General features: G+C 60.4%; 52 protein-coding genes and 2 tRNA genes (2 of these 54 running past the window's edge). 38 read left to right on the top strand and 16 right to left on the bottom strand.

Annotation, left to right across the window (positions count from 1 at the left end; translation table 11 throughout):
* From murB to pfkA, 5 genes are all read left to right on the top strand, one after another.
* Window positions 1–399, top strand: the 3' end of a protein-coding gene (murB, locus tag H8S23_RS01045) for a UDP-N-acetylmuramate dehydrogenase (protein ID WP_186886461.1). The gene continues 510 nt to the left of window position 1, outside the view; 399 of the gene's 909 nt are visible here — the last part of the coding sequence; its start codon lies beyond the left edge, outside the window; it ends in the stop codon at window positions 397–399.
* Between the two features lie 27 nt (window positions 400–426).
* Window positions 427–1290 (top strand): RNase adapter RapZ, encoded by an 864-nt coding sequence (gene rapZ / locus H8S23_RS01040; RefSeq protein WP_186886460.1) that lies wholly within the window; start codon window positions 427–429, stop codon window positions 1288–1290.
* A gap of 4 nt (window positions 1291–1294) precedes the next feature.
* A complete protein-coding gene (gene whiA, locus H8S23_RS01035; RefSeq protein WP_186886459.1) occupies window positions 1295–2221 on the top strand; it encodes a DNA-binding protein WhiA in 927 nt (308 codons plus the stop codon).
* Window positions 2214–5717: a DNA polymerase III subunit alpha gene (locus H8S23_RS01030; protein WP_186886458.1), complete on the top strand. Its 3504-nt coding sequence runs from the start codon at window positions 2214–2216 to the stop codon at window positions 5715–5717. The genes whiA and H8S23_RS01030 overlap by 8 nt, the downstream gene beginning before the upstream one ends.
* A 146-nt stretch (window positions 5718–5863) precedes the next feature.
* Window positions 5864–6838: a 6-phosphofructokinase gene (pfkA, locus tag H8S23_RS01025; protein WP_186886457.1), complete on the top strand. Its 975-nt coding sequence runs from the start codon at window positions 5864–5866 to the stop codon at window positions 6836–6838.
* Window positions 6839–7157: 319 nt separating this feature from the next.
* Here the strand turns inward: pfkA and H8S23_RS01020 are convergent, their stop codons facing one another.
* The 9 genes from H8S23_RS01020 to H8S23_RS00980 form a co-directional block, all read right to left on the bottom strand.
* On the bottom strand, window positions 7158–8525 hold the full coding sequence (locus H8S23_RS01020; RefSeq protein WP_186886456.1) for a hypothetical protein: 1368 nt from the start codon (window positions 8523–8525) through the stop codon (window positions 7158–7160).
* 3 nt (window positions 8526–8528) lie between these two features.
* On the bottom strand, window positions 8529–9263 hold the full coding sequence (locus H8S23_RS01015; protein WP_186886455.1) for an ATP-binding cassette domain-containing protein: 735 nt from the start codon (window positions 9261–9263) through the stop codon (window positions 8529–8531).
* Between the two features lie 16 nt (window positions 9264–9279).
* A complete protein-coding gene (locus H8S23_RS01010; RefSeq protein WP_186886454.1) occupies window positions 9280–9771 on the bottom strand; it encodes a hypothetical protein in 492 nt (163 codons plus the stop codon).
* Window positions 9755–10483: a hypothetical protein gene (locus tag H8S23_RS01005; RefSeq protein ID WP_186886453.1), complete on the bottom strand. Its 729-nt coding sequence runs from the start codon at window positions 10481–10483 to the stop codon at window positions 9755–9757. Before H8S23_RS01005 ends, H8S23_RS01010 begins: the two co-directional genes overlap by 17 nt.
* A complete protein-coding gene (locus H8S23_RS01000; RefSeq protein ID WP_186886452.1) occupies window positions 10480–10875 on the bottom strand; it encodes a GntR family transcriptional regulator in 396 nt (131 codons plus the stop codon). Before H8S23_RS01000 ends, H8S23_RS01005 begins: the two co-directional genes overlap by 4 nt.
* Window positions 10876–11571: 696 nt before the next feature.
* Entirely contained in the window at window positions 11572–12444 is an 873-nt protein-coding gene (locus H8S23_RS00995; protein ID WP_186886451.1) for an SIR2 family NAD-dependent protein deacylase, read from the bottom strand.
* Window positions 12374–13189 carry a protein-ADP-ribose hydrolase gene (locus H8S23_RS00990; RefSeq protein WP_186886450.1) on the bottom strand — a complete coding sequence of 272 codons (816 nt, stop codon included), beginning with the start codon at window positions 13187–13189 and terminating at the stop codon, window positions 12374–12376. The genes H8S23_RS00995 and H8S23_RS00990 overlap by 71 nt, the downstream gene beginning before the upstream one ends.
* A 21-nt stretch (window positions 13190–13210) precedes the next feature.
* Entirely contained in the window at window positions 13211–13834 is a 624-nt protein-coding gene (locus tag H8S23_RS00985; RefSeq protein ID WP_186886449.1) for a 4Fe-4S binding protein, read from the bottom strand.
* A 76-nt stretch (window positions 13835–13910) separates the two neighbouring features.
* On the bottom strand, window positions 13911–14312 hold the full coding sequence (locus H8S23_RS00980; RefSeq protein WP_186886448.1) for a pyridoxamine 5'-phosphate oxidase family protein: 402 nt from the start codon (window positions 14310–14312) through the stop codon (window positions 13911–13913).
* A 142-nt stretch (window positions 14313–14454) separates the two neighbouring features.
* Between H8S23_RS00980 and H8S23_RS00975 the strand changes: the two genes are divergently transcribed.
* On the top strand, window positions 14455–14871 hold the full coding sequence (locus H8S23_RS00975) for a winged helix-turn-helix transcriptional regulator (RefSeq protein WP_186886447.1): 417 nt from the start codon (window positions 14455–14457) through the stop codon (window positions 14869–14871).
* 212 nt (window positions 14872–15083) lie between these two features.
* Here the strand turns inward: H8S23_RS00975 and H8S23_RS00970 are convergent.
* Window positions 15084–15159 (bottom strand) — tRNA-Ala (locus H8S23_RS00970).
* A 211-nt stretch (window positions 15160–15370) separates the two neighbouring features.
* Between H8S23_RS00970 and H8S23_RS00965 the strand changes: the two genes are divergently transcribed.
* Entirely contained in the window at window positions 15371–16753 is a 1383-nt protein-coding gene (locus H8S23_RS00965) for an MATE family efflux transporter (protein WP_186886446.1), read from the top strand.
* Between the two features lie 109 nt (window positions 16754–16862).
* Here H8S23_RS00965 and H8S23_RS00960 read toward each other — a convergent pair whose 3' ends face one another.
* Both H8S23_RS00960 and H8S23_RS00955 read right to left on the bottom strand, forming a co-directional pair.
* Window positions 16863–17363: an HDIG domain-containing metalloprotein gene (locus tag H8S23_RS00960; protein WP_243165796.1), complete on the bottom strand. Its 501-nt coding sequence runs from the start codon at window positions 17361–17363 to the stop codon at window positions 16863–16865.
* Window positions 17364–17692: 329 nt separating this feature from the next.
* On the bottom strand, window positions 17693–18511 hold the full coding sequence (locus H8S23_RS00955) for a glycosyltransferase family 8 protein (RefSeq protein WP_186886445.1): 819 nt from the start codon (window positions 18509–18511) through the stop codon (window positions 17693–17695).
* Window positions 18512–18749: 238 nt separating this feature from the next.
* Here H8S23_RS00955 and H8S23_RS13880 point away from each other — a divergent pair, with 238 nt between their 5' ends.
* From H8S23_RS13880 to H8S23_RS00910, 9 genes are all read left to right on the top strand, one after another.
* Window positions 18750–20372, top strand: coding sequence for a penicillin-binding transpeptidase domain-containing protein (locus tag H8S23_RS13880; RefSeq protein ID WP_186886444.1), 1623 nt, complete (start codon window positions 18750–18752; stop codon window positions 20370–20372).
* A 436-nt stretch (window positions 20373–20808) separates the two neighbouring features.
* Window positions 20809–23472: an alanine--tRNA ligase gene (alaS, locus tag H8S23_RS00945; RefSeq protein ID WP_186886443.1), complete on the top strand. Its 2664-nt coding sequence runs from the start codon at window positions 20809–20811 to the stop codon at window positions 23470–23472.
* Between the two features lie 47 nt (window positions 23473–23519).
* The gene (locus H8S23_RS00940) at window positions 23520–23861 is read left to right on the top strand and encodes a histidine triad nucleotide-binding protein (protein ID WP_186886442.1); all 342 of its coding nucleotides are present in this window, start codon (window positions 23520–23522) and stop codon (window positions 23859–23861) included.
* 229 nt (window positions 23862–24090) lie between these two features.
* On the top strand, window positions 24091–24633 hold the full coding sequence (locus H8S23_RS00935) for a phosphoribosyltransferase family protein (RefSeq protein ID WP_186887205.1): 543 nt from the start codon (window positions 24091–24093) through the stop codon (window positions 24631–24633).
* Window positions 24634–26724: a ComEC/Rec2 family competence protein gene (locus H8S23_RS00930; protein WP_186886441.1), complete on the top strand. Its 2091-nt coding sequence runs from the start codon at window positions 24634–24636 to the stop codon at window positions 26722–26724.
* Entirely contained in the window at window positions 26725–27801 is a 1077-nt protein-coding gene (holA, locus tag H8S23_RS00925) for a DNA polymerase III subunit delta (protein WP_186886440.1), read from the top strand.
* Window positions 27788–29029: an HAD-IA family hydrolase gene (locus H8S23_RS14165; RefSeq protein WP_186886439.1), complete on the top strand. Its 1242-nt coding sequence runs from the start codon at window positions 27788–27790 to the stop codon at window positions 29027–29029. The genes holA and H8S23_RS14165 overlap by 14 nt, the downstream gene beginning before the upstream one ends.
* A gap of 21 nt (window positions 29030–29050) precedes the next feature.
* Entirely contained in the window at window positions 29051–29920 is an 870-nt protein-coding gene (locus tag H8S23_RS00915) for a putative RNA methyltransferase (RefSeq protein ID WP_341479872.1), read from the top strand.
* Window positions 29921–30036: 116 nt separating this feature from the next.
* Window positions 30037–30546 carry a hypothetical protein gene (locus H8S23_RS00910; protein WP_186886438.1) on the top strand — a complete coding sequence of 170 codons (510 nt, stop codon included), beginning with the start codon at window positions 30037–30039 and terminating at the stop codon, window positions 30544–30546.
* Between the two features lie 185 nt (window positions 30547–30731).
* On the opposite strand, the gene H8S23_RS00905 is transcribed toward H8S23_RS00910, so the two are convergent.
* The 3 genes from H8S23_RS00905 to H8S23_RS00895 all read right to left on the bottom strand — a co-directional run bounded on the left by H8S23_RS00905 (window position 30732) and on the right by H8S23_RS00895 (window position 33244).
* Window positions 30732–31301 carry a DUF3267 domain-containing protein gene (locus H8S23_RS00905; RefSeq protein WP_186886437.1) on the bottom strand — a complete coding sequence of 190 codons (570 nt, stop codon included), beginning with the start codon at window positions 31299–31301 and terminating at the stop codon, window positions 30732–30734.
* 396 nt (window positions 31302–31697) lie between these two features.
* Window positions 31698–32648 carry an RluA family pseudouridine synthase gene (locus H8S23_RS00900; protein ID WP_186886436.1) on the bottom strand — a complete coding sequence of 317 codons (951 nt, stop codon included), beginning with the start codon at window positions 32646–32648 and terminating at the stop codon, window positions 31698–31700.
* Between the two features lie 107 nt (window positions 32649–32755).
* Window positions 32756–33244 (bottom strand): hypothetical protein, encoded by a 489-nt coding sequence (locus H8S23_RS00895; protein ID WP_186886435.1) that lies wholly within the window; start codon window positions 33242–33244, stop codon window positions 32756–32758.
* Window positions 33245–33415: 171 nt separating this feature from the next.
* Here H8S23_RS00895 and H8S23_RS00890 point away from each other — a divergent pair.
* From H8S23_RS00890 to H8S23_RS00790, 21 genes are all read left to right on the top strand, one after another.
* Window positions 33416–33502, top strand: a tRNA-Leu gene (locus H8S23_RS00890).
* 316 nt (window positions 33503–33818) lie between these two features.
* On the top strand, window positions 33819–34406 hold the full coding sequence (locus tag H8S23_RS00885; RefSeq protein ID WP_186886434.1) for a P63C domain-containing protein: 588 nt from the start codon (window positions 33819–33821) through the stop codon (window positions 34404–34406).
* Between the two features lie 84 nt (window positions 34407–34490).
* Window positions 34491–34733 carry a hypothetical protein gene (locus tag H8S23_RS00880; protein WP_186886433.1) on the top strand — a complete coding sequence of 81 codons (243 nt, stop codon included), beginning with the start codon at window positions 34491–34493 and terminating at the stop codon, window positions 34731–34733.
* A gap of 236 nt (window positions 34734–34969) precedes the next feature.
* Window positions 34970–35791, top strand: coding sequence for a transporter substrate-binding domain-containing protein (locus H8S23_RS00875; protein WP_186886432.1), 822 nt, complete (start codon window positions 34970–34972; stop codon window positions 35789–35791).
* 95 nt (window positions 35792–35886) lie between these two features.
* Window positions 35887–36672 carry an amino acid ABC transporter permease gene (locus H8S23_RS00870; protein WP_186886431.1) on the top strand — a complete coding sequence of 262 codons (786 nt, stop codon included), beginning with the start codon at window positions 35887–35889 and terminating at the stop codon, window positions 36670–36672.
* The gene (locus tag H8S23_RS00865; protein WP_186886430.1) at window positions 36672–37409 is read left to right on the top strand and encodes an amino acid ABC transporter ATP-binding protein; all 738 of its coding nucleotides are present in this window, start codon (window positions 36672–36674) and stop codon (window positions 37407–37409) included. Before H8S23_RS00870 ends, H8S23_RS00865 begins: the two co-directional genes overlap by 1 nt.
* 100 nt (window positions 37410–37509) lie before the next feature.
* A complete protein-coding gene (locus H8S23_RS00860; protein WP_186886429.1) occupies window positions 37510–37785 on the top strand; it encodes a YlmC/YmxH family sporulation protein in 276 nt (91 codons plus the stop codon).
* Between the two features lie 151 nt (window positions 37786–37936).
* Window positions 37937–38677, top strand: coding sequence for a 30S ribosomal protein S2 (gene rpsB, locus H8S23_RS00855; protein WP_186886428.1), 741 nt, complete (start codon window positions 37937–37939; stop codon window positions 38675–38677).
* A 50-nt stretch (window positions 38678–38727) separates the two neighbouring features.
* A complete protein-coding gene (tsf, locus tag H8S23_RS00850) occupies window positions 38728–39642 on the top strand; it encodes a translation elongation factor Ts (protein ID WP_186886427.1) in 915 nt (304 codons plus the stop codon).
* 1815 nt (window positions 39643–41457) lie between these two features.
* Window positions 41458–41811, top strand: a complete 354-nt coding sequence (locus H8S23_RS00845) for a PadR family transcriptional regulator (protein WP_186886426.1) — start codon at window positions 41458–41460, stop codon at window positions 41809–41811.
* The gene (locus tag H8S23_RS00840) at window positions 41801–42817 is read left to right on the top strand and encodes a hypothetical protein (protein WP_186886425.1); all 1017 of its coding nucleotides are present in this window, start codon (window positions 41801–41803) and stop codon (window positions 42815–42817) included. Before H8S23_RS00845 ends, H8S23_RS00840 begins: the two co-directional genes overlap by 11 nt.
* Before the next feature lie 199 nt (window positions 42818–43016).
* Entirely contained in the window at window positions 43017–43730 is a 714-nt protein-coding gene (gene pyrH, locus H8S23_RS00835) for a UMP kinase (protein WP_186886424.1), read from the top strand.
* A gap of 1 nt (window position 43731) precedes the next feature.
* Window positions 43732–44286 carry a ribosome recycling factor gene (gene frr, locus H8S23_RS00830; RefSeq protein WP_186886423.1) on the top strand — a complete coding sequence of 185 codons (555 nt, stop codon included), beginning with the start codon at window positions 43732–43734 and terminating at the stop codon, window positions 44284–44286.
* Window positions 44287–44399: 113 nt separating this feature from the next.
* Window positions 44400–45113 (top strand): polyprenyl diphosphate synthase, encoded by a 714-nt coding sequence (gene uppS / locus H8S23_RS00825; protein WP_186886422.1) that lies wholly within the window; start codon window positions 44400–44402, stop codon window positions 45111–45113.
* Between the two features lie 60 nt (window positions 45114–45173).
* The gene (locus tag H8S23_RS00820) at window positions 45174–46040 is read left to right on the top strand and encodes a phosphatidate cytidylyltransferase (protein WP_186886421.1); all 867 of its coding nucleotides are present in this window, start codon (window positions 45174–45176) and stop codon (window positions 46038–46040) included.
* Between the two features lie 18 nt (window positions 46041–46058).
* A complete protein-coding gene (gene dxr, locus H8S23_RS00815) occupies window positions 46059–47216 on the top strand; it encodes a 1-deoxy-D-xylulose-5-phosphate reductoisomerase (protein WP_186886420.1) in 1158 nt (385 codons plus the stop codon).
* 67 nt (window positions 47217–47283) lie between these two features.
* A complete protein-coding gene (rseP, locus tag H8S23_RS00810) occupies window positions 47284–48318 on the top strand; it encodes an RIP metalloprotease RseP (RefSeq protein ID WP_186886419.1) in 1035 nt (344 codons plus the stop codon).
* A gap of 42 nt (window positions 48319–48360) precedes the next feature.
* Window positions 48361–49404, top strand: a complete 1044-nt coding sequence (gene ispG, locus H8S23_RS00805; protein WP_186886418.1) for a flavodoxin-dependent (E)-4-hydroxy-3-methylbut-2-enyl-diphosphate synthase — start codon at window positions 48361–48363, stop codon at window positions 49402–49404.
* 108 nt (window positions 49405–49512) lie between these two features.
* A complete protein-coding gene (locus tag H8S23_RS00800; RefSeq protein ID WP_341479871.1) occupies window positions 49513–53802 on the top strand; it encodes a PolC-type DNA polymerase III in 4290 nt (1429 codons plus the stop codon).
* A gap of 213 nt (window positions 53803–54015) precedes the next feature.
* The gene (locus tag H8S23_RS00795; protein ID WP_186886417.1) at window positions 54016–54552 is read left to right on the top strand and encodes a hypothetical protein; all 537 of its coding nucleotides are present in this window, start codon (window positions 54016–54018) and stop codon (window positions 54550–54552) included.
* A 213-nt stretch (window positions 54553–54765) separates the two neighbouring features.
* Entirely contained in the window at window positions 54766–55575 is an 810-nt protein-coding gene (locus tag H8S23_RS00790) for a nucleoside phosphorylase (protein ID WP_186886416.1), read from the top strand.
* 254 nt (window positions 55576–55829) lie between these two features.
* Here the strand turns inward: H8S23_RS00790 and H8S23_RS00785 are convergent, their stop codons facing one another.
* The gene (locus tag H8S23_RS00785; RefSeq protein WP_186886415.1) at window positions 55830–56072 is read right to left on the bottom strand and encodes a helix-turn-helix domain-containing protein; all 243 of its coding nucleotides are present in this window, start codon (window positions 56070–56072) and stop codon (window positions 55830–55832) included.
* Window positions 56073–56649: 577 nt separating this feature from the next.
* On the opposite strand from H8S23_RS00785, the gene H8S23_RS00780 reads away from it, so the two are divergent.
* Window positions 56650–57468: the 5' portion of a BMP family ABC transporter substrate-binding protein gene (locus tag H8S23_RS00780; RefSeq protein WP_186886414.1), read on the top strand. It continues 258 nt past the right edge of the window; 819 of the gene's 1077 nt are visible here — the first part of the coding sequence; its start codon is at window positions 56650–56652; the stop codon falls past the right edge of the window.

The following is a 57468-nucleotide window of genomic DNA, read 5'->3' as shown; positions in this document are numbered from 1 at the left end:
GAACTGGGACTTGGGTACCGCACCTCCCGTTTTGAACAGCAGGGCGGCGTGATCCTGGCCGCCGATTTTGCCCTGACCCAGGGCGAACCCGCACAGATCCGCGCGAAAATGGAGGAGTTCATGGGCCGCCGCACCGAAAAACAGCCGCTTGACAAGCCCAGCGCGGGCAGTACGTTCAAGCGCCCGCAGGGCGCTTTTGCGGCGGCGCTGATCGAAAGCTGCGGGCTGAAAGGCTTTCGCATCGGCGGCGCCGCGGTGAGCGAAAAGCACAGCGGCTTTGTGGTCAACCTGGGCGGCGCAAGCGCCCGGGACGTGCTGGCCGTGGCCGACGAGGTGGCCCGCGTCGTGGAGGAAAAGACCGGTTACCGTCTGGAAAAGGAGATCAGGGTCGTTCGCTGAGGGCCCGCAAAAGAGGGGAAGTCAAGGATGGGACTGTTGATCGTCAGCGGCCTTTCAGGGGCCGGAAAATCGCTTGCCGTGCACGCGCTGGAGGATATCGGATATTTTTGCATCGACAATCTGCCCCCCGCGCTGCTGTGCCGGTTCGTTGAGTTTTCGATGCAGAGCGGCAACGAGATCGAAAAGCTGGCCGTGGTGATGGATGTGCGCGGCGGCGAGGAGTACGGGGGCCTGGCGGAGGCGATGAGCCAGCTGCACAAAAGCGGCGTGCCGTTTCAGTGCCTGTTTCTGGACGCGCAGAACGAGGTGCTGGAACGCCGCTATAAAGAGACGCGCCGCACCCATCCCCTGAGCATCAAAAACCGCGTCTCCATTGAGGAGGCGATCCGGCGCGAGAGGCAGATGCTGCGCCCCATCGCCGAGAGCGCGGACTTTGTCATCGATACCTCGGTGCTCTCCACCGCCCAGCTGCGGGACAGGGTGGTCTCCCTTTTCACCGAGGACATCCGCCAGGGCATGGCGGTCACCGTGATCTCGTTCGGGTTCAAGTTCGGCATCCCCAAAGACTCCGACCTGGTTTTTGACGTGCGCTGTCTGCCAAACCCCTTTTATATCCCCGAGCTCAAGCACAAGACCGGCCTGGACCAGGAGGTCCGGGATTATGTGCTGGGGTTTGAGGAATCGCAGGGGCTGCTGGCGCGGCTCAGGGACCTGCTGGAATATTCGCTGCCCCTCTATGTCAAAGAGGGCAAAAGCCAGCTTTCCATCGCGGTGGGCTGTACGGGCGGCAAACACCGCTCGGTGACCTTTGCGCGGGAGCTGTATGCCTCGGTGAGCGCGGCGGGCTACCGCGCGTCGATCCTGCACCGGGATGTGGAGAGGAACGTGTGAGCGGATGAGCTTTTCCGGCAGAGTAAAGACCGAACTGTGCAAAAAAAGCGTCCAGCGGCCCTGCTGCCTGCGCGCGGCCTGCTGCGGCTTTGCGTGCTTTGCCAAATATTTTGACGAAAAGGGCGTGGTGCTGCACACCGAGCGGGCGCTGGTGGCCCAGACGGCGCAAAAGCTGTTCCGGCGCATCGGGGTGCGGGGCGAAGTGATCCAAAAGCAGCGCTCCGAGAGCGTGGTGTACGAGTTTGCGGTCAAAGACCCGTCCATGGCCCGCAGATTGCTGGCCGAGTACGACCTCACCGGCAGGGAGCCCAGCCTGCGCATCGACCCCGCCGTTTTTGCCTGCGAGGCCTGTTTTTATCATTTTCTCTCGTCGGCCTTTCTCTGCTGCGGCACGGTGGCCGACCCCGCGCGGGAGTACAGCCTGGAATTTGTCAGCACCCGCCGCAACCTGATGGCGGACCTGGAGGCGCAGCTGCGGGAGCGGGGCTTTGAGCCGCGGCGGGCGCAGCGCCGGTCGGCGCAGGTGCTGTACTTTAAGGCCAGCGAGCAGGTGGAGGACCTGCTCACCGCCATGGGGGCCACCAGCGCCAGCCTGGCGGTGATGGAGGAAAAGGTCTACAAAGAGCTGCGCAACAAAGCCAACCGCATCACCAATTGTGAGAACGCCAATATCGACAAGATCGTGGCCGCTTCCGGCAGCGCGCTGGACGCGGTGCGGATCTTGCGGGAGAACCAGTGCTTTGAGACGCTGCCCGAAGAACTCAAGGCGGTCGCCTGCCTGCGGGAGGAGTACCCGGAGTACTCTTTAGCGGAGCTGGGAAAGCTGCTGGAGCCGCCGCTCAGCCGGGCCGGGGTCTGCCATCGGATGAAAAAGCTCACGGGCCTGGCGGAAGAAATCAGTAAAAAGAACAGGGAACAAACGCATGAGTGAGACAAACAGACAATTTACGCATCTGCACCTGCACACCGAGTACAGCCTGCTGGACGGCGCCTGCCGCATTGACCGGCTGTTCGAGCGCGTCAAAGAGCTGGGCCAGACCGCGGTGGCCATCACCGATCACGGCGTGATGTACGGCACGGTGGACTTTTACAAGGCCGCGAAAAAGGCCGGCGTCAAGCCGATCATCGGCTGCGAGGTCTACGTGGCGCCCCGCACCCGCTTTGACAAGGTGCACCGCATCGACTCGGCAAATTATCATCTGGTGCTGCTGTGCGAGAATGAGACGGGCTACAAAAACCTGATCAAGCTGGTATCGGCGGGGTTTGTGGACGGCTTTTACAACAAACCGCGCGTCGACCACGACCTGCTGCGGCAGCACCATGAGGGGCTGATCGCCCTGTCGGCCTGTCTGGCGGGGGAGATCCCGCAGGCCCTGCTGGCGGGAGATCTGGACAAGGCGCGGGAGACCGCTCTTTTTTACAAGGAGCTCTTTGGCCCCGACCACTACTATATGGAGATACAGGACCACGGCCTGCGGGAACAGCGGGAAGTGCTGCCGCAGCTCATCCGGCTGGCGCGGGAGCTGGACATCCCCCTGGTGGCCACCAACGACAGCCACTATCTGACCAGAGAGGACAGCAGGATGCACCACATCCTGATCTGCATCCAGACCGGCAAGACGGTGGAGGACGACGACGTTTTGGAGTTCGGCTCCGACGAGTTCTATGTCAAGAGCACCGAGGAGATGTACGGGCTGTTCCCCATGGCGCCCGAGGCCTGCGAGAACACCAACAAGATCGCCGAGATGTGTGATTTCGACTTTGAGTTCGGCGTGACCAAGCTGCCCTATTTTGAAGCGCCGGACGGGCAGGACAACGGCGCTTATTTCCGCGCCCTCTGCGAGGCGGGCCTGCAGCGCCATTACGGCCCTGCGGTGCCGCAGGACATCCGCGAGCGGCTGGAGTACGAGATCTCGGTCATCGACCGCATGGGGTATATCAACTATTACCTGATCGTCTTTGATTTTATCAACTACGCGCGCAGCCAGGGCATCCCGGTGGGGCCGGGGCGGGGCAGCGGCGCGGGCAGTCTGGCCGCCTACTGCATGGGTATCACCAACATCGATCCCATCCGCTACAATCTGCTGTTCGAGCGCTTTTTGAACCCCGAACGGGTCAGCATGCCGGACTTTGACGTGGATTTCTGCTATGAGCGGCGGCAGGAGGTCATCGATTACGTGGTGCGCAAGTACGGGGCCGACCACGTGGCCCAGATCATCACCTTCGGCACCATGGCGGCGCGCGCCGCCATCCGCGATGTGGGCCGGGTGCTGGCGATGCCCTACCAGTCTGTGGACCAGGTCGCAAAGCTGGTGCCCTCTGAGCTGAAGATGACGCTGAACAAGGCGCTGAAAGTCTCCCATGAGCTGAAAAATCTCTATGACGGCGATGAAAAGGTGCGCGAGCTGATCGACATGGCCCTCAAGATCGAGGGCATGCCGCGCCACGCCTCCACCCACGCGGCCGGCGTGGTCATCACCCGCGAGGCCGCCAATGAATATGTGCCGCTTTCCAGCAACGACGGGCAGATCGTGACCCAATTCACCATGACCACCATCGAGGAGCTGGGCCTGCTGAAGATGGATTTTCTCGGCCTGCGCACCCTGACCGTGCTGCACGACGCCGAAAAGATGGTGCGGGAGACCATTGACCCGGATTTCTGCCTGGACGAGGTGCCGGACGACGACCGGGAAGTTTTTGAGATGCTGTCCACAGGCGACGCCTACGGCGTGTTCCAGTTCGAATCCAACGGCATGCGCCAGGTGCTGGCCCAGATCAAGCCCACCGGCATCGAGGATATGATCGCCGTCATCTCGCTGTACCGCCCCGGCCCGATGGACTCGATCCCGACCTATATCCACAACCGGCACGACCCGTCGGCCGTGCGCTACAAAGTGCCCCAGCTGGAGCATATCCTGGGCGTCACCAACGGCTGTATCGTCTATCAGGAACAGGTCATGCAGATCTGCCGGGAGCTGGCGGGCTTTTCTTACGGACAGGCCGATCTGGTGCGCCGGGCCATGAGCAAGAAAAAGCATGACGTTATGGAGCAGGAGCGCGCGCACTTTATCGACGGCTGCCAGGAGCCGGGCAAGGAGTGCCCGGGCTGTGTGGCCAACGGCATCCCGCGGCAGGCGGCAAACGATATCTTTGACGAGATGTCCAGCTTTGCCTCCTACGCCTTTAACAAATCCCACGCCGCCGCCTATGCCGTAGTGGCTTATCAGACCGCGTATCTCAAATGCCATTATGTCAGGCAGTTCATGGCCGCACTGCTGACAAGCGTGCTGGAAAATACTGACAAGGTCATCGAGTACTCCGCCGAGTGCCAGCGGCTGGGCATCCGGGTGCTGCCGCCGGACATCAACAAGAGCGGCCTGGGCTTTACGGTGGACGGGGAGGATATCCGCTTCGGCCTGCTGGCCCTCAAAAACGTGGGGCGCAATCTCATCAACGCCGTCATCCAAAAGCGGAGCGAGGCCCCCTACACCAGCATGTACGACTTCTGCAGCAAGATGTACGGCCGCGAGATCAACCGCCGCGCCGTCGAGAGCTTTATCAAAAGCGGCTCTTTTGACGCGTTTGGGGACAGCCGGCACGCCATGCTGGAGAGCCTGGAGAGCATGCTGAAGAGCATCGAGGGCGAAAACCGCCGCAACCTTGAGGGACAGATCAGCCTGTTCGGCGGCACTGACGAGGAGGAAAAGCAGAATCGCTACGATCTGCCCAAGACCCCGGAATACCCCCACAACGAGCTGCTGCGCATGGAAAAGGAGATCAGCGGCCTGTACCTGTCCGGCCATCCGCTGGACCAGTACCGGGACAAGATCGACCGCTTTGCGACCGCGACCATCGCTTCGCTCTCGGGCGAAGAGGCCGAGCAGATGGACAACCGGCAGGTGACACTGGTGTGCGCCGTGGTGCGCATCAAATACCTGACCACCCGCTCTGACTCCATGATGGCCTTTGTCACGGTGGAAGACCTGACGGGCACGCTGGAACTGCTGGTTTTCCCCAAGGTGCTCACCCAGTGCGGCCCGGCCATCTTTGAAAACGCGGTGGTCGCGGTGCGGGGCAGGGTGTCCGTAAAAGAGGAGGAGGGCGCCAAGCTGGTGGCGGACGAGATCTGCGCCGTGGACCAGTACCAGCCCCCCCGGGCGGGAGGGCCCCAGCGCCCGGCCGCCCCGCCGCCCCGGCAGGAGCATGCGGCCACGCTGTACCTGAAGCTGGCCTCCATGCAGGGCGCAGAGTTTTCGCGGGTAAAAGACCTGCTGGAGATCTTTTCCGGGGATATGCCGGTAAAGATCAAATTTGAGGACACCGGCAAGGTGGTGCTTGCGCCGCGCCAGCTGTGGGCGCTGCAGAGTCCGCGGCTGCTGTCTGAACTGTCCGAACTGCTGGGCCGGGAATGTGTTGTTGTCAAGTAAGGATGGACTATTGATGTAACTTTCAGACCGGCGCTTGATTCCAAATCGGGAACCCTCTATAATGAGTAATTGGGAAATTATCGCCGGGGCATCGCCCGCGCGGCCCAGAGAGGAATTGGAGACTAATTTTAGGGAGGCCACATCACATGGCAAAAGAGATCAAAACCATTGGCGTTCTGACCAGCGGGGGCGACGCGCCGGGCATGAACGCGGCGATCCGCGCGGTCACCCGCACCGCCCTGTATCACGGCATGAAGGTCATGGGGATCTATCGCGGCTACAACGGCCTGATCAACGGCGATATCAAGGAGATGAATGTGCGCAGCGTCTCTGAGATCATCCACCGCGGCGGCACCATGCTCTACACTGCCCGCTGCCTGGAGTTCAAGACCCTCGAGGGCCAGAAAAAAGCGGCGGACCGCTGCCGCGAGCTGGGCATCGACGCGCTGGTGGTCATCGGCGGCGACGGCTCTTTCCGCGGCTGCAAGGATATGGCGGCCCAGGGGATCCCCTGCATCGGTCTGCCCGGCACCATCGACAACGACATTGCCTGCAGCGATTATACCATCGGCTATGACACCGCCATGAACACCGCGGTGGAAATGATCGACAAGCTGCGCGACACCACCCAGAGCCATGACCGCTGCAGCGTGGTGGAGGTCATGGGCCGCAATGCGGGCTATCTGGCCCTCAACACCGGCATCGCCGTGGGCGCGCTGGCGACCCTGATCCCGGAGGTCCCGTTTGATATCGACCGGGACATCGTGCAGCGCATGAACGACACCCGCCGCACCGGCAAGCAGCACTTTATCATCATCGTGGCCGAGGGCGTTGGCCGCGCGCACGACTTTGCAGAGATCATTGAAAAAAAGACCGGCATCGAGAGCCGCGCCACCGTTCTGGGCCATGTGCAGCGCGGCGGCAGCCCCACCCTGCGCGACCGCGTCTCCGCCAGCCAGATGGGCTATCACGCAGTGCAGCTGCTGCTGGACGGCAAGTTCAACCGCGTGGTGGGCACCCGCGGCAACGATATCGTCGACTTTGACATCACCGAAGCGCTGAATATGCACAAGAGCATCCACACCGCGCTGTATGAGATGTCCAAGGTCATTTCCATTTAAAAGCAGCAAAAAGAGAGGCAGCCTTTGAGGGCTGCCTCTCTTTTTTTGCCGGACCGCCGGTTCTGGTGTGGGGGGCCGGCGGCGGTACGGGGGACGAGCAGAAGTTCTTCCGCGCCGCGCCGAGCGCGCGGGATGCCCGCCGCACAGCAGACCTGGAGGCAGGGCGCGCACCCGGTTCCCGCTGCGGCCGTCGCAGAGGCCGCGGGCCGCCGCTTTTTTAAAGGAGAGGTCACTGCGCGCCCGCCCGCGCGCCGCAGCCGTCTCCCGGACCGGCGGGGCAGGGGAAGCGGGAGCTGGCGCGCCAGGGTGTATAATCCGTTCAGGACGGCAAAAAACTGAGTTCCAGAGGATCGGCTTCCGCCAGACGGCAGCGGTAAGCGTAGTCGGCGGGAGGGGAGAGATCCAGACTGTGCCGGTAGAGACCGGCGTAGGCGAGGCGGCCCTCTTCAAACACGGAGAGATAAAAGCTGCACAGAGAATAGTCCTGCGGCGTGGCCGCCACCAGACGCACTCCGTCATAGGCAAAGACCGCGTCGTGTCCCAGCAGTTTGAAGCCGTCCTCTCCGGCGTCGCAGGTAAAAGCGGTCTCATAGCCGCCCTCCCCGTCAGAGCGGATCAGCGCAAAGTTTCCCTCGCCGGTCTGGATGACCATAAATTCCGGGTAGAACCACTGGTTCCAGAAGATGCTGCCCTCCCCGGCGGGCATAAAAGAGAATTTTTGCAGCTGCCGCGTCCCGGAGGCGTCGAGGACCGTCAACCAAAAGGCGTCCGCCTCGCGGGTGAAGAGAAACAGTTCTTCTCCGTCCGCACTGGCGGCCAGGGCGTAAACTTCGCTCGCCTTTTCGTCTATCGGAAAGACCCTTGTGATCGCGCCGGCGGTCAGGGTGACGACGCAATCCTGCGACTGGCTTTTCTCAAGTGGAAGATAGTAAAGGCCGTAGCCGCCGGGCACGCGGCTGAAATCCAGCGAGGCGCGGTCCGTGAAAGAACCGGAAAAGGCGAGAAAACACCCGCTTTCGGTCACGACCGACGCGGTGGACAGCGCCCCGATGCTCCCCACGGAGGAGATCTCCACGTTGGAGACGCTGCCGCCGCCGTCTTTCTGCACCGTGACCTGCACCAGGTGATCCTCGGGGACGGGGAACTGAAAATAGTCCCGCACCGCTTTCTGCAACTCTTCGGTGCCATTGTAAACACAGTCCGGGAAAGAGAGGTCCAAAAAGAGGGGATACACGTCGTAATAATCGCGGAGAGGGAGGGTCTCGGTGCGCTTTTCTCCCGGCGCGGTGCGCTCTGCCACCGCGGCGGCGGGCCGCACCGTCAGCCCCCATTGATCGTCGCTCAAAAGGTCGATGTCACTGCCGCTGACGCCCCCGTCGCAGCTGACGTAAAGCGAGAGGGAGGGGGAGCGCGGCCGTGTCTCCCGGCGCTCTGTGCCGGAAAAAGAGAAGTCCGTTTGGGCCGATGGGTTTTTGCCCGCGCGGCAGGCGGTGTCCCAGAACAGGTGACCGCCGCACCCGGCGCGCACCTGTACGGCGATGCCCTCGGCCGCGGCGGGGTCGCCGGAAAGCGTGTCCGCGTCTATCAAAACGCCTGCTTCCCAGCCCCGGGACAGGGCAAAGGCGCCCAGCAGGACGCCGGCGGAGAGCAGCAGCAGGACACAGGCCAGGGTCAGGCTTCTGCGCATAGATCATTCCTCCTCCGGGGCAAGATCGGACAGGGCGCGGCTGACCCGGTCCGGCCGATACTGATAGGCCTCCTTGACAAAATCCATCAGGCTGCGGCCCGACTCTTCCAGTTCCATCATCGGCATATCTCCCACGATCTTGCCGCTGCGCAGCAGCACGGCGCGGCTGATGAAGTTCTCCACCTCTTCCAGCAGGTGGGTGGAGAGCAGCACGGTCTCGCCCGGCTCTAAAATGCCCAGCAGCACTTTATAAAAATCCTCGCGGTTGAAAATGTCGTTCCCGGCAAAGGGCTCGTCCATAAGGATATAATCCGCGCCCTGGCAAAGCGCCAGGATCACCTCGAACTGATTCTGCTGCCCGGTGGAAAAACGGCGCAGCTCTCTGCTGCGCGGCAGCTCGAAAAAGTCCATCAGCCGCTCAAAGCGCTTTTCGCGGAAGTGGGGGAAATGCAGCCGGTAAAATTCGCGGTGGGCCTCTGCGGGCAGGGTGGGGAAAAAGGAGTGCTCGCTGGTCGCAAAAGAGAGGCGGCCGATATTTTTGCGCGTCACGGGCGCGCCGTCCAGCGTGATGCTGCCTCGGTGGTCCAGATAACCCAGAATGCATTTCATGAGGGTGGTCTTGCCCGCGCCGTTTTCACCGAACAGGCCCACCAGTTCCCCGGGCCGCAGCTCCAGGTCTACCCGGTCCAGCGCTTGCCTGCGCCCGTAGGATTTGCTTACTGATTCCAGTTTGAGCATCGTCTCGGCCCGCCTTTCAAAAATAATAGTGCCACGGCTGCAGGGGAAGATAGCCGTCCGGCGTAAACAGCAGATAGATCGCACAGTAAAGCGCCAGCAGAAGCAGCGCGGTGAAAAGGCAGGCCGCGGCCCCCAGAGCGGGCAGCGCGGCGCAGCGGCGCAAAAGCTCCCAGCGCTGGGGCAGGCGGCGCATCAGGTAGATGCTTTTGCTGCCCTGATAGTGGTAAAACCAGTGGTAGAGGGCAAGGCCTGCCATACACACCGCCACAGCGGCAAAGCCGGCGAGCCCGTGATCCAGCAAAGCGAAGAACCCGGGCATGGAGACCTCCGGCATCTGCGGCGGGGGAACGTTTTCCACCATCCAGAGCAGCTCACTGCGGTGCGAGAGAAAGCGGAACACAAATTTAAGGCTGTAGAGGAAGCTGAGCGAGAGCCCGGCGGCGATCCATTTGATCTCGGCCGCCGCACGGATGCCCGGCGGCGTCCATGCATCAAGCGCGTTTTTCATCCATATCTCCTTTCCACAGGCTGAAAAGGGCGCAGGCGCCCTGGGCCAGCGCAATCAGCGTGAGCAGCAGATCGGAACCGAAACTCGCCATGGGCTGGGCAAACGCCACGCAGACAACGGCCGCCAGCAGCAGCGGTTCCAGCCGCTGTTCCCCGTGGCGCTGCCGCAGAGGAAAACAGGCTGTCGTGACGCCCAGCCCCGCCAGCAGGGCCAGGTTGCGCACTGCCCGCCCTGTGTCCCGCAGGGGCAGCAGGCTGTGCAGATAGGGAACGCGATAGAAAGCGAGAAAGATCGTCTGACCGCGCAGGGCGGGCTCAGCAGATGCCAGGTAAAAGCGGCACAGGAGCAGCGCGGTCAAAAGCTGCGCCGCCCAAAACACCAAAAAGCAGACCGTGCTGCACAGGATGGCCCAGCCCGCGGTCTGCCGCTCGCTGATACGCAGCCGCCGCAGCGTGTACCCTGGCCGGCTGCCCAGGGCGTCGCAGCCGGTGAAACACAGCAGCGCGCAGAGCAGCAGAAAAAAGAGCGCGCTCCCCAGCGGCACAAAGCTGGCGGCAAAGACCGTTTCCAGCCCCGGAGGGCCGCCGCGCAGCCGCCAGGCGGCGAACGCGAACAGAGCGGCTTCCACGGCGCCGGACAGCAGTGCAAGGGCGGCAGCCTTGTAAATGGTGCTGCGGACAAAAAGCATCAGCACCGAGAGATGACGTTTCATTTTTCCTCCTTTCCGGGCAGCTGATCCCAAAAACGATCTACCAGAGCCAGCGCTTCCGCTTTGGAAAGCCCGCTTTGCCGCAGTGCGCCGACGGCGTTTTTGACGTCGCTTTCCAGCAGCTGGGCGCGGATGCGGGCGACGACCTCCCCGCTGGCGCAGACAAAACTTTTTGCCCCGGTATGGGAGGAGATGACGCCGCTGTCCTCCAGCAGGCGATACGCTTTTTGCACCGTATTGGGGTTGACCCCCAGCAGTGCGGACAGCACCCGCCGGGAGGGCAGCTCGTCCCCCGGCAGGATGGTCCCCGCAACGATGCCGCGCTGGAGATAGCGCACGATCTGGAGATAGAGGGGGATGCCGTCCTGCAGGATAAAGCGGTCGAAGGAGACCACGGTCCCAACCCCTTTCCACTTTGAATCATAAACTGTATCATTCAATTAATACGGTTTAACTGTATTATAGGACTGATACGGTTTTCTGTCAAGCAGAAAGCTCTTTCTAAAAAAGAGATTTTTCACTTCTGTACCGATACAAAAAAAGAACAAGTCGGATTTGACCGATAGGAAGTACTGCTTTTAGGTCGCACGGGCTGCAGGGCGGCAATTTGCTGAAGAAACAGAAAACGCGCCTGTTGTCACAAAACAGGCGCGTTCAGGCGGGTTTGGGCAGAATCCGCACAGGATCAGCGGGATCACACGATTTTGGCGCGATAAAGGGAGGGGCCCGGCTTTGCGGGATGCGGATGCGGGGCCGTTCCCCGGCTATTCCCTGCACGGCGTCACCCAATGATGCGGTTTGCGCGATAGCGGCCCGGCCCTGGGGCATGTGGATGCAGGACTGCATGCCGCGGTTTTTCCCCGCACGGCATTTTCGGATGCTGCGGTTTGCCCGCGCCGCGCCGCGAAAGGCGCCATTGTGAGCATGGACAAAGACGCGGTGCAAAAGCCGGTTTACCAGCGCAGCGCCGCGAAAAGCGCCGCTGAGGGGGCGGCACAGGGAGGCCCCATGGCCTCTTTTGCGGTGCTGCCGCCGGACGCAATGTTTTCTTCTTTTTGTAAAGATCGCTGCTTTTTTACGGCGAGGCGGTCTCAGGCACGCAGCCGGGCCAGCACCGCGCCGATGTCCTCGCCAATGCAGATGCTGCGCCCGGCAAGTTCGCGCGGGGCTGCGGCCTCTTCCAGGTTGACGCAGGCATAAACGGCGTCGGGGTTTTGGAGCGCGAGACGCCAAAAGGGATATTTGATGATCGACGGCGTATTGCCGCCGACTCCCAGCTCCAGATACAGCACCCGACCGTTTTCGTGCCGGCGCAGAAATTCCTCATACCGGCCGCGGGCCGCGTACCAGCCCGCGTCCTGGACAAAGGTCTCGTCACAGCGCAGATTCATCGACATGGGCCGCCCGCAGACCGGGCAGTGGGGGATCAGCTCCGAGGGGATACGCATCTGCCGCTGCTCCGCCGCCATGCGCCTCACGGCCGGCTCGTTGTCATAGGTCTTTTGACAGCAGGGCAGGGAACACTGCCACAGGCCGTAATCACCCTGGGTATAAAACAGGCGGCGCTTGTCGAACCCGGCGGACTGGAAGCAGTGGTCCACATTGGTGGTGAGGACAAAGTGCTCTTTTCTCTCCAGCAGCGCCCGCAGGTCAGCATAGGGCTGTCCGGGCAGGCGGTCGTAACGGTTGCAGAGGATGTGGCGGCTCCAGTAAGCCCAATAGCTCTCCGAGGTGGGAAAAGGATAAAAGCCCGCGGAGTACATGTCGCGAAAGTGGTATTTGGCGATAAAATCGGCAAAGTTTTTTTCAAACCGCTCCCCGGAATAGGTCAGCCCGGCGGCCGAGGAGAGGCCGGAGCCCGCGCCCACCACCACTGCATCGGCTGTCTGCAGCTCAGCTTTCAGGCGCGCGATCGGGCCCCAGCAGGCTGCGGTAGAGGTCGTCGTCGGTCTTTTTGTAGACATTGAAGATCACCTTTCTGACGGAGGTCTGGTCTTGCAAGAATTCTTTCACGGCAGTCACGGCGATCTGAGCCGCTTCAGGGGCGGGAAAATGGAATTCGCCGGTGGAGATACAGCAAAAGGCCACGCTCTCCAGCCCTTGCTGCGCCGCCAGGGTCAGGCAGGAGCGGTAGCAGGACGCCAGCTGCGCCCGGTGCCGCGCGCCGACGGCACCTGTCACGACCGGCCCCACCGTGTGCAGCACAAACCGGGCGGGCAGATTGTAGCCCGGTGTGATCTTTGCGCCGCCGACCGGCTCTTCCCGGCCCTGTGCCTGCATCAGGCGGTGACAGGCGTCGCGCAGCTGCAGCCCTGCGGCGGAGTGGATGGCATTGTCGATGCAGCCGTGGCAGGGGATAAAACAGCCCAGCAGGGCGCTGTTCGCCGCGTTGACGATGGCGTCGGCGGCAAGCCGGGTGATATCCCCGCGCCACAGGCACAGGCGGGGGTCTGCGGCGGTACACGGCAGAGACAGGGCGCTGACGATCCCTTTTTCATCCCGTTCCCGGCTTAAAAGCGCATCCTGCAGCGCCAAAAAGTCTTTTTGCAGCGGCAGGGGCGGGCGCAGGTTCATCAAGCTGCGCAGCAGACGCCGCTGGGCCGTCTCTTCCAGCGGAAAAGCTTGTGCCTCTGCGGCGTATTGCGGCAGGTCTTTCAGCAGCATCGCATTCAGTTTTTGCAGTTGTTCCACCCGGTCTGATCTGTCCATCTTTGTGCCTCCCCAAAAGGTTCATCCCAGCTGCGACACAGCGCCCGCCGGGCAGGCCTGCAGACAGTTGCCGCAGTGGATGCAGTGGCTGGCGTTGATGCTGCACGGCGTTTTTGCGCTGATGCAGCCGCAGGGACAGACGGTGAGACAGGCCCGGCAGCCGGTGCAGCGTGAGCTGTCGATGCGGTATCCGCCTGGGGCGGCCCGGCATCCTCCAAACGAAAAAGCCTGACGGAAAGGCGGCTGTTGTGAAAGGTCGAAGTATTCTCCCGCGCCGCTGTAGAGCTGAAAGACCTCCAGGGCCCGTCTGCTCGCGGCAGTGGGGTAGATGCGGGCCATATAGGGGTTCTTTTGAAAGATCTCTTCCAGCCGCGAGGTCCCGATGCTGCGCACCGCGCCGCGCACAGAGATCGCCGCGGCGGACAGCGTGGTCCTTCCCTTTATGCCGCTGAGCGCGGCAAATCCCGACGCGGTCAGACGGCGGTGGAAGGCCTTGCCCTTGGCGGTGAGAAAGTACAGCCCGCCCTCATCCGCCAGCATCAGGTCGATCACGCAGGTCTGAGGCAGGCCGTTTTCATCTGTTGTGGCAAAAACGACAGAATGGACGTCCCGCTGCAGGATCTCCAAGATCTCCGCTGCTGTCATAAAATGCCTCCTTGTCCCGCTTTGAGGGTGTCCCCGCGGGGAAAGCCGAAAAGGGCCGCCCGCCGGACAAAGCTTTTTACCAGTCAAATTCCTGCGGCGGGTCGCCGGAAAAATCGGCGATCACGGCGTGGGCGTTTTCCAGATAAAATACCGTAAAGATAGGGTTGTCGGCGGCGCCGTACTGGCTTTTCACGATGGGGTTTGCCATGCAGCCCTCTTTCACCGCAGGGTCATCCACAAAAACGGCTTTGCCGGACAGGCGGATCCAGGCGTAAGCCGGGCTGGAGACCGAGACCTCCACATAGGGGTTGGCCTGCATGTCCTTGTACACCTCTTTGGTGTTGTTGGTGCAGAACCACAGCTTGCCCTCCCGCTCAAAGCAGAACATAAAGGGGCAGCATTTTGCCCTGCCGTCGCGCCCGACGGTCGCCAGATACTGCACAGGATTTTCGGTGAGAAATTTTACGGCTTCATTCATGGGATGACCTCCCTATTTTTATTTGGGGCTTGCGTTTGATTGTCCCTGTGTTCATAATAAGAGCGTACAGATGAATTGTAAAGTAAGCACAATTTTGTGCTGTAGTTACCTAAAAGAAACTATTGGACGGAGGAGACAGTCCATGGAAACCCAAAATCTGCCGGCCTGCCCGGTGGAAACCACCCTCACCCTGATCGGCGATAAGTGGAAAGTGCTGATCCTGCGCGATTTGATGGGCGGCACCAGGCGTTTTGGAGAGCTGAAGCGCTCCATCGGCAAGGTGAGCCAAAAGGTACTGACCGCACAGCTGCGCGCCATGGAGGAAAGCGGCCTGCTGCTGCGCAAAGTTTATGCCGAGGTGCCCCCGCGGGTGGAGTATACCCTCACCGACACAGGTTACAGCCTGAAGCCCATCCTGGACGCCATGTGGAGCTGGGGCGAGGATTATAAAAAGAAAAACGCGCCATCGCAGCATGACGCGCAAAAAGAAGCTGGAAGACCGCAGGCAGAACAAAACGGCGCAAAGGCAGACAAAACGCCCGACAGCCCTTTTTTGTAATGGTTTATAAAACAAACAGACGCAGCCGCCCCGCGAAAAAATCCGGGCAGGACGGAGAAAAAAGCGTCGCGCAGCGAGGTTTCCCCAAAGAGGCAGAGAAAAAAGAGAGATTTCCACTATTGCAAAGATCAGCACCGAGCTGTAGGGCGCCGTATTGGGGCAATTAAAACAAGAAAAAACCCGCTTAAACATTTGTTTAAGCGGGTTTTCAGTGGTGGAGATGAGGGGGATCGAACCCCTTACCTCTTGAATGCCATTCAAGCGCTCTCCCAAGTGAGCTACACCCCCACGGGTCTTGCGGTCTCTTGACTGCTCGATTATTATAGCAAACTTGCCTCCCGGTTGTCAACACTTGATTTAAAAATTTTTCCATTTCTGTTTGGGGCTTTCTGGGTGAAAGGGGAAAAAGATTTTTCTTGCTCTTTCCGGCACTGTTTGCTATAATCAGTTCCGGCATCGCCGTGCGGCGGTGCCGGATTTTTTTGTAAGGGGCAGTGGAATGGCGCGACTCAATGACCTGGGGCGGGACAAGGTAGGCGGGCTGGTGCTGCGGCTGGCTATCCCCGCCATGCTGGCGCAGTTCGTCAACGTGCTGTACAGCATTGTGGACCGCATGTATATCGGCAATATCTCCGGGGTGGGTGGTCTGGCTCTGGCCGGGGCAGGGGTATGCGGCCCCATCGTCAGCCTCATCTCTTCTTTCGCTTTTCTGGTGGGCGTTGGGGGCGCACCCTTGCTGGCCATGCGCATGGGGGAGGGGAACCGCAAGGGCGCGCAGGCGATCCTGGCTAACTGTTTTCTTATGCTGCTGGGGCTATCCGTCCTGCTGACAGCGGTTTTTCTTGCGGCAAAGGAGCCGCTGCTGCACTGGTTTGGGGCCAGTGAGGCCACCTACCCCTACGCGAACAGCTATCTCACTGTCTACCTGCTGGGCACTGTGTTTTCGATCCTGTCGGTGGGGCTCAACCAATTCATCGTCTGCCAGGGCTTTTCCACGATCGGCATGGCCACGGTCCTCATCGGCGCGATATCCAACATTCTGCTGGACCCGGTCTTTATCTTTGTGCTGGACCAGGGGGTCGCGGGCGCGGCCGCGGCGACCGTGCTCTCACAGGCGGCCAGCTGCGCTTTCACCTTGATCTTTCTGTTCGGCGGGCGCACACGGGTGCGCATCACGTTCCAGGGCTACGATCTGCGCATCATGCGTCGGGTACTCACTTTCGGCGTCTCCCCGTTCCTGATCACCGCTTCGGACAGTGTGATCCTCATCGCCCTCAACAGCGTGCTGCAGCGGTACGGCGGCCCGCAGGGCGGGGATATGTACATCACCTGCGCCACCATCGTGCAAAGCTATATGCAGCTGATCACCATGCCGCTCGGCGGTATCACCGGCGGCACCCAGCCGGTGCTGAGCTTTAACTACGGCGCAAAAAAGATCGACCGCATCCGCAGCGGTTTTCGCAGCATTCTGGCGCTTTGTGCGGCGTTCAACGGTGTGATGCTACTGATCTCGCAGGTGATCCCGCAGGTGTTTGTGCGCATTTTCACCCAGGACCCTCAGTACACGGCCCTCTCTGTGTGGGGCATCCGGGTCTTTACCTGCGGTATTCTGGTGCTTGCTTTTCAATATACCTTTGTAGACGGCCTGACGGCGCTGGGCATCGCCCGCATCGCCGTGCCGCTCTCGCTGCTGCGCAAGGGGCTGTTTTTGGGGGCGACGCTGCTGCTGCCGCCTCTGTTTGGCGCAAAGGCCGCTTTTTTTGCGGAACCCATCGCGGATGTAACCGGCGGCCTGATCAGCAGCGCCGTTTTTGCCCTGGTCATTGGTAAAATACTCAAAAAACGACAGGAAATGCCGGACGGCGCGGCCCTGTACGAATAAAGAAAAAGATCGATAACAAAAAAAGGAACCGGATACAGCCGGTTCCTTTTTGTTGTTTTTTGTTTGTCAGACGCCTGCCCGCTGCGGACAGAGGAGCCTGCCGCCGGTGTCAGGCGTTTTCAGCGGCGGGCGCAAAGGCGAGCCGCTGGCCCACCCGGGCGGCCTTGTATACATGCAGCATCTCCGCCGTCGCACAGAGCTTATCGGCAAGGCTGACCACAAAGCTCTCGCGGTGACGGGGCAAAGCGCGGGTCAACGGCCACATGTGTTTGACGATGATATCCCGCTCAAGGTCGTTCAGACCAAATTTTTCCGCGTTTTGCAGCGCCATCAGCGGATGGACGATCAGCCGCTCGAACCGGCCGATATCGGTTTTGCTCCAGTCGCAGAGGTACAGGTCGTGCAGCAGGCCGCCGCGGGCGGCGGCACGGCAGTCCAGCCCCAGACGGCGGGCCAGCACAAAACTGACGTAAGAGACGAAAACGCAGTGCTCATAGCAGCTGATGCCCTCCGCATGCTGCGAGATCCCGCGCATGGCCTGGACTTCCTCGGCCTGCAGCATGGGCGCGATCAGCTCGCGGAAAGCGGCCCTGTTTTCTTCATTCCACATGGGGATCATCTCCAAATAAAAATAATGGCCCCGCTTGGGCGCATTTCTGCGGGGAATGCCGGCTTTAAACGGGCAAGGGCCGCAGCGTTTGAACGGGCGCCGCGCCGCCCGGGCCAATGGTGCATCCGGGGGCCTAAACAGAGTTTCTCCGCCGCCCTGACCATTATACGATAAGGGAGGCGATTTGTCTTCCGGCAGGGAAAAATTTACACAAAAGATTTACAGTTTGATGACAAACGGCAAAAGCCGCCCTTTGTCAGAGGCGGCTTTTGTGGCTTTTATCCATAAAAAAGCAGGCGGGAAAGGCTCTTTTGCGCCGCTGTCGCCGTTCAGCTTTCACGCGCGGCCAGTTCCTCCTGAAAACGATGATAAAAAGAGTCCAGCACCCCCAGATACCCCGGCTTCCAGGGTTTGTTGCGGCCGCAGTAGTGGATAAAAACGGTGTTGGCGTTTACCCAGTCCAGATCTACCGGCTGGTTTTTCAGGTTCAGATTGTGGTGGGCAAGAAATTTTTCCGAGAGGTTGTAGACCAGCGGGTTCAGCTGGAAGATGCGGTCATAATAGAGCGCATTGAGAACATCCTGGTCCGGAAGCATCATCCTGGCCCTGTTTTCTTCAATATAATCCAGCACCTGCTGCGGGTCCTGCCCGGCGCGCAGGGCGGCAAGATCCATCAGCATCACGCCGCTGTTGACATAAGCTCCGCCCTCCGGGATATCCAGGCGCAGCTCGTTGAGCTTTTGAAAGGTGCGCTTGACATGGCTGGCCGCCGCAAACCAGGCCCCGTTCAGTTCCAGTTCATACAGGGGGCGCACCTGCCCCAGCACCACCAGGTCGGGGTCAAGGTAAAGGATGCGGTCGAGATCGCCGGGCAAAAGACGGGCGGCAAACAGGCGGTAATACATCTCGCGGGGATAGCGCTTTTCAATGGGGGCCCCCGCCAGGGCGCTGTCGTCCACCTCCACCGGCATCAGCGTCAGACGCGAGCCGTCCAGACCGCGCAGGATGGCGGACAGATGCTCGCCGGTGAGCGAACTGTGGGCGATATACAGAAAAAAACGTTCGCCCGGGTTGTTTTTCAGCAGCGAATAGAGCATCACCCGAAGAACGGGGATATAGTTTACGTCCAGTGTGACAAGCAGATTCATCGGCGTTTCCTCCAGAGATATCGGTGCTTTGCGGGAACGGGGAATACAGAGGGCAGGCATAAAAGCGCGCCCTGCGCCCGGCAGCCCGGCGGGGGCAAAGACGGGCGCGGGGATAAGCCCTGCTCTGCCCTCAGGGACATTTTACCATATCCGGGAACGGCGATTCAATCGAAACACGCGGCCGGGCTGCTTAAAGCCGCGGGCAGAAGCGCAGAATAGGAAAAAAGGGGGAGATCGGGTGAGGGATAAGCGCTTTGTCACGGTGGTGGCGTCTTTTTTGCTGCTGTTTGCAGTGCTGCAGACCCGGCTGGTGGGGCTGGCAATGAATACCCAGTCGGCACAGGCGGCAGCGGTGCAGAGCAGCTGCCTGTTGCCATTGTACGGCGGCCGGGCAGAAATTTACGACTGCCGCATGCGGCCGCTGACAGGGGTGGGGGCCGAACAGGTCGCGCTGGCCCTGCCGGGGGACGACAGCTACGCCAAACTTTATCGCTCGCTTACCGAGGACACGGCGGCGCGGCTTTACAGCCTTGAGGGGGCCAAGCCGTCCCTGGTGGGGCTGGCCTCCGAAGTGGATGAAGCGCTCGGCGTCTATGTTTTTGACAAGCCGCGCCGCTATTTTGAAGCGCCCATCGCAGTGCACACCCTGGGCTATCTGGGGCAGGACGGCAGCGGCGTTTCGGGCATCGAGCGCTGCTATGACGGGCTGCTGGCCGGGGGCGGGGACAGCACCTATGTGCGCTGCGTCACCACCGCGGCGGGCGGGCTGATGGCGGGCACGGAACCGGAGCTGGTGCGCCGGAGCGGGAGCGGGTTTTCGATCCAGCTGACGCTGGACCGGGACCTGCAGCGGGTGTGCGAGGGGATCGCGCTGGAGGCGATCCCGCACGGGGCCATCGTGGTGATGGAGGTCAGCACAGGGGAACTGCGCGCTGTGGTCAGCACGCCGGGATACGACCCTTACGACGTGGCAAAGAGCATTGAGGCAAACGACACGGGGCTGCTGAACCGGGCCATCAGCGCCTACAGCGTGGGTTCGGTATTCAAGCCGCTCGTGGCGGCGGCGGCGCTCAAGGCGGGTTTTGACGAAAATGCGGGATACGAGTGCACGGGCGTTATCGAGGTGGACGGCCACCTGTACCACTGCAACAACAACAAGGCGCATGGGCAGATGACCATGCAGTCCGCGCTGGAACAATCCTGCAACTGCTATTTTATCTGGCTGGGGCAGCAGCTCGGCGGGGAGGCGATCTGCGAGCTTGCCACGCTGGAGGGGTTTGGGCGGGCGACCCCGCTGGCCGAGGGGTATTATGGCGCCAGCGGCAATTTGCCCGGCGCGGAGGAACTGAAAAACAGCGGCCAGCTCGCCTCGGTCAGCTTTGGGCAGGGGCGGCTGCTGGCGACGCCGGTGCAGCTGGCGGCCTGCTTCAACACCTTTGCCAACGACGGCGTCTACATCGGGCCCACCCTGGTGCGGGGCAAGGTGGAGACGGCCACCGGCAGGGTGGTGGAAGAGGCGCCCGCGCAGGAGACCATGCGGGTGCTGCCCCAGCAGATCAACGACAAGCTGCAGCAGATGCTGCGCGGGGTGGTGGAAGAGGGCATTGCCGGCAAGGCGGAGCCCGCCCGCGGGGGCGCGGCGGGCAAGACCGGGACGGCCCAGACCGGGCGCACCGACAGCGACGGCAATGAGCTGCTGGACAGCTGGTTTGCGGGATATTATCCCGCGGAGGCCCCGCGCTATACCATCGTTATCCTCAAGGACTCCACCCACGAGGCGGGCGAGACGCTGGCGCCGGTTTTTGCCCGCCTGTGCGACGCGCTCACGCTGTCCCAAAACAGCGGGGAGAGCCCGGACTGACCGCCCCGGGCAACCCCGCCCGCCGGCGCGGAAAAGGCTGTTTTTGCTTGACAACCACGGCGGCGTTCCCTATAATTGGTATGTACGGGCAGCACAGACATGTTTCTGCAAAGCTGGCCGGACGCTCTGTTCAAAAAAGGAAAAAAGCGATGACGGGGCCCATGGCCGGCCCGCCGTTTCCAGAGAGGGGCCCCCTGGCTGCAAGGGCCCCAGCGGCACCGGTCTGCGCCACCCCCGAGCTCCCGGGCCGAATCCCCGGGCGCGGCCGCCCCGTTAAGGCGGGCATAGAGTGGCGGCGCACTGCGCCGCAATTTGGGTGGTACCACGGAGTTTCACAGCCTTCGTCCCTGACCAGGGGCGGAGGCTTAACCTTTTTTAAGGGGCGCACGCCCCGCCCTGCTGTGAAAGACAACACGGAAGGAGTACGTGGATCAAAATGAAATGGACTGGTCTCAACGAACTGCGCGAGTCCTTTCTCTCCTTTTTCGAGAGCAAGGGGCACCTGCGGCTGGACAGCTTCCCCCTTGTGCCCAAGGACGACAACAGCCTGCTGCTGATCAACAGCGGCATGGCGCCGATGAAAAAATGGTTTCTCGCCCAGGAGGAGCCGCCCCGTCACCGGGTCTGCACCTGTCAAAAGTGCATCCGCACCCCGGATATCGAGCGGGTGGGCATCACCGCCCGGCACGGCACCTTTTTCGAGATGCTGGGCAATTTCAGCTTTCAGGACTATTTCAAGGACGAGGCGATCGCCTGGGGCTGGGAATATCTGACCCAGGTGCTGGAGATCCCCGCGGAAAAACTGTACATTTCGGTTTATCTGGACGACGACGAGGCCTATGATATCTGGACCCAGAAGATCGGCATCCCGGAGGATCACATGGTCCGTTTCGGGAAAGAGGATAACTTCTGGGAGCACGGCTCCGGCCCCTGCGGCCCCTGCAGCGAGATCTATTTTGACCGCGGCCCCGAGCACGGCTGCGGCAAGCCGGACTGCAAGGTGGGCTGTGACTGCGACCGCTATATGGAGGTGTGGAACCTTGTGTTCAGCCAGTTCGACTCGGACGGCAAGGGCACCTACACGCTGCTGGAGCATCCCAATATCGACACCGGCATGGGGCTGGAACGGCTGGCCTGTGTGCTGCAGGGCGTGGACAACCTGTTCGAAGTGGACACCGTGCGCGCCATCCTGAACCATGTGGAGCGCATCACCGGCAAAAAATACGGCGGCGATCACCGCACCGACGTCTCGATCCGGGTGGTCACCGACCATATCCGCTCCACCGTGTTTATGGTCAGCGACGGCATCCTGCCCTCTAACGAGGGGCGGGGCTACGTGCTGCGCCGCCTGCTGCGCCGCGCGGCGCGTCATGGCCGTATGCTGGGGGTGGACCGGCCTTTCCTGGCAGAGCTGTGCGACACGGTCATCCAGGAAAACGGCGGCGCCTATCCCGAGCTGCGCGAGCATGCAGACTATATCAAAAAGGTCATCAGCGCCGAGGAGGAGCGGTTCTCGCGCACCATCGACCAGGGCCTTTCCATCCTGAACAACCTGATGGACAACGTCGCCAAGGCAGCGGCCGAGGGCAGGCGGCGCATCCTGTCCGGCATCGAGGCGTTCAAGCTGCAGGACACGTTCGGCTTCCCCCTGGACCTGACCAAGGAGATCGCGGCCGAGGCGGGCATCGAGGTGGACGAGGACACGTTCCGCGCCGAGCTGCAGAAGCAGCGGGAAAAAGCGCGGGAGGACCGGCGCAAAAAGGACATTTCGGGCTGGTCCGGCGATCTGTTCGGCGAGCTGGAGGCAGAGCCTACCGTCTTTGTCGGCTATGACGAGCTGGAGGCGGACGCCAGGGTGCTGGCCCTCTCTGACGGCGAAGAGCTGACAGAGGCTGTGTCCACCGACGACGGCCCCAAAGAGGGCGTGCTGGTGGTGCTGGACCGCACCCCGTTTTATGCCGAATCCGGCGGACAGGTGGGGGATATGGGCTATCTGACGGCGGACGGCGTAAAGCTGAAAGTGGTCGGCTGCAAAAAGACCCCCAAGGGCTTTTATGTCCACACCTGCACGCTGGAAAGCGGCCTGCTGGTCACCGGCGCGCAGCTGGTCGCCACCGTCAGCCGCAGACTGCGCATGGCCACGGCCCGCAACCACACCGCCGCCCATCTGCTGCAGGCGGCGCTGCGCGAGGTGCTGGGCATGCATGTGCATCAGGCGGGCTCGTATGAGGACGCGCAGCGGGTGCGCTTTGACTTTACCCATTTCGGCGCCGTCACGGCCGAAGAGCTGCGCCAGGTGGAAAAGATCGTCAACGCCCGGATCTACGACGCGCTGCCGGTAGTTACCCGTGTGATGCCCATCCGGGAGGCAAAGGCCCTGGGTGCGATGGCGCTGTTCGGTGAAAAATACGGCGACGAGGTGCGGGTGGTCTCCATCGACGACTTCTCCACCGAGCTTTGCGGCGGCACCCATGTGACCAACACCGCCATGCTGGGCGGGTTCAAGATCCTGTCCGAGAGCAGCGCCGCCGCGGGGATCCGCCGCATCGAGGGCGTTACCGGCACCAATCTGCTGGCCCTGCTGGACGAGCGTACCGACGAGCTGGCCGAGATCGCCGACAAGCTGAAAGTGGGCAATATCGCCGATCTGCCGGTGCGGGTGGCGGCGCTGAACGCCGAACTGCACGAGCTGCGCTCTGAGCTGGAAAAGGCCAAGGCCGCGGCCGCGAACCAGAAGGTAGAGGGCCTTTTCCAGAGCGCGCGCGAGGTGGACGGCCTCAAGATCTTTACCGCTTATTTCGGCGGCACCGGCACCGATACGCTGCGCAGCATGGCTGAGCGGCTGCGGGACGAGGTGCCGGGGGGCGTTGCGGTCCTCTGCGGCGAGAGCGAGGGCAAGTGCGGCATGGCGGTTTCCGTGGGCAAAGAGGCGCAGGCGCGTGGCATAAAGGCCGGCGCGCTGGCCAAGTTGGCGTCGGCGGTCACCGGCGGGAACGGCGGCGGCAAGCCCGATCTCGCCATGGCGGGCGTGCGCGACGCGTCCAAGGTGGACGAAGCCCTTGCGGCGGTGCCCGAGCTGGTGCGCAGCCTGATGAAATAAACGCCTGTCACGCCGCCGGTATAAAGCGGCGGAAAGGAGAGAAAAAGATGGAAGATTGCCTGTTCTGCAAGATCGCGGCAGGGGAGATCCCCTCCAAAAAGCTGTTCGAGGACGACGATATCCTGGCTTTTTATGATATCGACCCTCAGGCGCCGTTCCACTTTCTTGTCATTCCCAAAAAGCATTTCACCTCCGCCGCCGCCCTCACGGAAGAGCAAGCGCCTCTTTTGGGACATATCTTTGCAGTGATCGCACGGCTCTGCGCGGAAAACGGCTGCGAAAAGGGCTACCGCGTGGTGACCAACGTGGGGGAGGACGGCGGCCAGAGCGTGCCCCATCTGCATTTCCACGTGCTGGCAAAGCGCAGCCTGGCGTGGCCCCCGGGCTGATCGGGACGCCTGTGGGCGGTTTTGGCCGCAGTCTGCCGCAGACGTCGGTCCGGCCCTGCAGGCGCAGGGCCGGCGGATGCCCGCGCATGCCCGCAAACCGTGCCGGGGCAAAAGACGCCGCGGCACGGCCGCCGGGCCGCGGTCATCCGATGTGCCGGGCTGCTAAAGAGATGAGAAGTATTATGAGCGGCGGCCAGCGCCGCCGCTGAAATAAGGAGTATCAGCCATGATGGAAAATACCTATACCCTACAGGTCGCGGGTCTCACCCGAGAACTTCCTATCTGCAAGGCCAGCGATAAGATGTCGATCGCCGCTTTTGTGATGTTCAGCGACGTGGAGCTCACGGTGGCCTGCGCCGAGGCGCTGCTCAAAAAAGTGCCGGAGTTCGATGTCATCGTGACCGCAGAGGCCAAAGGCATCCCTCTCGCCTATGAGATGGCCCGTCAGAGCGGTAAAAACTATATCCCGGCCCGCAAAGGCCCAAAGCTTTACATGAAAGAGCCCATCATCGTGGAGGACAAGTCTATCACCACCGAAGCGCAGCAGCGGCTGGTCATCGACAAAAAGGACTTGGTCAGCATGGACGGCAAGCGCATCCTGATCGTGGACGATGTCATCAGCACCGGCGGTTCGCTGCACGCGCTGGAGACGCTGGTGGGGTACAGCAGAGGCAATATCGTGGCGCGCGCCGCCGTCCTCGCCGAGGGCGATGCCGCACAGCGCACTGATATTATCTTTTTGGAAGAGCTGCCCCTGTTTTTTCACGACTGAGTGAAGCGTCCGCTGGCACTGTTTGGGTTTGCCTGGCTGGCAGCCCAGCTTGCCTGTACCCTTTTTGCGTCGGAACTGCCGCTTTGGGCCTTTTTGGCCCTGGCGGCAGTTTTTGTTCTCTGCGGCGCGGGTCTGCTGCTGCGCCGCAGGGATCTGGCGTTTCAGCGGGCCGCCGTGGTCCTGCTGTCGGCGGCGCTGGCCCTGTGCTGGCAGGCGGGCTGGCGTGTCTGGATCGCAGGCCCGGCCGCGGCTCTGGCGGGGCGGACGGCGCGGGTGGAGGCGGTGGTCCTGCGCACCTATGAGGTGCGGGAGGGCGAGCGCGCGCAGACGGATCTCCGGGTATACAGCCTGGACGGCGAAAAGATCTTTCCGTCTATTACTGTCAAGGTGTCAAGCTTGCCGCTGCGGCAGCCCGGGGACAGGATAACAGGGGAACTGCGCTTTTCGTTGTCCGGCGGGTACGACCGCGGCCGCGGCTTTTTGCTGCGGGCGTCCGCGGTTTCCCCCTTTGAGCGCACGGGGCGGTCCAATGCGCCGCAGTACCTGTTTGTGCGGCTGCAGCAGACGCTCAGCCTCCGCCTGCGCGGCTTTTTCACGCGGGAGATCGGCGGGGTGGCCGCGGCGGTCTGTCTGGGCGACCGCACCGCTTTGCCGGAAAGGGTCCAAAACGCTTATCGCCGCGCAGGGGTCTCTCATCTGCTGGTGGTGAGCGGCCTGCATCTCTCCCTCATTGCGGGTGCGGCGGGAGGCCTGCTTGCGCGCAGGCGCAGGTTTTTGCGCGGGGCGGGCATGATCTGCGCCGTTCTGGCGTTTATGGCACTCACCGGCGGTTCTCCCTCAGTGGTCCGGGCCGGGGTGATGGCGCTTTTTATTGCGGTGGGGGAGCTGCTCAGTGAGTCGGCGGACCCGCTCACCTCCCTCGGGGTGGCGGCGCTGCTGCTCACAGCGGTCAACCCGGCGGCGTCGGCGGATGTGGGGCTGCTGCTCTCTTTCAGCGCAACCCTGGGCATTCTGATGGCAAACGCCTGGCTGCAGCGCAGGCGCCTGCTGCGGCGGGAAGAGGAACGGCGGCCCGGCCTCAGCGCACGTCTCGCCGAACTGCTGGCAGTGCCCGCCGCCGCCGGTCTGGCGGTTTTGCCGGTGCTGGCAGCCGCGGGCGGGGGCATATCTGTTTTTTCGGTCCTCACCAATCTGGTGACGGTGCCGCTGCTGGCCCCCGTCCTGGTGCTGGGGCTGTTTGCTGCGCTGACGGCGGGGGTCCCGTGGCTGGCGGTGTTCAGCCGCACGGCGGCGCTGCTCTGCGGCCTTTTGATCCGGCTGCTCAACGCCGTCACCGGCTGGGTCAGCTCCCTGCCGTTTGGTTTCGTTTACCTGAAAGGGCTCTATCCGCTTGCGGTGGTCCTGTGCGGCTTTGTGCTGGGGGCGGTCCTGCTGCGTCTGCCCGCGGGCAGACGGCGGCGCAGATTTGCCGCGCTTGCAGCGATTTTTCTGCTGGCCGGCGCCTTGGTAGGGCGGCTGCTCTCGGCAAACACGGTGCGGGTGGCGCTGGTGGGATATACCTGGCAGCCCGCTGTGGTGATCACCCGGAACAGGCAGGCCGCAGTGCTTTGGCGGGGCGGCCGGACCAACACGGCGGCGGTAAAAAATTACCTCGAGCGCCAGAACGTGCGGCAGGTGACGCTGCTGGTGGACGGGAGCGGGGACGGCTCCGCCGGCGAGCTGCTGCGGGACTGCGCCCCTCTTGATTGCTGCGATGTGAAGCAGGAGGTCGTGACAGGCGTTACTTTTTCTCCGTTTGATGATATAATATTGACAGTGCGCCGCCAGGGGCAGGGGGACTTGTTCCTGATCGATGCGGCCGGCACGCGCTTTTTGTGCGCCACGGGCAAAACCGATCTCGCGGGCTGGCCCGAGGCGGATGTTTTTCTGGCCGGCACCCAGCTGCCGGCGTCCCTGCGGGCGCAGGCGGTGCTGCTGGGCGGCAGGGAGCCGGACTGGGCTGAAGACTGCGGCATCCCCCTGCTGAGCGGGGAGGAACCGGCAGCCTGGCTGCGGCGGGGCGGGGCGATAAAATTTTTGGGGGTGGGATAGATGGCGGTTCTTGACCTGGCCGGGCTCAACCGGGTGATCGACACCGAAAAAAAGGCGCCGGTCTATTTTATCTATTCTCCCGACGAATATCTGCTCGACTCATTTGCGCAGCGGCTGCTGCGGATGCTGTCCGCCACCGAGGGGGAAGAGCCCACTGTGATCCCCGGCCCGCAGCCGGAAATGGGCGCAGTGGTGGCCGCAGCCGGGGCCATTTCCCTGTTCGGCACCAAAAGGCTGGTCTATCTGAAACGGATCGAGCCCACGGCCATGAAAGCGGACGATGTGAAGCTGCTGTGCGAGCTGATGGAGGAGTGCGAGAACGCGGTGCTGCTGCTGACCATGCTGGTCAAGGAGCCGGAAAAGAGCTGGCGCGGACCGGCAAAGCTCACGGTGCCGGCGGCGGCAAAGCCGCTGCTGGCGGCGGCGGAAAAGACAGGCGTGGCGGCTGGCCTGGACAAGCCGGGAGAGGCCTCTGCGGCCCGGTTCGTCTCCCGCCGCGCGCAGCAGCTGGGCGCTTCTTTTGCGCCCGGGGCGGCCGAAGAGCTGGTGGCCCGCTGCGGCATCGACCTCTTTCTGCTCAGCGGCGAGGTGGAAAAGCTGGCTGCGGCCAGCGGTTACGGCGAGATCACTTTGGAGACCGTGCGGGCGCTGTCGGCCCGCAATATCGAAGCGGATGTATTTGAGATGGTGCGCGCCCTGATGGCGGGACGCAGCCGCGACGCATTTGCCAAATTGGGTGAACTGCTCTATCTGCAAAACGACCCGATCGCCATTGCAGCGGCGATCAACGGCAGTTTTGTGGATATGGCGCGGGTCAAAGCGGCGTCTGCACAGGGGATGGGCTATCAGCAGGCGTTTAAGGCCATGGGCAACAAGGGCAGCGACTACCGCTACAAAAAAAGCCTTGAGACTGCGCGCCCCTTTTCAATGCAGCAGCTCATCGCCTTTTTGGAGGTGCTGGACAGGCTGGACCGCCGCCTCAAGGGCAGTGCCGTGGATAAAGGCACCCTGCTGCAGATGGCGCTGGGTGAAATTTTGCTGGTGGGCAGAGGGGAACTGAAATATGCGCATTCGTGAACTGCTGATCGTGGAGGGTAAATACGACGCTGCGAAGCTGTCGGGCCTGGTGGACGGCCTCATCCTCACCACCGGCGGTTTTTCTATCTACCGCGACCCGGAAAAGCGGGCGCTCATCCGCGATCTGGGGAGAAAACGCGGCATCATCATTCTGACGGATTCCGACGCAGCCGGTTTTCAGCTGCGCACTTATATCCAGAATTTTGCCCGCGGGGCAAAGATCAAAAATGCATATATCCCGGCTGTCGCAGGCAAGGAAAAGCGCAAAAAAAGTCCCTCAAGCGAGGGGACGCTGGGGGTGGAGGGGCTGCCCGCAGAGGTGCTGCTGACGGCCCTGCGCCGGGCGGGCGCCACGGAGGAGGCCCCGCGCGCCGGGCGGCGCCTCACCTATACCGACCTCTACCAGCTGGGGATCTCGGGCACGGCGGGAAGCGCTGTCCGCCGCCGCGAGCTGCTGGCAGCCATCGGCCTGCCGCTGCGGCTGTCCAAGAAAGCGCTGCTGGAAACGCTGGACGCCGGATATACTTATGAAGAACTGGCGGCGATCTGTGAAAAAAAGCCGGTGCTGTTCTGGGATTTTCACGGCACGCTCACCCGGCCGGAATCGGATTGGTTCAACGCCTTGTGGGAGGTGCTTCCGCACAACGTCTGTGCGGAAGATGCGCTGCACCGCCGCCTGGGACACGCCTGTCTGCCCTGGTGGACCATGGCGGGCCGCGCCACCCCCACGGGGGACGCCTGGTGGGCCTATGTGGAAGACGGTTTCCGCACACTGCTGCAGGAATGCGGTTTTGACAGCCGCACTGCAGAGCGCGCCGTGGCGACGCTGCGCCCGGCACTGCGGGACCCCAGCCGCCACCGCCTCTACCCGGACGCCATTCCGGTGCTGGCGGAACTGCAGCGGCGCGGCTACCGCTGCTTTTTGCTGTCCAACAATTTCCCCGAGCTGTGGGAGGTGGCGCAGGAGTTGGGCCTGGCCCCGTACTTCAGCGGCCATGTCGTCTCGGGCGAGGTGGGCTGGGACAAGCCGGGGCGCGAGATCTTTGAAACGGCGCAAAAGCTGGCCGGACAGCCGCAGCGGGCCATCATGATCGGGGACAGCCTCGGCGACGACATCGAGGGGGCGAAAGGCGCCGGCCTGGGTGCGATCCTGGTCCACAGCCCGCCAGACGCGCGGGCAGACGCCTGCTGCAGCGAGCTCACCGGTCTGCTGGAACTTTTGCCCTGAACCGGTGCAGAGAGGATAAAAGTGTCACAGAGGAGAGGGCGTGAGACCATGAGCGGAGAAGAGGTGCGGGACAAAAGCCTGTTCTGCTGCCCGGTCTGCGGAGGTCCGCTGCTGCGTGCCGGCCGGGCGCTGCGCTGTGCCGCAGGGCACAGCTTTGATCTGGCGGCGCAGGGGTATGTCAACCTGCTGCCCGCCAACAAAAAGCATTCTGCGGCGCCGGGCGACGGCAAAGAAATGGTGGCGGCCCGGCGGGCTTTTCTGGAAGCGGGCTGGTATGCGCCTTTCAGCGAGGCGCTTTGCCGCATCGTACCGGCCTGTTTAAAAGATATAAAAACGCCGGCCGTGCTGGATGCAGGCTGCGGGGAGGGCTATTACACCGGCCGTCTGGCAAAGGCGCTGAGGCCTGGGGCGCGCATTGCCGCGTTTGATATCTCAAAAGAAGCGGTGCGCCTGGCGGCGCAGCGGTACCGGGACGTGGAGTTTGCGGTGGCCGGGGTCTTTGATATACCGGCAGCAGACGGTGCAATGGACTGTCTAGTCAACATTTTTGCCCCCATGGCACAGGCGGAGTTTCTGCGGGTATTGCGGCCGGGCGGTTTTCTGCTCTACGCCGTGCCCGGCCCACGCCATCTTTTCGGGCTCAAAAGCGTTCTCTATGAACAGCCCTACGAAAATCCGGTGCGGCAGACAGAATACCCCGGTTTCCGCTTTTGCCGCCGTGTCCCGGTGGCAGGGCGGATAACTCTGTCAGGCAGAGAGGAGATCCGCGCCCTTTTTGCCATGACCCCCTATTACTGGAAAACGCCGCGGGCGGGCGCAGAAAAGCTGGAGCAGCTGGACGCGCTGCAGACAGAGATCGAATTTGATTTTCTCCTTTATCAGAAAAAGTGAAGATCACTTTTGGGCAAGCACCCCTGCAGCGGAGAAAGTGTCCATCCCGCTGACCCGGCAAAAGCGGAGAGCCAGTTTAAGATAAGCTTTAACTTATATTTATAAGGGGTAGAGAAATGAGCAAGCTGTTAGCAGAACAAAAAGTTTTGAAGAAATTGGGAATAGAGGATTTCCGCCACCTTACTAAGGATAAAGTTATTTCCATGGCATCTATGCTGGATAAAATGGATCCTGATGTAGCCAAAAAAGCAATAGAGCAGTTCCCAAATTTTTCTGAAACGATGAAAGAAATTCTTCATGACTATAAGGAGTCTCTGGATAAGGCACAAGAAGCAAATGCTGAGAGTGTTAAGTCATTTTATGATTCCTGCGATTCAATAATCAGTTCTTTGCAAAAAGAACTGGAGAGGACTGACCAGACATTTGAAGAAAGAAAGCACATCATTGATAAAATGATGGAAATAAATAAAATGAAAGGCGATAAAGATTCTGAAAACAAAAAATTTCTTGCAATTATGGCATTTTTTGGAGTAGCTGCTGTGGGTATTGTCGGAGGAGTATTGTCATCAGCATTGGGCGGGAACACCAAAATTGAAATGCAGGATAATAATTATTTGTCGGAATAAAAAATAGATCGGCTGGGGAACGCTTGTTGCACGCCCCGGTCATTGTTTCCTGAAAGCGCTCATCTCTCACAAAAAAACGCCGTCTTATCTGATCTGGACCTCAGATGGGACGGCGTTTTTTTGAATTGGCGGAGAAAAGTTCCTTTTGAAGATACACCCGCGGATATTCCCCACATCATGCGCTTTCAGGATTCCGCGGCAAAAAAACTCATGGCCACGCCGGTGTCCTGTACCAGAAGATCGGCGGGCAGCCGGTGCAGCAGGAAACAGACGTACAGGTCCCCCGCGGCGCCGGACAGGTTGAGGATCTGGATGAGATAGACCAGCCAAAACCAGCTGCGCGGAAGCAAAAGGTTGAGCAAAAGCAGCACGAGCCCCCAAAGCACCACCGGCGCCAGGGCGATGATGCGGTAGCTGTGTTTATCGAAATAGGCGTCGCTGCCCGCATAGGCGTAAAGACCGTTGAAGCCGTACCGGGGACGGGCGCCGCTGTAGCGGCGCATCAGCACCCCGTGCACTAGCTCATGCAGGACCATATAAAGCGCGGCAGCGCCCAAAAGCAGGATGCCCTCCACAAGGGCGCCCATCCCGGACCGGAAGCGGAGGGACAGAGGGACCCAAAAGATCCCCAGCACAAACAGCAGCGCCATGAGCAGCAGCGCGGCCAGGTTGACGGCCAGCATGGCCCGGCGGTCCCGCACTAAGTCGACGCCGCCGATCCTGCGGTAGCCCGCGGGCAGAGACAGAACATTCATCAAAATTTCTCCTCCCGTGTATTTTGGGGGTAAGGGTCCTGTTTTCGACTTTCGGTGCGAAAGCTGTGACAGGGGCCCAAAACAGCGTTTGCCGCGCGCAGCGGTTTTTACTATTTTTTTATAGCAGATACCTTATTTTCTGTCCCTGTTTCCCGCCGCTGCACGGCAGCTGAAGCGCAGGGCCGCAGAACACAGCCTCCGGCTATTTTTTATTGCTGCGCAATAAAAAACGACTTATTTTAATTCGCCGCGGCCTGAGGACAGGCCGCATGGCTGCTAAAAAATAGCCATGCGGCTATTTTTTTATTGCTGCGCAATAAAAAAACGATTTATTTTAATTCGCCGTGGCCTGAGGACAGGCCACATGGCTATTAAAAAATAGCCTCCGGCTATTTTTTATTGGAGGGTATGATCCAGGATCTGCGCGTAATACCAGGGCTTTTGTGCAGTAAACGTTTTGCCGGAAAGTTGCTGCAGGGGGCCGGGCTCAAATTGGGGCAGCTGCAGCCGCCAGGCGGTCAGCAGCTGATATTTGGCGTGAAGTTCCCGGTTGGCGGCCTGGCTGCCGTATTTGGAGTCGCCCAGCAGCGGGCAACCGATGCTGGCCAGATGAGCACGGATCTGGTGGGTGCGCCCGGTGACGAGGTCGATCTCCAACAGGGCCAGCCGGCCGCTCACCGCAAGCGTTCGATAACCGGTGACGATCTCACGGGCGCGGGGACTGGGGACATTCGAGACCCGCACCAAGCCGCGCGACGGATCTTTGCACAGATAGCCGCGCAGCGTCCCGCTGGGAGGCATTGGGCGGCCAAAAGTGACGCCCAGATAGGTCTTTTTGAGCTGATGCCGGCGCATCGCCTCCAACATTGCATCCCGGCAAAGGGCAGTTTTGGCGATCATTACAAGCCCGCTGGTGCCTGCGTCCAGCCGGTGACAAAGGCAGGGAAGAAAGGCGTCCTGCGGCTTCCAGGCGCCGCTTGCAGCCAGATGGCGCAGGGCTCGGTTGAGCAGGGTGTCGGCCTCGCCGCCCGTCTCGTCCATCACCAGCAGCCCTGAGGGCTTGTCCACGACCAGCAGCTGCGCGTCCTCGTACACCACCTGCAGCACGTCCCGGGCGCGCAGGTAAGCGGGCTCTCCCGCCTTGGGGAAAAACTCCTCCGGCAGGTAGAGCGCCAACAGATCGCCTTGGCGCACCCGGTGCGAACCATCGCAATGCACGCCGTTGCAGCGGATCTTTTTCTCCTTTGCAAAGCGATATACCTTGCCGGAAGTCAAAAGTGGAAAAACGCTGGGCAGATAGTCTGCCAGCCGCAGCGGCTTGGCGGCGTTCACCCGGTGTTCCTGCATGGACTGTCCCTCCTTTTACCCGGCAGCTCGTAGCCGTTTTAGTATAACACAGGGCGGCGGGCAAAGCAAAGGGGCGGACCGGGGTCCGCCCCATGCCGGGCACTTGTTCAGCTGTTGGAACCGTCGTTATAGCAGGGCTGCGGACGGGGGCGGCACGAGATCAACTTGAAAACGCAGACCATGTACCACACCAGCGCCAGCAGCAGCGCGGCAAAAAAGCCGGTGGCCAGCGCAGCAAGCACGGCGTTGAGGACGTTTACCGCGGCTGCGGCCGCGGTCGCCACGGGGCCGGACTGCTCGATCTCCCGTGCGAGCATGAACAGGGTGACGGCGATGGTGCCTGCCGCTGTGATGGGGATCGCTTTGCCGCAGGGACACAGACAGGGCGTTGAACATCCACAGGTGCATACCCGGGTCAGCATCGCACCGGTGCAGAGCAGGGCGGCAGAGGCCAGCACCAGCATGGCGACCACCGCAAAGCGCAGATAGGGCAGGGGCAGAAATGCGTACAGCAGCCCGCCTGCGATCGCCGCCAACACCGCCACGACGGCGATGATACAGCCGCAGACACGGGGATTACATTTTGAATGGCACATATGTTCCTCCCGAAAAAATGAATTTGACAAGAGCACTTGTCAGCCCACCATATGCGGCGGGCCTCAAAACCGTGCAGCGGCGGCGCGGCTCTCCGTGGGGGCGCTGCGGGGCAAATTGACTTTTTAGCGGCAATATTGTAATATAATAAACGTCCATTGTTCATGATATAGGCCGCTGTGGTGGAATTGGCAGACACAAGGGACTTAAAATCCCTCGGTGGAAACACCGTACCGGTTCAAACCCGGTCAGCGGCACCATTATGAATGGCCTGATTGGTCATAACGAGAAAAATCGGCTAGTGTATATTAGTCGATATTTTTTTGTAGTCTTTTATTACTTAGTTATGTTATGGATAACGGAGAACGGGTATTATCTTTACGCGGGTCTTCTCGGGCAATCGGATTGGTTGGCGGCGGAAGTACCGCAATGGTTAGAAGCCTAAGTGCAAGATGGATTGCTCCATATCTCAGTGAAGAATTGAAAGCGTGGCTCTCTCTTGCTTCTAGAAATGAGTTGCCGGAATACATCTCTGATAAGGGCACTAAATTTTCCCCGATTTAGGCAACTACATTCATGGATGTATGCAAAGCGTACTCAGCTGCCATAATGGGTGAAACCAATAGGTTGACTAATAAGCAACGAGAAATAACAGAACGTGTATATGCGATAATGGTGGCATTTGCAAAAGTTGGGTTAGTTGCAATTATTGATGAGGTTACCGGCTATCAAGACAATAGAAATCGAAGTGAACTTCAAAAAATACTAGAAAAATATATTAGTGCAGAACTAATGCCATGGACCAAACGTTTCCCCGATGAATTTTACAAGCAAATGTTTCGTTTGAAGAAGTGGGAGTACAAAGGTCGAGCAAAGTCTCCTTTAGTTGGAAAACTTACAAACGAATTTGTTTATAATTATCTACCTGAGGGGGTGTTAGAAGAATTAAGGACAAAGAACCCGAAAAACACCTCCGGTCACAGAAGATCCAGACATCATCAATATCTGGCAGATACGGGAGCAAAGCATCTAGATAATCTTCTTCAGCAAGAAATGGCATTAATGAAAGCTAATGATGACTGGAATGAATTTGCGAGACTATACAAAAAATCTATGGGAGAGCCTTATCAAATATCAATAGAAGAAACTGTAGAGCGCGAATAAGTTTTTAGAGGATATATTTATACTAATATTCGTCTGCTTTCTACCGATTTTCCTTATTTCATCCCGCTTTACGAGTTTGTAGTTATGAACGTTCGTACCAACTCGTCACAAACGATAATGACGCTTGTGACGAGTTTTTTTATTTTATTGCAAAGCTCATCGCGCAGTTATTCTGCTGTTCTTCGCTTCGAAATCGAACCCCCTTTGCGCGGTTTTGATTTTGCGAGCCGCTTTCGGAGGCTATTTTTTCGGCCGTCCGCCCGGTTGCCGCGCAAGCGGCGAGGGAGTGGCCATCAGGATAAGTCGTTTTTTATTGCGGAGCAATAAAAAATATCTAAAAAGTTTGATATGGAACTGACAAAACATCTAAAAGAAAGCGTTGTCAAGCGCTTTTCGAGGAAAAATCAGACAAAAAATACTGCCTGAATTTAAAAATGTTGCATAATCCTGGTGCATGCCTTAAAATAAAAATGATACTTCTGCTTGCTAAAGCGCTTGGAGGCGGGGCAGAGTGCGCAAACGCGCCGATCGGAAGATCAAAGAAAAAAGAGGGAGTGGTTCGCATGAAAAAAATCCTGGCTTTGCTGGCTGCTGCTGCGCTGGCGGTCTCCATGACCGCATGCGGCGGCAAGGATGACGGGGCCGGCAGCGACGTGCTCAAGGTGGGCATGGAGTGCGCCTATGCGCCGTTCAACTATACCCAGACCGACGATTCCAACAACGCGGCCGAGATCGACGGCGGCGGCTGGGCGGGCGGCTATGACGTGCAGGTGGCACAGAAGATCGCCGACGCCCTGGGCAAAAAACTCCTGATCGAAAAAATGGAGTGGGACGGCCTCATCCCGGCTTTGACCTCCGGCAAGATCGACCTGATCATCGCGGGCATGTCCCCCACGGATGAGCGCCGGGCGTCCATTGATTTTTCAGACGTCTATTATGTCTCCGATCTGGTGATGGTGGTGCGCAAGGACGGCCCTTATGCGCAGGCCACATCCCTGGAGGAATTTGAGGGCGCAAAGATCACCGCCCAGCTGAACACGTTCCACTACACTGTGGTCGACCAGATCGCGGGTGTGGACAAACAGACCGCCATGGAGGACTTCCCCACCATGATCGTGGCCCTCCAGTCGGGCAAGATCGACGGCTATGTCTCCGAGCGGCCGGGCGCCATGTCCGCGCAGCTGTCCAACCCCGATCTGACCTATGTGGTCTTTGACGAGGGCAAGGGCTTTGACTACAGCGTCGAAGAGGGTTCCATCGCCGTGGGGATCAAAAAGGGCAGCGAGCTCACCGCGGAGATCAACAAGGCGCTCAGCGGCATCAGCGAGGAAGAGCGCCAGTCCATGATGGAAAACGCCATCGCCAACCAGCCCGCTGCAGAGTAGGCCCGCAGCGGCGGCACTGAGCTTTTAAAAGGCGCTATCCGGGTGTCCCTGGCCCGGATAGGCTTTTTGTTATCTGAAAAAAGGAGCTGAAGCCCATGGAACGCGGCTTTTTCGACTGGATCGTTTACATCCTGCAAAAGTATGGCCCGGATATCCTGAAAGGGGCGGGCACTACCATGCTGATCGCCATCGTGGCGACCGTCGCAGGCTTTGCCATCGGGCTGGTGATCGGCTGTATCCGCACCGTCCCGGTCGGCCCCAAAGACGGAAAGCTGAAGCGGGGCCTGCTGAAAGTGGTCAACTTTCTGCTCAACGCCTATGTGGAGATCTTCCGGGGCACGCCGATGATGGTGCAGGCCGTGGTCATCTTTTACGGTCTGATGGAGGCGTTCCGCATCGATCTCTCGCCGCTGTCCGCCGGCCTGCTGATCGTTTCGATCAACACCGGCGCCTATATGTCGGAGATCGTGCGCGGCGGTATCCAGTCGCTGGACCCCGGGCAGTACGAGGCCGCCCACGCGCTGGGCCTTTCTCATTGGGACACGATGACCAACGTTATCCTGCCCCAGGCGGTGCGCAACATCCTGCCCTCCATCGGCAACGAGTTCGTCGTCAATATCAAGGACACATCGGTGCTCAACGTCATCAGCGTCACCGAGCTGTTCTTTGCGACCAAGACGGTAAAGGGCGCTCTGGCCCGCACCTACGAGCCGTTCCTGATCTGCGCGGTCGTCTATTTCGTGCTCACGTTCACCACCACCCGTCTGCTGCGGCTGATCGAAAAAAAGATGGACGGCCCGGACAGCTATACCATCTGCGGTTCCGGTTCGGCGGCGGATGCGGCGATCAAGCTGCCGCATAAAAAGGAGGTCACCGACTGATGGAGGAAGTCATCCGCATCCAGGGCCTGCGCAAATCGTTCGGCGCCAACGAGATCCTGAAAGGCGTCGACTTTTCCGTGCGCAGGGGAGAGGTCGTCTGTCTGATCGGCGCTTCGGGCAGCGGCAAGTCCACCATGCTGCGCTGCATCAATCTTCTGGAGACGCCCTCCGGGGGCGAGATCTGCTTTCGCGGCCAAAACGTCCTGGAACTGGGCAAAGAGCGCCGCGCCTATTGTGCAAAGCTCGGCATGGTGTTTCAAAGCTTCAATCTGTTCGATAACCTGACGGTGCTGCAGAACTGTGTGATGCCCCAGCTCAGGGTGCTGCGGAAAGGGAAATCCCAGGCGGAGCAGACCGCCAGGGAGTATCTGGCCAAGGTGGGGATGGAGCAGTACGCCAACGCCAAACCGCGGCAGTTGTCCGGCGGGCAAAAACAGCGGGTGGCCATTGCCCGCGCCCTTTCGATGGAGCCGGAAGCCATGCTGTTTGACGAGCCCACCAGCGCGCTGGACCCGGAGATGGTAGGCGAGGTGCTGAAAGTCATCCGAGACCTGGCGGACACCGGCCTGACGATGCTCATTGTCACCCACGAAATGGCCTTTGCGCGCGAGGTGGCCGACCGCATCGTCTTTATGGCGGACGGGGTCATTGTGGAGCAGGGGCCGCCGGAGCAGATCTTCGATCACCCGCAGCAAGAGCGCACCCGCCAGTTTTTGTCCCGTTTTCGGGGCGCGTGAAAAGATCTTTTTCAAGACCCGGGCCGCGTGCCCGGGTTCTTGTTTTGCCCTGTGCGCCGTAAATATGAAGTACCGATCTGACAGAGGGGCGTGATGCTTTGTGTTCACATTGTATGAGCTGTGCGAACGGGATGTGGTGAGCGTCAAAAACGGGGCGAACCTGGGCCGGGTGGACGATCTGCGCGTGGACGAGACGACGGCGCGGGTACACTCGCTGGTGATCTACGGGAGGCTGAAATGGTTTGGGCTGCTGGGCAGGGAAGAGGATCTCTCGATCCCCTGGGAGGAGATCGTCACCATCGGCAGCGACGTGGTGCTGGTGAACACCGAACTGCCGCCGCGTGAGCGCAAGCTGAAAAAGTTCCTGAAATTTTGAGAAAAAACTTGTAATGTATTACAAAATGTGATACACTAATTCGGCAATACGCACGCATTGCTTTGCCCGCGTGTGCCCAAAACGCCGTTTTGGGTGGCGAGGCATGCAAGCAATGCGGAGGCAAAACAATTTTTTAGGAGGACAAAAAATTATGGCAGTCGTATCAATGAAACAGCTTCTCGAAGCCGGCGTCCACTTTGGTCATCAGACCCGCCGGTGGAACCCCAAGATGAAGAAGTATATCTTCACCGAGCGCAACGGCATCTACATCATCGACCTGCAGAAAACCGTCAAGATGCTGGATGAGGCGTACAGCTTTGTGCGCGACCTCGCGGCCGAGGGCGGCACGCTGCTCTTCGTGGGCACCAAAAAGCAGGCGCAGGATTCCATCCGCGAGGAGGCCGAGCGCTGCGGCATGTATTATGTGAACGCCCGCTGGCTGGGCGGTACCCTGACCAACTTCCGCACCATCCGCAAGCGGATCGATCGCCTGGAGCAGCTCAAAAAGATGCGCGAAGACGGCACCTTTGACCTGCTGCCCAAAAAAGAGGTCGTCAAGCATGAACTGGAGATCGAAAAGCTGGAAAAATTCCTCGGCGGCGTGAAAGACATGAACAAACTGCCCAAGGCCATGTTCATCGTCGACCCGCACAAGGAGCGCATCGCCGTCTCCGAGGCCCGCAAGCTGCATATCCCCATCATCGCCATCGTGGACACCAACTGCGATCCCGATGAGATCGATCACGTGATCCCAGGCAACGACGACGCTATCCGCGCCGTTCGCCTGATTTCCGGCGCCATGGCCGACGCGGTGCTCGAGGGCCGTCAGGGCGTTGCGGACGCGGCTGAGGCCGCCTCTGCCGAGGCCGCCGAACAGACCGCCAACGCCTGAAAGGCTGCCGGGCGGGGCTTGTTGATTGAATAGTAGGAGGTAAAAAAGTTATGGCTTTCACTGCACAGGACGTAAAAGCACTTCGTGAGCAGACCGGCTGCGGCATGATGGACTGCAAAAAGGCGCTGACCGACGCGGAAGGCGATTTTGACAAAGCGGTCGAGCTGCTGCGCGAGAAGGGGCTCGCGGCGCAGACCAAAAAGGCCGGCCGCATTGCGGCCGAGGGCATGGTCTATGCCGAGGTCGACAAAGAGAAAAAGGTCGGCGTGGTCGTTGAGGTCAACGCGGAGACCGATTTTGTCGCCAAGAATGATAAGTTCAAATCCCTTGTCTACGGCATCGCGCGCGCCGTCATCGACGAGGACCCGGCTGATGTGGATGCACTGCTGAAGTGCAAGATGGAGGACGGCACTGTCGAAAGCGCCCTGCAGGACCGCATCCTGGTCATCGGCGAGAACATGAAGATCCGCCGCTTTACCCGCTATGAGGGCGATTGCGTCGCCTATATCCACGGCGGCGGCACCCATGCGGTGCTGGTGGCGTTCGACACCGATCTTGCCGGCAAGCCGGAATTTGAGGCCTGCGGCAAGGACGTGGCGATGCAGATCGCCGCAGTCAACCCCGGCTATGTCAGCGAGGCTGACGTGCCCGCCGAGGTGATCGAAAACGAGAAAAAGATCCTGCTGGCCCAGATCGAAAACGATCCGAAACTGGCCGGCAAGCCGGAGCAGGTCAAAGCGAAGATGGTCGACGGCAAGATCGGCAAGTTCTACAAAGAGAACTGCCTGATGGAACAGCCGTTCGTAAAGGACGACAAGATCACCGTGAGCACCTATCTGGCCGACTGCGCCAAAGAGCAGGGCGGCAAGATCAACGTCGTCAAGTTCGTCCGCTATGAGAAGGGCGAAGGGCTGGAGAAGAAACAGGAAGACTTTGCGGCCGAGATCGCCAGCATGGTGAAATAAGCCTGTTTTGTACCGATACGTTCTAAAATTTCCATAAAGCGGGTCATCATTTCCAAAACGGAAAAAAGCGGGAGAGCTATATCAACGCATAGATCGCGTTGATATAGCTCTTTTTTTGCCGCGAAGCGTTCTCAGGGGAATGGGAGGCTCCGACGGGAGGACTGGGGAACTCCTAAGAAACCGGAGAGCTTTTAGGGGGACGGGAAGCCTCCTTAGGGGAATAGAAAGCCTTTTGGGGGAAAACGGAGCAGGTTTAGGGAAAATCAGACCGCTTGCGAAGTCTCGTCAGGGGGATGTAAAAGTCCCTTTGAAGAAAGGAGATGTGTTTTGAGGGGCTCAAAGGCCTTGGCTGTAAAGAGAGGCGGGTTTTTGCGCTGCGGGATGCTTCGAGGGCAGGCGGGGAGTTCGGCCACGATGCAGCTTTAAGGGCGTTTTACAAGAGGGCGGAGTCCGGGAGGGGCGACGGCGTTCGCAAGGTTCAGAGGTCGTCTTTGGCTTTTCTCAGGAGAGAACTCGGCTTATTGTTTTCATTTCTGGGACGCATTAAAGCTGACAAGGACCTATCCTGGGGAGGCACCCGCCCTTATTTTCCTGGTCTTCCTGAAAAATTTCTGATTCGACCTCTCTTTTGTTTTTCAGGCTGGAAAAGGAGGGGCGCTTTAAAAAATACGGGTTTGATTTTGTGCATATCCTTTCAGATCGCCCAGGAGGGTGCCGCCTGGGCGACGCGGAGTGCGGCGGCGGGGTAAAGGGAGGCTTTTTTGGGACCCGCGGTCCCCAAAAGCATACGAGGCAAAGAGAGAGGCGTTTTTAGTGGAACGCCTCTCTTCTTTATTGTCTTGAACGTTCGGTTCTCACCCGCAGAGCTTTTCAAAACAGAGAAAACGAAACGGCGCCCCAAGTTTGCTGCAGCTTTCCGCCCAACTGCGGCGAACGCCCGGCAAAGTGCGGGCAGGAATGAGCCGTGAAAGGGCCGCGTGCCGGCAGGGCTTTTCGAACGGTTCAGGGCACCGGGCCTCCCGCACCCTTGTTTCCCTCACCAAGAAATGGATAGAGCCGGGGACGAAACGAAATTGGCGGTCCCAAGAAGAACTTCCGCAGAAAAACCGCTTTTCTCCGCTCCCGGTCGTCAAAGACATTTTGCTCTCGACTGCGCTGCCGGTGGTTTTGTGCGCAGAGGTAGGGCAATTAAAGCAAAAACGGTGTGAAACGGCCGCCTGGGCCTTAGTCGGGCCCGAATAAGGAAAGGCAGCAAAGGAGGCAATGGGGGCGCATTGCGGGGCCGGCCCTCAGCGCAGCCCACGCTGATGGAAAGCGGCCGGCCCGGCAAGCCCGGCAAAGCCGGGCTTTGCCGGACAGGACAAAACGCTTTTGAAACCGCCTTGCCAGCCATGCAGGATGCCTGCAGGGGTTTGCCTTGCACTGCATCCCCAATTGCCGACTTTGCGGCGCTGCGCGGTTCAGCCTCACGATTTTGGATGCAGCGTGGGCGAAACCCAAGGACGCGATCCTGTATGGATCGCCCCGCGGGTTTGGACCTGTGCTGCGCCAAAATCGAATGGCCCGACTCCCGTTTCCCTGTCCCGATCCGGCTTTTGCGCGCTGCTGACTTTTTTGAGCGCGGTAGTGCGGTTCTGCTTTCCCTCTGTTCCTGACCCCGTTTTTGCACCGCGCTGCAGGCGTTTTCTCCGATCGTCGAGCGCCCGGCGGGCAACACTTTCCTATCAAAAAAGAATAAAGTTAAAATTTAAATAATAAATTATTGACAATAATGTGTAACATACAGTATAATGTGGATAAGGAGGTGAGGGGGAGATGGATTCGGCACAGGAGCTGGTACTCCAACTCGATCAGGAACTGCGCCGCGGCACACTGGTGCTCAGTGTCCTCAGCCGCCTCTCCAGCCCGCAGTACGGCTACAGTCTGGTGCAGGAACTGGAACAGCGGGGGGTCGGCATAGACGCCAGCACCTTGTACCCGCTGCTGCGGCGGCTGGAAAAGCAGGGCCTTTGCGAGGCGAGCTGGGAGACGGGAGGCGCAAAGCCGCGCAAATATTATCGGCGCACAGCTTTGGGCGATGAGGTATACGGCGTTTTGCACCAGCACTGGAAAACGGTGGTGGAGAACATGGAGAGATTGTTGGGGGAGGAATCGGGAAATGAAGGATGACCAGAGCTATATCGCGGAGATGACGGGCCGATACATCTGGGCCGTGGTCAAGCACCTGCCCGCCAAGGGGAGGTCGGATATCGAGACAGAGCTGCGGGGCTTGATCGAGGACATGCTGGCCGAGCGGGCGGGCGGCGGGCAGCCGTCGCCCAAAGATCTGGACGTGGTGCTGGCAGAGCTGGGCGCGCCTTATGATCTGGCGCAGAAGTATATCGCGCAGGACCGGTATCTGATCGGGCCGCAGCTGTTCCCCAAATATTGGCTGGTGCTGCGGATCGTGCTGGCGGCGGAGATCGCCGGCCTGACGCTGGCTGCGATCCTTACCGCTGTGCTGGGCGGCACGGCAGGCATCGGCGCTTTTGCGGAGTGGCTGGCAAACCTCTGCGTGGGGACGGCCGTGGCGTTTGGCTTTGTCACCCTGTTTTTTGCCCTGGCCGAGCGGCAGGGCGGCAGGCTGCGCCGGCAGCTGATACATCAGGACTGGAAGCTGAGCGAGCTGCCGCCGGTGCCGCCCGGCAAATCGCGCATCCCGCGTGCAGGGCCCATTGCGGGCATCATTTTTACGGTGTTGGTGATGATCCTGTTCGGCTGGTTTCCCGGCCTGCTGGGGGCATGGCTGCCCCATGACGGCTGGCGCGTCGTGCCGATATTTGACGCGGCGGTGCTGAACGCGCGGCTGCCGCTGCTTTTCCTCAGCTTCACGCTGGGGCTTGTCCAGGAGATCGCCGAGCTGATGGAGGGCCGCTATACGCTGCGCCTGATGTGGGTCACGCTGGGCACGGACGCCGCCTCGCTGCTGCTGTCCGCCGCGGTGTTTTTGGATGGGCGCATCTTCAACCCTCACATGACGCAGGATCTGGCCGCCGCGGGCATCCATCTCAATGAAGCCGGGTGGGTGCTGCAGCATTTCGGCGCTTTTCTGGTGGCGATCATTCTCTTTGCCTTTGTGCTGGAGATGGCGACCAGCCTGTGGCGCACACTGCGCTACAGGGACGCCGGGCAGTGACCGTGCCCGCGTCGCGGCGCCGGGTTCACAAAACAGACATGGAAATTTCCGTGTCTGTTTTCTTTTTGGCCCGCGATTGCGCTTTACAAGAAAGTCCAACTATTGTAAAATAGAGTGAGCAATGGCCTCCGGGTAAAAAAGACAGGCCGGGCCTGTCACGGCGGCGGAAAAGAGAAAAAAACTGGGCGGTGGTTTATTTTTGGAACTGAAATATAAGCGGATCCTGCTGAAACTCTCCGGTGAGGCGCTGGCGGGCGATCAGAAGATGGGCATTGATTACAACGTGGTGCTGAATATCTGCAAGAGTATCCAGAAGGCGCAGGCCCTGGGCGCCGAGATCGCGATCGTGGTGGGCGGCGGCAACTTCTGGCGCGGCCGCTCCAGCGGCGATATGGAGCGCACACGCGCCGACCAGATCGGCATGCTGGCCACCGTGATGAACGCCCTGGCCGTGGCCGACGCGCTGGAGCATCTGGGCCTGGAGGTGCGGGTACAGACCGCCATCAGCATGCAGCAGATCGCAGAGCCCTATATCCGCAACCGGGCGACCCGGCACCTGGAAAAGGGGCGGGTGGTGATCCTGGCCTGCGGCACCGGCAACCCGTTCTTTTCCACCGACACCGCTTCGGCGTTGCGCGCCGCGGAGATCAACGCGGAGATCGTGTTCAAAGCGACGATGGTGGACGGCGTCTACGACAAGGACCCGCACCGCTTTGACGACGCCAAGCGCTATCACACCCTCAGCTTTTCCCAGGTGCTGGCGGACCAGCTCGCGGTGATGGACTCCACCGCGGCCACCATGTGCCGCGACAACGGCCTGCCGCTGCTGGTGTTCGACATTTCCGACCCGGAAAATATTGTCCGCGCGCTCTGCGGCGAGGACGTTGGCACATTAGTCAAGGAGGATGAATGACATGAGCGAGATGACCCAGAAGTACGAAGCGAAAATGGAGGGCGCCGTCGACCATCTCTTCAAAGAGCTGCAGGGCATCCGCGCAGGCCGCGCGAACCCGGGTATTCTGGACAAGGTGACGGTGGACTATTACGGCACCCCGACCCCCATCAATCAGGTGGCGGCGGTGGCGGTGGCTGAGGCTCGCATCCTCACCATCCAGCCCTGGGACGCCTCGATGATGCACGCCATCGAAAAGGCGATCCTTACCAGCGATATCGGCATCAACCCCACCAACGACGGCCGGCTGATGAGGCTGGTGTTCCCGGCCCCCACGGAGGAGCGCCGCAAAGCGCTCACCAAAGAGGCACAGAAGATGGCCGAGGAGGCCAAGATCGCGGTGCGCAACGTGCGCCGCGACGCCATGGACAAATTCAAGGCCAAGAAAAAGGCCGGCGAGCTGACCGAGGACGACCAGAAGCAGCTCGAGGAAGAGATGCAGAAGATCACCGACAAATTTGTCAAAAAAGTCGACAAGGTCTGTGAAGAGAAGATCAAGGAGATCATGGAGATCTGACCGTTGTGGACGGATAGAAACGCCGGGCCGCGCAGGCCGGAGGGGAGGCGGAAAACCTCCCCCATCCGGCCGAGCCGCGGCTCGGCCTTTTCAGAGACGACCGGGAGGACAAAATGGCGGATACGCAAAACAGTGCGCAGGGGCTGCACATCGGCTTTATCATGGACGGCAACGGCCGCTGGGCCCAAAAGCGCGGCCTGCCGCGCACAGCGGGGCACACCAAAGGCGCGCAGGTCTTTCAGGACATGGTCAAATACTGCAAGCAGCTGGGGGTGGAGGCGGTCACCTTTTACGCCTTTTCCACCGAGAACTGGAAGCGCCCCCAAACCGAAGTGGACGCGATCATGAAACTGCTCAGGGAGTATCTGACCCGCGCGTTCGATTACAAAAAAGAGGATAACCGCATCATCGTGCTGGGGGACAAGACGCCGCTCAGCGACGACATCAAAAAACTGATGGCGGAGATCGAGGACGGCACCCGGGAAAACCGCGGGATGACCATCAACGTGGCCATCAACTACGGCGGCAGGGAGGAGATCACCCACGCCGCCCGCGCCCTGGCGCGGCAGGTACAGCAGGGGACCCTTTTGCCGGAGGAGATCGACGAGGCGCGCTTTGCGTCCCAGCTGTACACGGCGGGGCAAAAGGACCCGGATCTTATCCTGCGCCCCAGCGGGGAAAAACGGCTGTCCAATTTTCTGCTCTGGCAGAGCGCTTACGCCGAGTTTGTGGATATGGAGGTGCTCTGGCCTGATTTCACCCGCAGGGATCTGGATGCGGCGATCGCGGAGTTCCGCCGCCGCAACCGGCGTTTCGGCGGCGTCTGAGACGTCCGCGGGCCGAAGCGCACAAAATTTCAAGTTCGCAGCGAAAGGTTGGTCTTACTGATGAAAACAAGGATCATCACCTCTCTGGTGGGCATCCCAATCCTGTTTCTCGCCCTTTATTTTTACCAGACCTTCTTTTTTAATATCCTCATCGCTGCCATCTGCGTGATCGCTTTTTACGAGATCATCAGCGCTTTCAAGGTGAAAAACGCTTTTTGGCTCTATCTTGCCATCGTGCCGATGGAGCTGATCCTGCTGCTCAGCGACCGGCACACGTTCCGCCGCTTCGTGCCGCTGATCTTGTTCCTTTTCATCGTCTATATCGCGGTCTGTGTGATCTTTGAGTTCAAAGAACTCACCTTTGCGCAGGTCAGCGAGGTGATCCTGTTCTGCGGCATCGTGATGTTCGGCTTTTACTCCATCATTTCGTTCAAGATCCTGTTTCCGTTCGGCGAGTATCACTATGACGCGCTCTATCTGATCCTGCTCGGCTTCGGCTTTGCCTGGGGCGGAGACAGCGCGGCGTATTTTACCGGCCGTGCCCTGGGCAAACACAAGCTGGCCCCCAAGGTCAGCCCCAACAAGACCATTGAGGGCGCCGTGGGCGGCATTGTTGGCAGCATGGCGCTGGGCTGCCTGTTCACCTGGCTGTATTCGCTGCTGCTGCCGCTGGTGGAGGGGCCGTCCGCGGGGGCGGCGATCGACGCGCGCTGCTATCTGATGGTCTGCGGCGTCGGCGCGGTGGCAAGTGTGCTGGGCATCATGGGCGATCTGTTCACCTCGGCCATCAAGCGCCAGTGCGGCATCAAGGATTACGGTTCGATCTTTCCGGGCCACGGGGGCATATTGGACAGGTTTGACAGCGTACTGTTAGTCATGCCCTTTGTCTCGCTGGTCTCCCGTGTACTGCCCTTTATCACCCGCTGAAGCGGGAGGGGGGTCCCTATGTCAAAACGAATTACATTGCTGGGTTCCACCGGCTCCATCGGCACCCAGAGCCTGGACGTCATCCGCGCCCAGGGATATGAGGTTTTCGGGCTCGCGGCAAACCGCAGCGCGGACCTGCTGCTGCGGCAGATTGCGGAGTTCCGCCCAAAGGCGGTCGCCGTGGTGGACGCCGCCGCCGCGCAGCGGGTGAAAAGCGGCATTGCCGGCATGAGCGGCGCGCCGCTGCTGCTGGAGGGCGAAAAGGGGCTGGCAGAACTGGCCGCCATGCCGGGCGCGGAGATCGTGCTGAACGCCGTTGTGGGCGTGGCCGGTCTGGCGCCCACCCTTGCCGCCATTGAGAGCGGCAAGGACCTGGCCCTGGCCAACAAGGAGAGCCTGGTGACCGGCGGCGCGCTGGTGACCGATGCGGTGCGCCGCAAAGGGGTCCAGCTGCTGCCGGTGGACAGCGAGCACTCGGCCATTTTTCAGTGCCTGCAGGACCGGCACTCGGCCGCGCGGCTGACCAAAATACTGCTCACTGCTTCCGGCGGGCCGTTTTTTGGCAGGACGGCGGCGCAGCTGCAGTCTGTAACGGCCGCCGACGCGCTGCGGCATCCCAACTGGAGCATGGGCAGCAAGATCACCGTGGACAGCGCCAGCCTGATGAACAAGGGGCTGGAACTGATCGAAGCGGTCTGGCTTTTCGGCCTGCCGCCGGAAAAGGTCCAGATCGTGGTGCAGCGGCAGAGCATCATCCACTCGATGGTGCAGTTTGCAGACAACTCGGTGCTTGCCCAGCTGGGGGTGCCGGATATGCGCATCCCGATCCAGTACGCGCTGACCTGGCCGGACAGGACGCCGGGCCCCGCGCCTGAATTGGATTTTACCACTTTGGGCACACTGACCTTTGATGTGGCGGATGAAGAGGCGTTCCGCTGTCTTGCAGCCGCAAAGCGCGCCATCGCGCTGGGCGGGCTGGTGCCGGCGGCGCTCAACGGGGCAAATGAAAAAGCCGTTGAGCTGTTTTTGCAGGGCAGGATCGGCTTTTTGGAGATCGGCCGCATGGCCGAGCTGGCAGTGGAGCGGTTCGCGTCCGCCACCGGCACTTATACAGTGCAGGACGTTTTTGCCTGCGACGCCCAGGCGCGCCGCATGGTGGAGGAACAGGCGTCCTGACCGCAGCGCAAAATTTTCGGCAAGGCGCGGCTTCGGCCGCGCCGGCCGGTTTTTTTAAGGAGAAGCCATGTCTTTATTTATTACCATCCTCGCCTCTGTCCTCGTTTTTGGGGCCGTGATCTTCATCCATGAGCTGGGCCATTTCACCACCGCCAAGCTCTGCGGCATTAAGGTCAATGAGTTTGCTCTCGGCATGGGGCCCACGCTGTTCCATCTCAAAAAGGGGGAGACCACCTACGCGCTGCGGCTGCTGCCCATCGGCGGGTTCGTCAGCATGGAGGGGGAGGACGAGGCGTCGGATGACGAGCGCTCTTTCACCCGGGCGCCGGTGTGGAAGCGGATCATCGTGGTGGTCGCCGGCGCGGTGATGAATATGGTGCTGGGCTTTCTGGTGCTGGTGATTTTGGTCTCTCAGCAGTCGGCGATCACCAGCCGTACGGTGAGCCAGTTTGCCGAAAACGCTTCCACCCAGGCCAGCGGCCTGCAGATCGGCGACGAGATCCTGGCTGTCAACGGCCGCCGCTGCTTTATCGCCGACGACGTGGTCTATGAGTTCGTGCGCACCCAGGACGGCACCGCCGACCTGACCGTGCTGCGGGACGGAAAAAAGGTGGAACTGCCCGACGTGCGGTTCACCACCCAGGAGCAGGAGGACGGGACCACCAGCCTGGTGATCGATTTCAAGGTACTGCCGATCGAAAAGACCGTCTTTAACGTGGTCAAAGAGGCCGGGCTGTGGACCTGTTCGCTCTCGCGCATGATCTTTCTCAGCCTGATCGATCTGGTTACGGGCCGGGTGGCTATCAACAATCTGTCCGGCCCGGTGGGCATAGTCACGGTCATCAGCGAGGCGGCTTCCATCGGCTGGCAGCCCATTCTGATGATTCTTGCCATGATCACGGTCAATCTGGGCATTTTCAATCTGATCCCTTTTCCCGCACTGGACGGCGGCAAGCTGTTTTTGCTGCTCATCGAGGCGATCCGGCGCAAGCCGCTGCCGGAAAAATACGAGATCGTCATCAATCTTGTGGGGTTTGCGGCTTTGATGTGCCTGATGCTCTTTGTCACCTATAATGACATCGCCCGGCTGATCACCGGCTGAGACCGCCTTTGGGGCGGGTAAAATAAAAAGGGAAGTGCCAAAATGCGAAAGCTGCGCAGAGAAGTGAAGATCGGGCCGCTGGCGATCGGCGGCGAAAACCCCGTCGCGGTGCAGAGCATGCTCAATGTCCCCATCCGCGATCTTGCGGGCAACGTGGCCCAGGCCAGGCGGCTGGAGGAAGCGGGCTGCCAGATCATCCGGGTAACGGTGCCCTCGGCAGAGGACGCGCGGGTGGTGGCGGCGATCAAAGAGCAGGTGGCGCTGCCGCTGGTGGCGGATATCCATTTCGACTACCGGGCCGCCATCGCTGCGGCCGAGGCCGGTGCGGACAAGATCCGCATCAACCCGGGCAACATCGGCGGCGACGAGCGGGTGGCCGCCGTGGTGAAAGCGTGTAAAGCGAGAAACCTTCCCATCCGTATCGGGGTCAATGCCGGCAGCCTGGAAAAAGATCTGCTGCAAAAGTACGGCAGCCCCACGCCGGAAGCGCTCTGTGAAAGCGCGCTGCGGCACGTGCGCATTTTGGAGCGGCACGATTTTGAGGATATCGTCATCAGCATCAAGTCCAGCCATGTACCCACCGTGATCGCCGCTTACCGGCTGCTGGCGGAGCGCTGCGATTATCCGTTACATATCGGCGTGACCGAGGCGGGCACCTATCGCATGGGGCTGATCAAGTCCGCCATGGGCATCGGCGGGCTGCTGCTGGACGGCATTGGGGACACCCTGCGGGTGTCCCTGACCGACGAGCCTGAAAAAGAGGTGGAGGCCGGATTCGATATTTTGCGCGCGGCCGGTTTTGAGGTGCCCGGACCGGAGGTGGTCAGCTGCCCCACCTGCGGGCGCACCAATATCAAGGTGGCCGAGATCGCCCAGGAGGTGGAGCGGCAGCTCAAGGGCTGCAAAAAGCCGCTCAAGGTGGCGGTCATGGGCTGCGTCGTGAACGGCCCGGGCGAAGCGCGGGAGGCGGATATCGGCATTGCCGGGGGTGTGGATTCTGCGGTGCTCTTTGTCAAAGGGCGGCAGGTGCGCACCCTGCGCGGCGATATCGTGGGACAGCTGATTGAGGAGATCGGCCGTCTGTAAAACAGGGCCGCGCGGCTAAGGCGCAGGGCCCTTTGGGTGTGCGCGGCGCGAAATGCGCGCGCAGGCGAAGATGTCTGAAGTATCGAGCAGGGGGAGCGTGAAAGCGGTTTGGAGGCACTGGTGTCAAAGCTCTGGCCGGAGGTGGCCGGACAGATCGGGGACAAGCTGGACGGCGCGGGCGTGGAGGCCGTTGCGGTGGACCGCGCCCGCAGCGCAGTTTACCTCACCCTGCGGGCGCAGACGCCGTTCACCTCTGCAGAGTGCGCCCAGCTGGGCATGCTGCTGCGGGGGCGGTTCGAGGGGTTTTCCGTCTCGGTGCGCAACGCCCTGACCTATGAGGACCTGGACGAGACGGGCGTGCTGGCCCTGGCGGAGGAACTCAAGCAGGAGGGCCTGCCCATCAACGGATTTTTAGAGGGATGCAGCGTGACGGTCGCGGACGGCGCCGTCACCGTGGACGTGCGGCAGGGGGACACGCTGCTCACCCAGATGGGGTTTGCGGAAAAGCTGGCCCTGCGCATCCTCAAATCCACCGGGGTGCGCCCCCAGGTAACGCTGACCTGCTCGCGGCGGCCGGACCCGGTAAAGGTAGAGGCCAAAATGATGGCAAAACAGCCCGCCCCGCAGGCGCCCGCTGCGCGCCGGGGCGAGCCGCGCAGCGTAAAAGCGGAGATCAGCGTGGACGGCCTTGAACTCACGGATGCGCCGCCCAGGCTGGTGAACGGCCGCTCGTTCAAGGTCAACAACGTGGTGCGCATCAAGGATCTGGGGCAGGACAGCGGCAAGGTGACCATTTGGGGGGACGTGTTCTCCAACGAGCTCAAGGGCAGCTTCCGCAAGGTCTACAGCATCGCCCTCACCGACAAGACCTCCTCCATCAACCTGAAGATCCGCGCGGAGCTGGACGAGAACACCGATCGCTGGGACAATATCCGGCCCGGCGATACCCTGATCGTCAAAGGCGTGTGCAACTATGACCGCTATGAGAACGACTATGTCATCACCCCCTTCGACGTGCTCAAGGTGGAGCGGAAAAAGCGGGAGGACCGCGCGCCTGAAAAACGCATCGAGCTGCACCTGCACACCAAGCTCAGCTCCATGGACGCCATGGACGACCCGGGGGACGCGGTGCGGCTGGCCGCGCGGTTCGGCCACCCGGCGATCGCCATCACCGACCACGGCGTGGTACAGGGCTTTCCCGAGGCGATGGCCGCAGCGGACGACGTGAAAAAAAAGAATCCGGATTTTAAACTCATCTACGGCTGCGAAGCGTATTTTGTCGACGACATGGTGGACGTGGTCTATGGCCGGGCGGAGGGGGAGCTGCGGGGCAGCTTTATCTCCTTTGACATCGAGACCACCGGCCTGTCGCCCAAAAACGACCGCATCACCGAGATCGGCGCGGTGCGGATCGAAAACGGCGAGGTCACCGAGGTCTTTAACACCTTTGCCGACCCGGAGATGCCCATCCCTGCCAAGATCACCCAGCTTACCGGCATCACCGACGAGATGGTGCGCGGCGCCCCCAGCCAGGGCGAGGCGGTCAGGGCCTTTCTCGAGTTTGCGGGCGGCCTGCCTCTTCTTGCCCACAACGCCCACGGCTTTGACATCCGCTTCATCCGTGTCGCGGCAAAAAATGCGGGTCTTGTTTTTGACAACGCCTATATCGACACGCTGCCGCTGGCGCAGGCGCTGTACAAGCTGAAGAACTACAAGCTGGACACGGTGGCCAACCATCTGGAACTGCCGCCCTTTAACCATCACCGCGCCAGCGACGATGCAAAGGTGCTGGCGGATATCTTTATCAAAATGATCGACGACCTGGAGTTCAAGGAGATCTTCCGGGTGGAGCAGATCAACACCGGCCTTGGCAGCACGCGCGCTCTCTCCAAAAAGAACTTTCATATGATCCTGCTGGTGAAAAATCAGGTGGGTCTGAAAAACCTCTACAAGCTGGTCTCGTTCGCGCATATCCACCACTTTTTCAAGGTGCCGCGCATCCCGCGCAGCCTGCTCATCCAGTATCGCGAGGGACTGTTGGTGGGCAGCGCCTGTGAGGCGGGAGAGCTTTACAGAGCGATCGTGGAGGGGCGGAGCTACGAGGAGCTGCTGAAAATTGCAAAGTTCTATGACTTTATGGAAGTGCAGCCCGTGGGCAACAACGAGTACATGATCCGCGAGGGCATCGTGTCCAGCGAGGAGGATATCCAGAATTTCAACCGCACGGTGGTGCGGCTGGCAGAGGAGCAGGGAAAGCTCTGTGTGGCCACGGGGGACGTGCATTTTCTGGAACCCGAGGATGCCGCCTACCGGGCTGTGCTGCAGGCGGGCAACGGCTTTAAGGACGCGGACAACCAGGCGCCCCTTTATTTTCGCACCACCGAAGAGATGCTGAAAGAGTTCGCCTATTTCGGCGAAGAAAAGGCCTATGAGCTGGTGGTGTCCAACCCCGGCCGGGTGGCGGACATGATCGACGGGGATATCCGCGCCATCCCGCGGGGCACCTATACGCCGACCATCGAGGGGGCGGACGAGATGCTGCGCACCGCCACGATGGAAAACGCGCGCAGCCGCTATGGGGACCCGCTGCCCGAGATCGTGGAAAAGCGGCTCACGCGTGAATTGGACAGCATCATCAAGCATGGCTTTGCGGTGCTGTACGTCATTGCGGTCAAACTGGTGGCCTATTCCAACGAGCACGGCTATCAGGTGGGCAGCCGGGGCAGCGTCGGCTCCTCCGCGGTGGCCAATTTTTCCGGCATTTCGGAGGTCAACCCCCTGCCGCCCCATTACCTCTGCCCCAAGTGCAGATACAGCGAATTCTTTGACGACGGCTCGGTGGCGGACGGCTTCGACCTGCCGGACAAGAACTGCCCGGTCTGCGGCACCAAGCTGACGATGGACGGGCACGATATCCCGTTTGAGACTTTTTTGGGCTTTGACGGCGACAAAGAGCCGGATATCGACCTGAACTTCTCCGGCGAATACCAGTCGCAGGTACACCGCTATACCGAGGAGCTGTTCGGCAAGGAGTTCGTTTTCAAGGCCGGCACGGTATCGGCGCTCAAGGATAAGACCGCTTATGGCTATGTAAAAAAGTATCTGGACGAGCGGGGCAGAGTGGTCAACCGCGCAGAGGAAAACCGGCTTACGATCGGCTGCACCGGGGTCAAAAAAACCACCGGCCAGCACCCCGGCGGCATGGTGGTGGTGCCCGGCCATCACGAAGTGTATGATTTCTGCCCGATCCAGCACCCGGCGGACGACAAGGACAAGGGCGTGTTCACCACCCATTTCGAGTTCAAATACCTGCACGATACGCTGCTTAAACTGGACGAGCTGGGCCACGATGTGCCGACCCTGTACAAGCACCTGGAGGACATGACCGGTATCCGCATGGACGATGTGCCGATGAACGACCCCAAGGTCATCTCGCTGCTCACTTCCACCGAGGCGCTGGGGATCAAGCCGGAGGATATCGCCAGTGAGACGGGCACGTTCGGCATCCCGGAACTGGGCACCAGCTTTGTGCGGCAGATGCTGATCGAGGCGCAGCCCAAAAGCTTTTCCGACCTGATCCAGATCTCGGGCCTCTCTCACGGCACCGACGTGTGGAACGGCAACGCCCAGGACCTGATCAAAAACGGCACCTGTACCATTTCCGAGGTGATCGGCACCCGCGACAGCATTATGACCTATCTGCTGCACAAGGGGGTGGAGCCCAAGCAGGCGTTCACCATCATGGAGCTGACCCGCAAGGGCAAGGTGGCCAAGGGCGGCTTCCCCGAGGGGGCGGAGGCCATGCTCAAAGAGCACGGCGTGCCCGACTGGTATCTGGACAGCTGCCGCAAGATCAAGTATATGTTCCCCAAAGCGCACGCGGTCGCTTACCTGATCGCCGCGATCCGGCTGATGTGGTTCAAGGTTTATCATCCGCTGGAATTCTACGCCACCTATTTCACGGTGCGGGGCGAGGATATCGATTACGAAGCGGCGGTGGGCGGCAAGCGCATCGCCACCAAAAAACTGAAAGAGGTCACCGCCCGCCTCAAAGAAAACAAAAACGCCAAGGACGAGGATATCCTCACCAGCCTGCAGATCGTCAGCGAGATGCTGGCCCGCGGCTACGAGTTCTTGCCCATCGAGCTGGGCAGGTCGGAGGCAAAGCGGTATATGGTGGAGGACGGCAAAATAAGGCTGCCTTTCCTCTCCATGAAAGGCATCGGCGAGTCTGCGGCCATCGCCATGGAGGAGGCCTGCAGGCAGAACGAGAGCTTTTTGTCGGTGGATGAATTCCAATCCATTTCAGGGGTGTCCTCGTCGGTCATTGAATCGCTGGACGCGGCGGGCGTCTTTCAAAATCTGCCCAAGAGCAGCCAGATCAGTCTTTTCGGCTGAGAAAGCGCGGCAAAGGGCGGGGCCGCCCGAGAAGCCCCGGCCCGGCTATCTGCAGGGCGGCCTGTGAGCGGGGATGAAAGTCACATTTTCCGTCACAGATAACGGTTTTTCTGGGTTTGCATGAAGCTGTGACTCTGTGTTATGATAGTGTCATAGGTTGATCCTTACTTGCGGCTTGCCGCGAAGTTGAGTAGGAGAAAGAGAGGAAACGACATGAAAAAAATCAAAATTGCCGCCCTGGTCTGCTGCCTGATGATGCTGACCGGCCTGTTCGCTGCCTGCGGCAATGATTCGTCCCTGTCCGAGCCTGTCAGTTCCGACGTCAGCTCATCCCTGGCTGCCACTCCGGCGCCCACCGAGGAGCCGAAAGAGGAGACCAAGACCGCTTTCTTTGACGCGCACATCGTCAGCGCCGAGCTGCTGGACGAATACGACGGCAAGACCCCCACTGAGGGCGGTGTTTTTCTGAAAGTGGTGATCAGCGTCACCAATACGATGGAAGAGAATATCTGGATGTTGGACGAAGATTTCCAGATCAAATGGAGCGAGGGCGCCGGTGCAGTGCCGATGGAGGCGTTCAACGACGAGATGGTCCCCCTCGAATACGAGCTGGAGCCGAAAGAAGAGGCTGCTTATACCTATCTTTATGAGGTCCCGGCAGGCAGCGAGGAGTTTTCCATCGTGTTTATAGAAAAGTTCGAGGACGAAACTCTGGGCGATACCTACTATATTCCGGTGGAACTCGACTGAGAAAACACTTTTTAGAGCGGCGCCCGCGCGTCCCGGCTCTGCCGGGGCGCGTTTTTGTTTCTTTTCTTCCGCCCGCGGAGAATATGGCTTTACAAATCCTCCCCCAGCGGCTATGATTAGAGCAGAAGGACGACCATCCGGCGCGCAGCGCCGCTGTTCGTGCAAAACAGGCGGGCGACCGTCTGGAATAACAACCTTCAAGGAGGAAGACCAATGTCTTTGCAATACCATCTGAAAATTCAGGAAGGCGACGTGGCGCCCTATGTCCTGCTGCCGGGCGACCCCAAGCGGGTGCCCATTGTCGCAAGTTTCTGGGATGAGGCCCATTTTGTGGCCGACAACCGTGAGCATGTCACCTATACCGGCGTTTATAAAGGGGTGCCCATCTCCTGCACCAGCACCGGCATGGGCTGCCCCTCCACCGCTATCGCCATGGAAGAGCTGGCCCGCTGCGGCGTCAAGAATTTTATCCGCATCGGCACCTGCGGTACTTTTCAGGATTACGTCAAAAAAGGCGATATCCAGATTTTCGACTCCGCCTGCCGGTATGACGGCACTTCTTACCACTATGCGCCGGGGCCTTTCCCCGCAGTGGCGGATCACGAGGTGATCGAGGCCTGCATCGCGGCGGCCAAGGGCATGAACAAGCCCTACCACGTGGGCACCACCCGCACGCAGGACACGTTCTACGCCAATTATCCCGACCCGGGCAGTTCTTTCAACGGTTTCTGGCAGTCCCGCTGGAAGGAGTTCTATCCTGACCTCAAGCGCCTGAACGTCATGGGCGGCGAGATGGAGACCAGCATCGTGCTGGTGCTCACCCGCATCTGGGGCCTGCGCGGCGGCGCCATGGCCGTCACCCTGGACAATATCATCGAATCGCAGGAGGATGAGCAGGGCGGCCGCGAGTACGAGCCCGAAAAGGCGCTGGACCACAGCGAGGACAACATCAAGACCCTGTCCCTGCTGGGCTGCGAAGCCATCAAAAAACTGTACGAGCTGGATCAGGCCGCAAAGGGCTGATCTGCGCGTTATCTTGGTCGTTTTACATCCGGCCCCCGCGGGGGCCGGATTTTTTTATGGGCAGCGTCGGTCGGTCCCCCATTTTGCCGCCCGCGCGGCGCACAAGCAGACAGCTGAAAAAAGCAGCCGGATGCGGCTGCTTTTTATTATTAAAAGAAATAAAGCGCAGAGACAAAGCCCCCCGCCTCGTGACAGCTAAAACTGCCGCGGGGCGGGGGGCTTTGCTGCAGATCAGGGCAAAAGGCCTGCGGCGATCATTTGATTTCCGGTTCCAGTGTGTCGAATAAGGGGGTGCTGAAAAACTGGCCCAGGGTGATCTCCAGCCCGTCGCATATCTTTTTGATGGTTGCCACCTCCGGGCTTTTGCTTTTCACCCCCAAAATGCTGTAAATGGTGGAACGGTCCATGCCGCACAGATAGGCAAGGCTGCTCGCATTCAGCCGCCTTTCAGCGCAGAGCTCCCTGATCCGGCAGGCGGTCGCTTCTTTCAGATTCATATGAATGCCTCCCGTTTTTGTTTTGTGCATGATTTGTACGATATGTCCAACATATTGTAACAAGTGTACAAATTTGCTTTGAGGGACTTGTCCCACAAAGTAAAATGTGATAATGTGGGATATATCCCACAAACGTTTTTTAACCAGTTGCTCCCTGCGCCGTTGCGGCGGGGGGGAGCGGAAAGAGCAGCCGCTCCGTTTCTCCTTCGTTTTTGCAGCGGGCCGGCGGCCCGCCGCAAGAGGTCCCAAGCTTACGGAAAAACGGGGCTGCGGCCTTTCTCTAAAAAAAGGGACAAGAACGGATTGGGGACGGTTCTTTCAGGCTGCGGCGGTACATATATCTTGTACTGCAAAGGAAAATATCCGCCGCAGCGCCCAAGATACGCCCGTCTGCGGCGGCGAAGGAACGCCTCAGCGCGGAGCGCCGGGCTTTAAAGGGGGACAAGTCGAAACGCCCCGTCCCATGCCGCCGCACAGGGAAAAGACGACCCGGCGGGTCATGATCCGGTACGCGGGCCCTCCTGCGCTTTGCAGGGGGAGCCGTAAAATAAAAAAAAGGAAAGAGAGGCACTAAAAAATGAAGAAAGTTTTATCACTGATCCTGGCGCTGGCAATGGCTGCCAGCCTGGCCGCCTGCGGGGGCGGAGGCAGTTCTTCGGCGGCCCCGGCCAGCCAGTCCGGCGCGGGCACCTCCCAGCCTGCATCCCAGGCGTCCGGCGAGCAGCCCAAATCGGCCTGCTACATCACCCAGTACGGCCTGAGCGCACCGTTCACCGCCATGTGCTGGGAGGGCGTCTCCTCGCTGGAGGAGGAGGGCTGGAAAGTGAAATGCATGGAAGTCGCCGAGACCACCGAGTTCCCCGACCAGATCCGGGCCATGGCGGCTGAGGGATATTCGGTCATCGTCACCGAGTTCGACGCGCTGGCCGAGGTGGCTGTGCAGCTCTCGAAAGAGCTGGAGGAACAGTATCCCGACCTGCAGATCTTCCTGAACGACTCGTACGTGGACTCTTCCAGCACCAATAACTGCGCCAATATCATCTGCGACCCGTGGGAGTCCTCGTTCGTGGCGGGCTTCGTGGCGGCCATGACCACGGAAAAAGACGTGGTGGGCTGGATCGGCCACACGGACAGCCCCACCCAGGACCGTTTCCGCTACGGCTATGAGGCGGGTGTCAAATATGCCGGCAACGGCAAGGAGGTCGTGGTCGCCTATACCGGCGATTCCAACGACTCGGTCAAGGGGCAGGAGGCCGCCAAGGCCATGATCGCCAACTACGGCGTGGACACCATCTACCAGGCGGCCAACACCTCCGGCCTGGGCGTTATCCTGGAGTGCAAAGAGGCCGGCATCCACTGCATCGGCGTGGATATGTGGCAGGGCGGCGAATACGGC

It is taken from the genome of Anaerofilum hominis (assembly GCF_014287275.1).
Classification (GTDB): Bacteria; Bacillota; Clostridia; order Oscillospirales; family Ruminococcaceae; genus Pygmaiobacter; species Pygmaiobacter hominis.
The sequence above is the reverse complement of the archived record's forward strand: the minus strand, read 5'-3'. Positions and strand labels throughout refer to the sequence as shown.

Bases quoted from the DNA above. Each gene is read 5' to 3' on its own strand.
- H8S23_RS00840 (WP_186886425.1), top strand. From the start codon at position 41,801: ATGAAGGATGACCAGAGCTATATCGCGGAGATGACGGGCCGATACATC.
- H8S23_RS01015 (WP_186886455.1), bottom strand. From the start codon at position 9,263: ATGCTCAAACTGGAATCAGTAAGCAAATCCTACGGGCGCAGGCAAGCG.
- ispG (WP_186886418.1), top strand. From the start codon at position 48,361: ATGCGAAAGCTGCGCAGAGAAGTGAAGATCGGGCCGCTGGCGATCGGC.
- rpsB (WP_186886428.1), top strand. From the start codon at position 37,937: ATGGCAGTCGTATCAATGAAACAGCTTCTCGAAGCCGGCGTCCACTTT.
- H8S23_RS00795 (WP_186886417.1), top strand. From the start codon at position 54,016: ATGAAAAAAATCAAAATTGCCGCCCTGGTCTGCTGCCTGATGATGCTG.
- frr (WP_186886423.1), top strand. From the start codon at position 43,732: ATGAGCGAGATGACCCAGAAGTACGAAGCGAAAATGGAGGGCGCCGTC.
- tsf (WP_186886427.1), top strand. From the start codon at position 38,728: ATGGCTTTCACTGCACAGGACGTAAAAGCACTTCGTGAGCAGACCGGC.
- H8S23_RS00995 (WP_186886451.1), bottom strand. From the start codon at position 12,444: ATGTCTACAAAAAGACCGACGACGACCTCTACCGCAGCCTGCTGGGGC.
- holA (WP_186886440.1), top strand. From the start codon at position 26,725: ATGGCGGTTCTTGACCTGGCCGGGCTCAACCGGGTGATCGACACCGAA.
- H8S23_RS00875 (WP_186886432.1), top strand. From the start codon at position 34,970: ATGAAAAAAATCCTGGCTTTGCTGGCTGCTGCTGCGCTGGCGGTCTCC.
- H8S23_RS00990 (WP_186886450.1), bottom strand. From the start codon at position 13,189: ATGGACAGATCAGACCGGGTGGAACAACTGCAAAAACTGAATGCGATG.
- H8S23_RS01010 (WP_186886454.1), bottom strand. From the start codon at position 9,771: ATGAAAAACGCGCTTGATGCATGGACGCCGCCGGGCATCCGTGCGGCG.
- H8S23_RS01030 (WP_186886458.1), top strand. From the start codon at position 2,214: ATGAGTGAGACAAACAGACAATTTACGCATCTGCACCTGCACACCGAG.
- H8S23_RS00845 (WP_186886426.1), top strand. From the start codon at position 41,458: ATGGATTCGGCACAGGAGCTGGTACTCCAACTCGATCAGGAACTGCGC.
- H8S23_RS00960 (WP_243165796.1), bottom strand. From the start codon at position 17,363: ATGTGGAATGAAGAAAACAGGGCCGCTTTCCGCGAGCTGATCGCGCCC.
- H8S23_RS01005 (WP_186886453.1), bottom strand. From the start codon at position 10,483: ATGAAACGTCATCTCTCGGTGCTGATGCTTTTTGTCCGCAGCACCATT.
- H8S23_RS00905 (WP_186886437.1), bottom strand. From the start codon at position 31,301: ATGAATGTTCTGTCTCTGCCCGCGGGCTACCGCAGGATCGGCGGCGTC.
- H8S23_RS00785 (WP_186886415.1), bottom strand. From the start codon at position 56,072: ATGAATCTGAAAGAAGCGACCGCCTGCCGGATCAGGGAGCTCTGCGCT.
- H8S23_RS14165 (WP_186886439.1), top strand. From the start codon at position 27,788: ATGCGCATTCGTGAACTGCTGATCGTGGAGGGTAAATACGACGCTGCG.
- H8S23_RS00865 (WP_186886430.1), top strand. From the start codon at position 36,672: ATGGAGGAAGTCATCCGCATCCAGGGCCTGCGCAAATCGTTCGGCGCC.
- dxr (WP_186886420.1), top strand. From the start codon at position 46,059: ATGTCAAAACGAATTACATTGCTGGGTTCCACCGGCTCCATCGGCACC.
- uppS (WP_186886422.1), top strand. From the start codon at position 44,400: ATGGCGGATACGCAAAACAGTGCGCAGGGGCTGCACATCGGCTTTATC.
- H8S23_RS00790 (WP_186886416.1), top strand. From the start codon at position 54,766: ATGTCTTTGCAATACCATCTGAAAATTCAGGAAGGCGACGTGGCGCCC.
- H8S23_RS00975 (WP_186886447.1), top strand. From the start codon at position 14,455: ATGGAAACCCAAAATCTGCCGGCCTGCCCGGTGGAAACCACCCTCACC.
- H8S23_RS00935 (WP_186887205.1), top strand. From the start codon at position 24,091: ATGGAAAATACCTATACCCTACAGGTCGCGGGTCTCACCCGAGAACTT.
- H8S23_RS00910 (WP_186886438.1), top strand. From the start codon at position 30,037: ATGAGCAAGCTGTTAGCAGAACAAAAAGTTTTGAAGAAATTGGGAATA.
- whiA (WP_186886459.1), top strand. From the start codon at position 1,295: ATGAGCTTTTCCGGCAGAGTAAAGACCGAACTGTGCAAAAAAAGCGTC.
- alaS (WP_186886443.1), top strand. From the start codon at position 20,809: ATGAAATGGACTGGTCTCAACGAACTGCGCGAGTCCTTTCTCTCCTTT.
- rseP (WP_186886419.1), top strand. From the start codon at position 47,284: ATGTCTTTATTTATTACCATCCTCGCCTCTGTCCTCGTTTTTGGGGCC.
- H8S23_RS00985 (WP_186886449.1), bottom strand. From the start codon at position 13,834: ATGACAGCAGCGGAGATCTTGGAGATCCTGCAGCGGGACGTCCATTCT.
- rapZ (WP_186886460.1), top strand. From the start codon at position 427: ATGGGACTGTTGATCGTCAGCGGCCTTTCAGGGGCCGGAAAATCGCTT.
- H8S23_RS00940 (WP_186886442.1), top strand. From the start codon at position 23,520: ATGGAAGATTGCCTGTTCTGCAAGATCGCGGCAGGGGAGATCCCCTCC.
- H8S23_RS00870 (WP_186886431.1), top strand. From the start codon at position 35,887: ATGGAACGCGGCTTTTTCGACTGGATCGTTTACATCCTGCAAAAGTAT.
- H8S23_RS00955 (WP_186886445.1), bottom strand. From the start codon at position 18,511: ATGAATCTGCTTGTCACACTGGACGTAAACTATATCCCCGTTCTTCGG.
- H8S23_RS00885 (WP_186886434.1), top strand. From the start codon at position 33,819: ATGGATGTATGCAAAGCGTACTCAGCTGCCATAATGGGTGAAACCAAT.
- H8S23_RS00980 (WP_186886448.1), bottom strand. From the start codon at position 14,312: ATGAATGAAGCCGTAAAATTTCTCACCGAAAATCCTGTGCAGTATCTG.
- H8S23_RS00965 (WP_186886446.1), top strand. From the start codon at position 15,371: ATGGCGCGACTCAATGACCTGGGGCGGGACAAGGTAGGCGGGCTGGTG.
- H8S23_RS00900 (WP_186886436.1), bottom strand. From the start codon at position 32,648: ATGCAGGAACACCGGGTGAACGCCGCCAAGCCGCTGCGGCTGGCAGAC.
- pfkA (WP_186886457.1), top strand. From the start codon at position 5,864: ATGGCAAAAGAGATCAAAACCATTGGCGTTCTGACCAGCGGGGGCGAC.
- H8S23_RS00820 (WP_186886421.1), top strand. From the start codon at position 45,174: ATGAAAACAAGGATCATCACCTCTCTGGTGGGCATCCCAATCCTGTTT.
- H8S23_RS00880 (WP_186886433.1), top strand. From the start codon at position 34,491: ATGAACGTTCGTACCAACTCGTCACAAACGATAATGACGCTTGTGACG.
- H8S23_RS00895 (WP_186886435.1), bottom strand. From the start codon at position 33,244: ATGTGCCATTCAAAATGTAATCCCCGTGTCTGCGGCTGTATCATCGCC.
- H8S23_RS01020 (WP_186886456.1), bottom strand. From the start codon at position 8,525: ATGCGCAGAAGCCTGACCCTGGCCTGTGTCCTGCTGCTGCTCTCCGCC.